Here is a 57671-nt window from a genome sequence, read left to right on the forward strand (position 1 = left end):
CCCGCAGGCGCAAGCGCCGAGGAGGCTCATCGCACGCCCCACGGAAAGCGAGTATCCTGAAACGGAAAGCAAGCCCCTATTTGTAAGGAATAATGTTTGCAAAAAAACACTCAAAAGGACTATTCAATCACCCTTTTCTAATTGCTCTAAACCAAGTTATGGAAATACATGAAAAGGAATTAATAACTGCGAAGTTTGAGTTATTAATTTAACTTTTTTCATATAAAAGATACCGAAGTAATCATAAAATAGATTAATCCATAAACCATTAATACAAGATATGTGCAAAAAAACAATAGAAAATTGACTCTCCAAAAACCACGGAAAACTTTTTTATAGTTTATCTCTTGTTTTATTTTCCAATGTAAGATAACAAGGATGATGCCAATTAGTAAAATAGTGATCATTATGTAAGATAAATAAGACTTCCCCCAGAGGGCTTCCATTAAAAAATGAACGGAAATTATAAAAAAGAACGTACTAACGTCTAATGCAAGATGAACAGAAAACCGATGCTTTTTTGTCCATTGTTTGCACACAATGAATACAAAAAAATAACATACAATTGGAAACATGATAAAAAAGCTTAAAATAGATGTTGCAAAGGAAATCATGCTCCTCTCCCCTCCTGTTCCTTCTCCTTTCCTTTTATCATAAAATAATACGTTTTTGTTAATAATGCATTTATATGATGGTTTTTCGCTTCCTCCAATAAATATCCTAAAATACTATCAACCTCTGTTGGCCTTTTTTCCTCTAAATCTTTTAACATAGATGATTTATTGTTTGATGTTTGTTTGATGACTTCCAACACATAAGAAAAATACAACTCATTCTCCCGGCTGTTTAACTGCAGGATTTCTGCTATTTCTTCCATAAAATCCTTCATTAAACGAAAATAAAACGGATTTTCTGCTAGTTCCCCATTTTTAATTTGCAGGATGCTAGTTAGGGTATTAACAATACTATTAACGACTAGCTTTTTTTTCATCATGAACAAATAGTCTCGCTCTTTTTTTATCATAAAAGCAGCATCGGACTTTTGCACTAATTCTGTTACAATAGGTTCTAATTGGGAATGCAACGGAGATAGCTTAATGGCACCTACACCTAAATGCTGCACAGTATTTTCATTTATTTTTACCGCTCCATGCTCTATTATCCCTACCATAAAATGATTAGTAGATAGCGTTTGCAATACGTTTAAGTGACTCATCCCATTTTGCAAGAATAACATCCCATTTAACTGCTTAAGATTTTGTTTCACTTTTTCATAAATGGATTCTAGTTGGTATTGTTTAACTGTCACAATCGTTAAATCTTCAGTCCCTGTCCAATTTGAAAACAGTTCAGCATGCACACGAATATTTTCAGTAACCTTGTCTCGTTTATACGAAATTCCTTTTTGTTTTAATAGTTGCAGTTGATTCTCTGATCGTACATATACGGTTACATCATGGGCTTTTGTCAAAAAATAAGCACATAATAACCCTATTGCCCCACCACCAATAATTCCAATCTTCATAAGTGCTCCTCTTATTATAAATTTTTTCCTTATATATGATAGTAATATCTTATCATTAATTGTCGAAATTGTTTATCATTAATATTCAAAAGGGCTACTTCCTACATAAAGGAAATAGTACACTAGCCTTTTATCAACAATTCATAAAAACAGACCCTATTTATCCTTAATGGGAAAAACTTCATTTTTGTCTATAAAAATGAAGCCAAACTAACTTATTGGTGGGATTTTTCATGCGAATAAGTAAATATCGAGGAGATAAACGCGGAGATCACAATATAGCACCTTTTCTTTACAAGTATATTGCTTTCAAAGCATGCAGAGAAGGAATCCGAAGAACAACCAACCTTTAGAGCGATTTCGTGATTCCTTCGTTTAATACAAAAAAAACAATTTCTAAACCTTTTGCTCTTTATCCTCATCCTTTAACACAACCATTTTTCTCGCTTTTTCCATTAGTTCCACTAATGCTTTATACGCTTCCTCTATCCCTTTTAATTCGTTTTGCAGCTTTGTATTTTCTGCTGTTAATTTGATTACTTTTTCTTCTAATGCTATCGTTTTTTCTTTTGTTTCACTTTGATCGCCATTATGTTCTTCCCATTTCATTGCTTTCGTATATACTTCCTTTAAATATAAAAGGACTTCTTCAAAATTATTTGTTCCTTCTCTTTGTTGTACAGATATAGACGCCGTTAATTCTGTTTCAACTGCTTCTGCTAGAACACTTGTTTTTTTCAGTTGTTTTCGTTGTTTTTTTGCCAATTCAATTCCTGATTTATACTGTTTTCTAACAAAAGAATTCCAGCGAAATCCACATGCAGCACTCGTTCTAGATAGTAATTTCCCCACCTCTTCAAAAGCTTGAAGCTGGGTTCCGCCTTCTCTAATTAAGCGTAATACTACTTCTGCTAGCAGGATATCTTCATCTTTTGACCAGGCATCTTGTCTAGTTGTTGTCATCAGCAATTACCTCCTAGTGTTTTTTATTCATACATATGCATCTACTAGAAAAGATAGACTGATATCATGCCGGATTCTTGAAAAAAAAACATATTAACTATATGTAAAAAAAACTAGCTTTTATTTATATACACTTATTTTATCAGATAGGAAAGTTCTTCCTCTGAAATGACTTGTATACCGTTTTGTCGTAGTAAAGCAGTCGTAACACCCATTCCTTTTATTTTTCTTCCTTTAAAATCACCATTGTAAATAAAAGCACTTCCACATGATGGGCTATTTTCTTTTAAAACGACGATGGAAGCCCCGAGTTCTTTGACTATTTTCAGCGTTTTATACGCTCCATCTATATAAGTTTCTGTTACATCTGCCCCACTTAACTCAAGTACTTTCGCTTTTCCCGCTAACACGTCCGCTCCATCTCCCCCTACTATTTCAGCAGGTTCTCTTGGAGTATTAAACCCTCCAAGCAATTCAGGACAAACTGCTATCGCCTTTTTTTCATTAATTAGCTGCTGTACTTTATGATGCAAGCTATGTGTGCCATTATACCGAACCATTAAACCTGCTAAACAAGAACTGACGACAATCACGTAATCTCCCCCTTTTTTAAACGAAAAAAAGCACAGGAGCAAAAGTCCATGTGCTTTTCATCGAAAAGATAATTAGTTGCTAACAACTTCTTTACCTTTGTATGTTCCGCAAGCGCTGCAAACGCGGTGAGCAAGTTTCATTTCACCACAGTTAGGGCATTCTACCATACCAGGCACTTGTAATTTAAAATGTGTACGACGTTTTCTTTTCGCAGTTTTAGATGTTCTTCTAAAAGGTACAGCCATTCTTCCCACCTCCTTAAAGAGTATTAAGAAAGTAATGAGAGCAGAAAATTCTATTCTCAAATGTTTCTTTTGTCTGCCGACGATTAATCGGGCATTCGTTTACTTGTTTTCAAAAAACTTAGCAAGCCCAGCAAGACGAGGATCAACTTTGTCCCGTTTCTCTTGCTCTTGGATAACTTCCCAATCTTTACCCGATTGAGGAGCACCCTCTTCTTTGCTATCTTCACAGAAAACTTGCATAGGCACTTCAAGTAAAAGAATTTCTTGAATGACTGGCATTAAGTCAATCACATCTCCATTTACTTGATGAACTTCCTCTTCATCTGTTTCGTAATCGGAAACCTTCAAGAGAAAAGTTTCTGTTGTTTCAACATTAATTGGATAATCCACGTCTACTAAAGTACGAGAGCAAGGCAATACGAGAGACCCTTCAATTTTCAAATGAAAAGTCACCTTTGTTGAATCAATATCTGTTCGACCAATAATATGCATCGGTGATACATGTCTGATAGTCGGATCAACTGTTTTGATCTCATCTACATTTATTGTTTCATCAATCGGCAATTCCTTACTTCGATATTTTTGTAACTGGCTTAACGTCCATTTCATATATATCACCCCAAGGCAACAAAGGTAATTATAGCTTTCATATAATTATTTGTCAATATTTTTTCTTTACAGTGTTTAGGAAGTATCTAAAAAGGATTTCTTATCTATTTTACTCTAATACATAAGAATTGCAACCACTGTGCTTTGTACTTGCATTTAGCAGGGAAAAGCCCAATGGTCAAAGTCACTCTATCTTCTTCTAGCTTCTTATTCGTACTTATTGTATTCTTTTTTAAGTAGGATTTAGTTCTATTATTTATTTTAATTCCGTTCCTAATACGAACATTTTTTTAGGACAACAGAAAAGGAGAATTTACATGAAGGCTGTTGGCGTTATCGTTGAATACAACCCTTTTCATAATGGTCATTACTATCATATCCAAAAAGCAAAAGAACAAACAGAAGCAGACATTGTCATTGCCATTATGAGTGGTCCATTTTTGCAAAGAGGAGAACCTGCGATTGTATCAAAATGGCATCGAGCAGATATGGCATTAATAAATGGCGTCGACATCGTGCTTGAACTTCCTTATGTTTTTGCTACACAACATGCAGAATTATTTGCAAAAGGAGCTGTATCCTTATTGCATAGTATAAAATGTGATTATTTATGCTTTGGCAGTGAAGCAGGGAATATACAAGCATTTATTAATACATATTCATTAATCCATGAAAAAAAAGCAGAGTATAACGAACTTCTTTTAACATATCTAAAAAAAGGAAACAGCTACCCAAAAGCTGCTTCTCTTTCTTTTCAATCGCTAGTAAAAAAAGACAAGAACGAATACTTAGATTTAACACAACCGAATAATATATTAGGTTATCAATATGTGAAAGCTGTGCTCTCTAAGTCTATTCCTATGCAGTTACATACAATCGCTCGTACTCAAGCTAGTTATCATGATCAGCACTTTCGTTCCGACCATATTGCAAGTGCGACAAGTATTCGCAACGAACTACTCCATAACAATCGTAATTTGGATAATATTCTTCCTTTTGTACCAGCAGAAACTGCCAACTTGTTAACAGACTATCAATTGGAATTTGGCAGCTTTCATCATTGGGAAAATTATTGGAGCCATTTAAAGTATCGTTTATTGTCCATTTCCAAAGAAGATTTATCAGAAATATATGAAGTCGAGGAAGGCTTAGAAAATAGGCTGCTAACTTCTGTCAAAAAAGCGGAATCGTTTAATCAGTTTTTGACAGCTGTAAAAACAAAACGATATACGTGGACAAGACTTCAACGAGTTTGTTTGCATATTTTAACGAATACAAAAAAAAGCGACATGCCAAAAGATCCTGAACCTACTTATCTTCGCTTATTAGGAAGTTCAAAGGCTGGCAGATCTTATTTAAACGAAAAGAAAAAAGAATTGCTTTTACCCCTTGTCAGCAAGCTGTCTGCTTTTCACAACAAGCAGATTGCATTGGATACAAAAGCATCCTCTATTTATTCCCTTGGCGTGCCATTGTCGTATCAGCAAAAGTTAGATCAACTAGAATATAGTCAACCACCTATCATAAAGTGAATCGAATCTTTCATTAGATAGGCTCTTTCCCCATTGATGGTTCCACCTAAAAACTTTGTTTAGGTGGATTTTTTTTATTGTTTTTTTCCCATGTACTAATTAATTTCTTAATATCCTGCAGTTGTTTAATTGTTTCTTTTTCCCCTAATGCAATTATCTTTTCTAAATTGGTAAATGCCTTGCTATTATACATTTCTACATGCGGCCTAATCATAAAGTCACTGGCAACTTCCCTGTTGTTTACCAACTCCATTTGCATAATATCAAGGCTTCTCATAATAACGTCATAGATTGAAGTGATTTCTGTTGTTATTTTTACATTGGCAACATCTACTGCAATAATCAGATCTGCACCCATTTCCTTTACAACCGAAACCGGTATTCGATCAATAACCCCTCCATCTACAAGTAAACGTCCATCGATTTTTTCTGGAACAAATATCCCAGGAATGGAAATACTGGCACGAACAGCTTCAGCTATTGGACCATTTGTAAAAACCACTTTTTCTCCTGATAATAAATCCGCAGCCACTATAGCCACTGGTATGTCTAATTCTTCGATATTTTTTCCAAACGTAAATAAGCGAATTAGTTCTTTTACTTTATTCCCAGCAATAAACCCCATTCTAGGAACAGTAAAATCTAAAAAATATTTTCGTTTAAAAAACTTCGATAAATCATATAGCCGTTCTACATCTAATCCAGCGCCGTAAAGACTAGCAACTATTGCCCCTATACTGCTTCCAGCGATAAAATCAATCGGAATATTTTCTTCTCTTAACACCTTTATTACACCAATATGGGCAAATCCTCTTGCTCCACCTGAACCTAATGCCAATCCAATCCTTGGAGGCTGCATTACGTTAACCCTCCATTCCCTTTATTTATGGCTCTGTTAAAATTGCCTGTTTATTTCCGGTTCGGGAGCCTCCTCGGCGCTGTGCGGAGGTCACTGAAAAAGTGGATGCTATGAAATATAGATAGGGAAAATCAAGTATTTAGAGGTTTTCGTTCGGTTTTCCGAGGCTTACCACACGCTTTCCGCGGGGCGAGCGCCGAGCCTCCTCGTCGCTTTGCTCCTGTGGGGTCTCGTCTTTCTCGCTAATCCCGCAGGAGTCGTGCGGACGCCTCTCCTAACCAACATGATGGTCGTTTTCAAACTCCCTATACCATTTTTATCCTACTAAATATAAGGGTTTTACCTATAATTTATATAATAAAACACTTCTTCAGTGGCTTCGCTGTGCGCCTGTGGGGTCTCCCTTTGACTCGCTTTTCCCGCAGGAGTCTCACGCCTACCGCTCCAATCAACAAAGTATCAAAATTAACAATTAGCTTTAACACAGCCTTATTTATAGAAGTTGTTTGAACACTCACTCATATAATCTTATGGTCTTTTTTTTCATGTTATGAGTATATTGAATGATAAGGGGCTAATGTAGGACGAGATAGTCGATCCCATAATGTCTGATTTGTAGGAGTTTATTTTATATTTACTTTTCTTTTAACTAATCATACTTTTTCCATCTAAAAGGAGGGGTCATTTTTTGAATGGTTCGAAGGTAAAAACCGTTATATTAGCATTATCCGCATCTCTCCTAGCTTTAGCATTAATCTCCTTTCCTGCTGTTGCTGTAGATGCATCCAAAAACGGTCTCAATACTTGGTGGACGATTGTCTTTCCATCCTTGCTTCCTTTTTTAATCTTATCCGAAGTATTAATTGGCTTTGGAGTTGTACGTTTTATAGGGGTTTTATTAGAACCTGTTATGCGTCCGCTTTTTAGAGTTCCTGGTGTAGGCGGCTTTGTGTGGGCAATGGGAATGGTATCTGGTTTTCCAACAGGAGCAAAATTAACCGCTCGTCTTCGCGAAGAAAAGCAATTAACTAAAATTGAAGCGGAAAGACTTGTATCTTTTTCTAATGCTTCTAACCCTATGTTTATTATTGGAGCTGTTTCCGCTTCTTTTTTTCACAATCCAAAATTAGGACTTTTATTAGCATTTTCTCATTATTTAGGAAATTTTACGGTTGGAGTATGCATGCGATTCTACGGGAGAAACGAGCAGCAAAACAAACACGACCGAAAGATAAGGAGACCTTCTATCAGAAAAGCTTTTCAAGAGCTCCATGAAACGAGAATAAAAGATAAACGCCCTCTTGGGAAACTTCTTGGTGATGCTGTTGCCTCTTCCATTCAGTCTTTGTTAATGGTCGGAGGATTTATCATTCTTTTTTCAGTTATTAATCGGCTTCTGTTTCATTTACACATTACATCTTTTTTAGGAAAATTTATCACGATGATTTTGCATGTATTTCGTTTTTCCACTGATTTAAGCATTCCTTTAATAGCGGGTATTTTCGAAATCACACTTGGCAGCAAGTTAACAAGTGATGTAGAAACAGCAGCATTTATGCATCAAGCCATCTTAACCAGCTTTATTTTAGGGTTTAGCGGTTTTAGTGTACAAGCACAAGTCGCAAGCATATTAGCTCAAACAGATATTCGTTTTCAACCTTTTTTCTTTGCAAGAATTTTACAAGCAAGTTTTGCAAGTTTTTATACATTTATAAGTTGGAATTTTTTCACCACTCATTTCTTATCAAAGGAAAATCCCACGATTGCAATTCCTGGTTATATAAAAGGAACTTGGGTAGAAGAAACTTTTGCTAAAATTACAGATGCTGGTCCCATTATCACCATTTTCTGTTTAAGCATTTATGTGTTAATTCTTCTTAGTAGATTACCAAGAAGAGCTTAAGTTCTTTGACTCCACGATCTAACTAAGAAAAGGCAGATTCTAACCTAATAAAGGGGGGGAAGCGGCAATGTCATCAACTTAAGATTCCATAAAATCTTATTAGATTAAACCGTCATAAGATTGTTGTATTAAAACCAACAAATCACTTGACTTTTTAAAAACACCACAATAATCGATTGGGATACCTTTTTTGGTATATCAACGATGTGTGGTGATTTTTTATGGAAATAAGCTTCATATTTAAAAATTCACTGGCGATACAGTTTTATCTATTGAACAGGATTTTTATGCGACAATGTTTCTCGCAAACATGGCCGCACTTGTAAAACAAGAAGCCGATGAAATAATTGCCAAAAAACAGAGGGGAAAGGAGTTGAAATATGAATATACCGCCAATCAACGACTTTTAATAGGAAAGCTGAAAGATAATTTCATTCAATTAATGCTAGAAAAAAGTGTTAGAAGACGTAATAAGCTGTATAAAAAAATACTGAATGAAATTCAAAGGAATCGAGTTCCTATAAAACCAGGTAGGAGTTTTAAGCGTGTGAAAGGATTACGAGCTAATAGAAATGGATTGATTCAAAAGTCCGCTTTTTAAAGGTTTGATTCATGAAAATAGAATGCCAAGGGAGGGTGAAAAAAATTACATTTCATCCGCCCGGGCATCCTATTGCCTTTTTTATGATCCTATTTATGGGATACCCTTTATTTAAAAGAAATACCTCATTTGTTTGGAGAGGTGTCCGCTCGACTCCTACGGGATTAGCGAGACAGACGAGACCCCACAAGAGCAAAGCGACGAGGAGGCTCGGCGCTCGCCCCGTGGAAAGCGAGCGGTAAGCCTCGGAGAACAGAACGGAAACCCTTACCTCCTATTTTGTTGCTTATTTTCCTGTTTTTTGAAGCTTGGATTGATGACATTGGGGTAAGCGGGGCACCATCACTCAATTTTCCCATTAAAATTGGTGAAGCTCCGATCCCTTTTCCATAGAAAAAGAGGGTGACTAAACGAATCCAACTTTTTTAATTAATCGTCCGACTCGTTTAGTCACCTTCTCTTTATGTATTTAGTTGTCTTTGTTCAACAACGAATACTTCCTTTTTAATGCTTGCTCTACTACATTTGGCACCAATTCTGAAATATCTCCATTGTACTTGCTTACTTCTTTTACAATACTTGAACTTAAAAAAGAATATTGATTATTTGTCATAATAAAAAATGTTTCGATTTCATCACTTAACACACGGTTTACCGACGTGATCTGCATTTCATATTCAAAATCAGAAACTGCTCTTAACCCTCGAATAATTGCATTTGCATTAATACTTTTTGCATAATCTATTAATAATCCTTCATAAGAAGTAATCTTTACATTTGGAATATCTTTCGTTACTTCTTTAATTAATTCCAACCTTTCTTTTACCGAGAAAAAGGGCTTTTTACTTGAGTTATTCAAAACACAAATAAATACTTGATCAAAAACCTTTGCCCCTCTTTTTATAATATCGATATGACCATTTGTTATCGGGTCAAAACTCCCGGGACATACTGCAATACTTGCCATAAACTTATTCCTCCAAACCCATTGACAATGTGTAGATTGAAATTGCAATTATTCCATATTTTTCATCCTTTTTTTTACAAAGCCGACCAATTGACTCAGGTAAAATAACCTCAGAACCATGCTCACATACAATCGTACCATCTTTTTCTAATAAATTTTCTTTGTCGATCGTCGTAAGTAAACGTTCTAATTGCTGTTGTTTATACGGGGGGTCTAAAAATATATAGTCAAAGCAGCGTTCTCTTTTTATTAATGCTTTAATCGCACGGTCCGCATCATTACGATACACTTCTGCTTTTTCTTCTAATTTACATGTTGCAAGATTGCTTTTTATAGTGGAAATTGCCTTACCCTCTCTATCAACAAATACAACATTTGATAATCCCCGGCTTAACCCTTCAATTCCAAGTCCTCCGCTCCCTGCAAATAAGTCTAAACCAGATCCGCCATCAAAGTATGGACCAATCATATTAAAAATGGCTTCTTTTACTTTATCCGTTGTTGGTCTTGTAGAATTTCCAGGCACTGCTTTTAAAGAAATCCCTTTATTTATACCAGAAACTACTCTCATCTTTTTATCACCACTAAATTCTTAATTAACTAGCCTTTTTCCTTTCCTATCCTACCATAAACAAAAAAAGGAGCCAACTTTCTTTCCCCTTTGTTAAAGAGATGTTCAAAAATTCCGGGAAAAATAGCTGTCGAATTTCTTCGTCATTTTGTTTATCCGCTCCTCTATCATTTCTTTGCAAAGGAAATAAAAATATCTATTTTAATGTATAAGCGAAATAAAAGCTGGAGATACTTTTATTAACAACATCTATTCGAGGATGTTGTTGCCAACCGCGGAGAAGACTTACGTTTCCCCATAAGTTCTTCCTCCGGTTTCTCCTCTCCCTTTACCTTCTTTCCTATAGAGGATATAGAAGGACCCTGTAAGCAAATGCTTGCAGGTTTTTTTTGTTATAAAAAAAAGCCGGATTAGCTCCAGCATTATATTCCCATCTTATAATCATATTCCTTTGCTTTATCCGGCTTTGAATTTTCAAACTCCAATTTCAGGAAAGGCTTATAGGACGGTTCTACTTTTTTGACGTAAGAATATGTACTTAGTTTTTCCATAACCTGATCTACATCCTCTTGATTTGTATACAACACGACGTATTTTAATCTTTTCGATATATAATGTACATTGCCAAATCTTCTTAACATTTTCGTTTGCTTTAAGGAATACATCCAAACGATAATACCTTGCCGTTGCCCTAACATGCTCTAACCCCTTTTTTAATCCATTATTTTTGATTCTAGCATAAAAAAACTTTTCTTATCGAACATAAAATATATCAGGCAGTCTTCTACATGCTTCGTGTTCCTTTTGTTTTTTACTTAGGCTCTTTTCGTATAGATTGTTGTTATTTAACCCGCATCCTGAATACACTTCGCTTTCCGCGGACGAGTGCCGAGCCTCCTCGTCGCTATGCTGAGGCCACTGAAAAAGTGAATGCTATAAAATATAGGTAGCGACAATCCAAGCAACGCAGAGGTGTTCGGTTTTCCGAGGCTTACCACACGCTTTCCGCGGGGCGAGCGCCGAGCCGCTTCGTCGCTACGCTCCTGCAGGGTCTCGCCTGTCTCGCTAATCCCGCAGGAGTCGTGCGGACGCCTCTCCTAACCAAAATGATGGTCGTTTTCAAACTCTCTATACCATTTTCACCCTAATAAATTTAAGTATTCCACCTATAATTTATCTAATAAAACACTTTTTCAGTGCCGTCGCTATGCTCCTGTGGGGTCTCGTCTTTCTCGCTTTTCTAAGCAGGAGTCTACGTGTATTCAGGCTGCTCAGTGCTTCAACTATGTTTATTATTTTATTCAAAAAACAACAAACTTTTAGAAAACAGCCTTTACTTATCACTATGGCAGCTTATTCTTAAAAATGCGGTTTTTGATTAGGATATAAACATTTTCACATAATAAAATTCAGTAGTGCCAACAAAATAAATGTTAGGATTACAGAACCAAAAATAAAATAACCTATATATTTAATCCCTCTAGGCAAAGATTTTACATTTATACTTTTTGGTTTAACTCCACCTTCCAAATAATTAAATTGTTCGATATCTGAAGGAATGAATACTTTATTTTCATTGGTGTTATTAAATTCCTCACTATATTGTGTTTCATGCACTTTTTTCAAAATACACACCAACTTTCATTTGTTTAAAACAATATCATCCTATTTCATAGCTTTTTTATATTCTTGATTCCATTCTTTTCGATTATTTTCCCAACCTATAAGGAAAATGTCAAATTGTTTATTAAATTTTTCTTGCAAAGAGAAAGTAATTAATTCTAAAATAACCATTATGTATAATTGGAAAAGTTGAATCTTCCATCAAAAGAAGCTACTCCCTTTAAGAGTGAGATAAAAAAAGGCGACGACAGCCAATTAATATGCTTTCGCCACCATCTTTTATTTTAGGCAGAACAACTGCAGCCGCCGCCGCTTCCACATCCACCAGAACTACATCCGGAAAGCTCGTCAAAAAATGGATTTCCTGTTGGAACTTTAATAAATTCCGAAACAGAGCGCCCAATAATGACACTTACTTCATCCAGCAGCTTTTGCAAATTATTTTCTGCTATTTTAAATGCAGCAACATGTGTATCTAAGTCCATGTCTCGTTTTAGTTGTCTAATTTCTATCATCACTTTTTTATATTCAGGATGGTATTTCCCAAAACGCTGGACTTCCTCATATTGCCCTTTCATTTTATTAAAAGCAAATATTTTTTGCTGTGTCTCTTTGTTTGTATTTAAATTGGACAAACAAATACGATATTGTTCTGCAACATCTGATTCTAATATCATGTCAGCAATCGCTTCTGCCTCTTCTACCATCAGCATTATTTCAGTTGTAGCAAGCACGTATTCGTCACCTCCACCTTCATTTTACTTGAAAAGGCTTGGAAAGAAAAGGCTTGTATTTCGAATCTTTATGAAATAACCACTGTAAATTCTTGTCCTAAATGATATGATTCATTTGCTTCATTAACAAGCTCAAGTGAAATTTTATGTTTTCCTGCTTTTAAATTACGCACCACAAATGCTGCTGTATTGTATTCAGCTACTAATAAATCATCCACTTTCAAAACAATTTTCGCCTGGTTTTTTCCACTGTTTTCACGAAAGGATACAGAACTAACTTTACAATCGATATAAACTGCGTTTCCTTTTACAAAATGTTGAACAGAAATTCCTTTATATGAGGAAGCTGGGGATGCTTGTACATGCTGCAATCGCATCAACTGCTGAATCATCCCCTCTTTTTTTGGTTTTACTTCCGGATCTGGAACATCATCCCGACATGCAGATAAAAGAAGCATAACAGGAATACAATAAAACAGTAATTTTTTCAATAAAAACACTCCTGAACATTTTTTCTTAGTATTCGCTGTTGTGCTTCTTTTTACGCAATAATGAACGATTTATTTAGAGGATGTTCAAAAAAGCACCAAATGATAAGCATCGAATCTCTTCGTTGGCTTGCTTCTAATTTATTACCTTTTTGAACACTAATTTTTATCGATTTTGCTTTTGAAACATTTTTAAGAGGACGAATTCATTGCTTGAAACATGCTTATCATCATGGATGCCATCTGTACTCCATTTGAAAACTTCTCTACATGGTGAGGAATTGTTTTTTTATAATATTGTAAGGAAGCAACTTCAAATGATTGCCATTCATTTGGATTCCTATTTAATTCACGATACCATTGGGGCTGTTCTCGAATAAATTGTTGCAATTCTTGATTTTGGGAAATATATTCTTTTATAGAGCGCCTCATAGTAAAACTCCTTCCTTAATCTTTACGAAATGAAAAAGGTCCTGTTGGTTGTTTCTGCCCGCTGTTTTTGGTTGCATTTGTACTTGCAGCACTACCAGGAGCTAATTGAGAAATCACTCCTTGAATAGTTCCTAGTGCTTGACTTAAATTAGCTATATATCCTTGTAGCTGGTTTTGATCCATGTTTTTTAGTGAATTCATAACAGATGACATCGACATCGTTTTATTCGAGTTATCTGCATCCGTAGGTTGATCTGTTGAAGTTTTGCTATCACGAAAATTATCCCACCGAGCATCTTCTTCTCCTAATAAGTACCAGTCTTCATATAATTCCTGCCAAGTGGCTTTTCCGCTTCTTACTTCTTGAATAATTTTCGGATTGCCTTTCACAAAAGTTTTAAACGCTTCTACAGATGGATGAATTTTTTTCTTTTCCATTTATGTTCACCTCTATTTGTTACAGCTGCCTATACTACTATATGACACTATAGTTAAAAATGTGTATTGTGTATTCTATTCATATCCTCTGCCATTTTATACACAGCAGCTCATATGGAAACTCGTCCATCTCAATCATTATAAAAGGCTCTTTTCGTATAGATTGTTGTTATTTTACCCCGCAGCCTGAAAACACTTCGCTTTCCGCGGACGAGCGCCGAGCCGCATCAATGCTATGCTCCTGTGGGGTCTCGTCTTTCTCGCTTTTTCCGCAGGAGTCTACGTGTATTCAGGCTGTTCAGTGCTTTAGCCATATTTATTATTTTATTCAAAAACAACAAACTTTTAGAAAACAGCCTTATAAAAAGAAATAAGAACAGATTCTAACCTAAATAAAGGCGACACTCCGACCTCTTTTCCATAAAAAAACTGCCCTAAATATTTAACCCTTATTCCTTGTTTTCAAGAACTATTGCATTCTCTCAAACAATCGATTAGGTGTAAACTTAAGACAGCTTTTCTACCATTTCTCTATAAAATTTTGCGTGTAATATTTTTTATATACTCCTACTCCCAAATGTGTAAAATCTTTATTCAACAAACAGTCCCGATGACCTTTGCTGTTCAACCAACCTTCTATTACCGCACCTGCATCTGTATAGCCTGCTGCAATGTTTTCACCAGCAACCTGATAAAACACATCGCCTTTTTTTAACCTTGCTTCTAAGTCACCATATTTTTCAGAGGTATGAGAAAAAGTTTTTGTTTCAAACATATCTATACTATGCCCGAGCGCCACTTTTGCTGTTGACTTGTCCCATTGAACTTCGTTTAATTTAAATCGTTTACGCAGAACATTTGTCATATCTAAAATTTGCTGTTCGTTTCCTTTTTCAACCGCTTCAACATCTTCTACTGCTGAAGCTGTTTCAACTAATTCCCCTCTGTACACTAGTTCATATGGCCGAAGCTGTAATAATGTTTTCGCATCCATATACCTTACACTTGATAATGTTCCTGTAAATTTATCAAAATAAAATTGTGCATAAAAATCACCTATACGAATAAGCGGACGATTGTTTATTTCGTCTTCAGATAGTTCAAAGCGATAAGAAGAGCCTTCATAATTTAAGCTAATATTTGTTTCAATCGGCGTTTTTGTATAAATATCGCCTACTTCTTGTCCAATTTTATATGGGGAAATATTAACATTTTCACCGATAGCATAGATCGTAACAACTTTTTGATCATGTACGCCAACTTGAAAATATTCGCTATCCTTTTTATTATAAATCCACCAGTCATAATCATAAGAAGAGGGATCTATCCTCGTGGGCTTTCCGTATTCTTTTTCTAGTTTTTTTACATTCTTACCGAGCAAGCTTCCTAAACCTTCTGCCGGTACCGGTAGGCTTTTATTCACACTGGCAGATTTTTCAGCAAGCGTAGTACTTTCTTTTGCGAGATTTTTTCCATCTCTTATGAGTACATCTGCATTTTCATTTTTATCTGTTATATTCAAATAAAAACCAACAGCAATTAATATAGAAATAATAACTAATATTCTAATAAAAGTTTTCAGAGGCTATCCTCCTCTCTCGTATTATCTCTACTATTATATGTTCATTATAGACTATTTAGTATAACGTTCTAGAAAATTATTTTTAGTAGTGGATAAGAGCATAATGACTTAAAAACCTAAAATAGCTTTTATGACAGATGTTGTTTCTCCCCCACGATAAATTACATATAATAATAAATAGACAGCAACACCTGTTATAGCAGTAAAAAACCAGATAATACTCGTAATTGGTCCAAGTTTGCGATGCTTTGCATACTGTTTTTTATACCCGGTTATTAACATAATAATCCCTAGCACCGCTCCAATAGTTGCCAGGTTAATATGAAATATAAGAAAAATCGTATAATATATTTTTATATCATCTGGACCGCCAAATGACGTGTTGCCGATAAATATAGTTCTGGATGCATAAATGATAAAAAAGATGACTGCAAATATCGCTGCAAACATCATGACTTTTTGATGTGCTTGTATTTTCTTTTTTAAGATTAAATTCCAACCAATTGCGACAAAAACTGCGCTTAACACGATAAAAAACGTACTGATGGTTGGTAAAATTGGCAGTGAAAATTCCATAAACATAACCTCTCAACATTTAATAATTTAATAAGTGAACTTCCTTATATAGAATAAACTTTCATCCACTTGGAATAATAATAGTGAGCTTACCATTCTCTCCCTTTATAAAGTGTTTTTTAAAAAATAGCAAGAAGAACAATGCATTTAGGCATCATTCTTCTTTTATTCTATCGTTTCTAAAAGAGCGTAACAAGGACCATTGCTGCAAACAAAATAGTCATATGTTGAATGGAGTAGACAAACATTGCTGTTGCCCACTTTATTTCATCGTTCTTTTTACTAGCAAAAATTCCTGTTATAATCCAGCCGATATTTAATAAAGTCGCGAGAATTAAAAAAGGAACTCCAAGTGATGTTAATAAAAACGGCAGCGGTATAAGCGCAACAATCCATGCATACGTATGTTTTTTTGTGACATGAAATCCTTTTACTACTGGAAGCATCGGGATTCCTGCTGCTCTATATTCTTCTACTCTTCTGATCGCTAATGCATAAAAATGCGGCGGCTGCCAAACAAACATAATCAAAAATAAACTCCATGCCATTATATCTAAGCTTGGATCAATTGCTGCCCAGCCAATTAACGGCGGAACCGCTCCTGAAAAGCTGCCAATTACAGTATTGGACACAAGTTTTCTTTTCGACCACATCGTGTATACGACAACGTAACTAAAGGCACCAACCAGCGCAATAACTGTTGCTGTAATCGTAGTTAATAATAACAGGGCTGTTCCCAACGCAATAAAACCGAAGCCTAAAATCGCCACTTTCTTTGCATTTATCTTTCCAGTTACAGTCGGTCTTGCTTTTGTCCTTTCCATTAAAGGATCAATATCACGGTCAATATAATTATTTAATGCACAAGATCCAGCAATAATTAAGGCTGACCCAATAAGCGTATAGAAAATAGTATCTATATTTAATAAGAACTTTTCTCCAGAGAAGTGAAGCGCTAGCCACAAACCGGTAAACACTGTAATTAAATTAGAATTAACAATGCCGATTTTAATTAATGCTAAAAAATCCTTCCATGCAGATGTTTCTTGCAAATTTCCCCCATTTATTTGAGCTTCTGAATAAGCCCTTGAATTCGCCATAGTTTTTTCCCTCCCTTTTCTATAAAAACATGGCATTACAAAACAAACAACGAATATTCTCCGGTAAGTCTATTCACTTGTGCCGATTTTCACAATTAACATTATAGGGATGTTAAAAAACATCCCTTCTGTAATTAAACCATATTTTTTATTATTTTTCTCCATCTTTTTTTCAAAAAGTTATCTTCATGAATCAATCATATGGAAATTTTTTGAAACACTTGGATAAATCAACACATGCATAATACTTTCTTACAAAATTTTCAAAAAGACACTCTTATTTAAGAGTTACGTTTTAATATATTTTTACGAATCATCTCTACGATCATCAACAAAAACGGAAGAACTACCGCAAATATAGGAAATATATATTTTAACACAAATTCACCTTGCATAAAGTGATGTTCAATATCTTCCGCCATGAATATAGAGGTTACACAAATGATGACGCCGAGCGGAATGACAAGTTTGTTTTTTGATACGTTGAATAAATCTGCACAACCAATTAAAGCAGCATAGAAAAAAACGGCAACTTTAAAGAAATCATTTATGATTAAACTAACTTCTACAAAAGCATCTAACCGTTGGATAAACCCTCCAACTTGAATCTGCTGCATCATCGATAAAAAAGGAAATATTAACTGTTTTAGTTTGATTAACCCAAGAACAGATATTTCAAGAAAGACGACAGCAGATAAAATAACACCACTACAAATAATAGCCGTTATTCCAATTTTAAAACCTGCTTTTCGATTATTTAAATACGGAAGAATCATCGTAAAACCAATTATTTCTCCAAAAGGAAACATCACTGTTTGCTTATAAACAGAAGAAAATATCGGTTTCCACCCATTTTCTAATATAGGTAATACATGATCAACATCCACTACATTAGAGAGCATCAAAAATAAGGGTGCTAAAGTTCCTGTAAACAAAAAGAATAGGAAATACAATTCTCCAGTTCGAGCCAACACTTCAATTCCCCTGTATAAAGCATAACTAATCACCATCATTAGGATAATGCTAAGAACAGAAATAGGGGTTTCATCATATGAAAGTGCTAATAACTCTACACCATCTCGCAAGTCTCTCGCAGCTCCATATAAAAAAAAGAGAATGTATAATATTGCTATTAGTAATCCGATGTACTTTCCAAAAATAATTCTAACATATCCAGTTAAGAGCAATTGCGGAAAATGACTATAAAGATAAGCATACATACAGAATATCAAGATTCCCCCAACCATGCCAGTTAGTATTGCAATCCAAGCATCTTGTTTTGCATCTAATCCTAAAGGAACCATGATCGCCGTACCTAATTCAAACAAAATGATGAGACAAAATAATTGAAAAGAAGTTATTTTTGCGGATTCCATCATCTCACCTCATTTTCCAAATTTAAATAAGTGATTTTAGGCAGAACAGCTAGCAATAAATTTTATTCTTCCAACTTATCCCTTTATTTTCCGAACAGCCGCTACTCCCAACAATAACAGCGGAACAAAAAATCCGAGCGTTATCGCATGAGGTGTCCATATTTTGAAAACAACGGTAAGGTCATACACAATATCTGGACTGATTACAAGAGAAAGGACAATAAGAATCATCCCTAAAGGGAAGACAAGTATCCGATAATCGTTCAGTTTTAAAGTTTGAGCCAAACTTAAAGTAGACGCATAAAAGCAAACAGTCAGTTTAAAAAATATCGCAATAAACCACATACCAGCCATAATTGCTTCTATCCTTTGCAAAAAATCACCTACATTTATTTTTTTTGCCAAAACATAGCTTGGATATAAATTTCTCGTCGTTAGATCTGCTCCTATCACAAGAATAGCCAGAGCAGTTAATACGATTAGAACCGCTCCCCCAAGCCAAGTTCCTCTTCGAAAAGCCTGCCCAGCTTCTTTTGAGCGATTGACATAGGGGAAAATCATTAAAAAAACAACCAACTCAAGAAAAGGAAAACCAGTAAGAAAAAGGATAGCTCTTAAAATCGGCTTCATTCCATCTTCAAGAACTGGTTGAATATTTTGCAGCTTTATCTGAGGAGAAGTAAAGCAGACAAGAAAAATAAAAAGGACTATAAACCATGGGAATAAAAGTTCTGCTGCACGTGCAAAAGGCTCAATTCCCATGCGCGTTCCCATCATCACAACAATAAGAAAGATTATATGAATAGATTGAATCGGCGTTTCCGGCATGATTTGTGTCGTCATAAAATCTCCTATATTGCGTAGAACTAACGCAGCAAGAAGAAACGGAAAAGTAAAGAACAGTAGAGCAATGACTTTTCCTATCCATTTTCCAAGTATTTTTTCGCTATACTCAACTAACGTCATATCAGAATATCTATTTCCTAGTGTTTGATACAACCACGTTAATAACACCCCTACTACCACTCCAAAAATAGCTGCAAGCCAAGCATCTTGTTTTGATTCAGAAGCAACCATAGATGGGGCCAATAAAAGGGAGCTTCCAGTTGTAAACATAAATACTAATACTGTAAATTGTTTACTTTCAATCTTCCCTTTTTCTAGCATTCTTTTCTCCTTCTTTCTACTTCAATAAACCGAATAGAAAATCACTAAAGGGCTTATACACAGCACCAATCCAGTTTAAAGGGTTCGGAATATTCATCTGCAAACCCTCCGCAATGCTTAAACCAGTTCCAAAAAGGAGAAGTATTGAAAATACCCAAATTTCCTTTGTTAACCCTTTTCTCAAAAGCGGCGGAACTTCGATAAGTGCAATTACGATAGATACTAGAAGAATTCCTATCGTTACTAGCATATGAATTAACTCCTTTCCTTCCTCTAAGAAGGATTGTCTTACTGTCCATACATGCCTATTTCAAAGGTAAACGGATTTTTCGAACTGCAGCTACACCCAACAAAAGCAGTGGAAGAACAAGACCATACGTTAAAGCATAAGATGTCCATATCCGAGAACTAAAAAAATAAAAATATACAATATTTTGGAATGATAAAAGTGTGAAAACAATTAAAATAATTCCAAAAGGAAAAACTAGCACTCGATAATCCTTCAGTTCTAATATTTGTGCAATCCCTAAAATAAATGCATAAAAACAGATTAGTAACTTAAAGAAAATTGAAATAAACCAAATGCCAGCCAATATGATTTCAATACGTGTTACAAAGTTGGCAAGATTAATTTTTTTAGCTAAAGAAAAAGTAGAGTAAATATTTCTAGAAGTTTGCTCCGCACCCAGTACCGAAATCGATAAAAATGTAATGAGGATCGTCACAATTCCGCCAATGAGTGTTCCTAAAAAAAGTGCTTTTCCCGCTCCTTTTTTTTGATTGATAAAAGGAAATAGCATTAAAAATATGATTAGTTCTAAATAAAGAATGCCGATAAACTGATAATTTGCCTTTAATATTGTCTTGCTATTCGCCTCCAATACCGGTTGTATATTAGCTATTTCGATTTTAGGTGAAATAGCTAGACATAAAATAAAAATACCAATCATGATCCAAGGAAAAAAAAGTTCAGCAGAGCGTGTAAATGTTTCGAGTCCAAGTCTTGTTCCCATGATAATAGTAGCCATAAAGATGATGTAGATAGCTTGTATCGGAGTTTCCGGCATAATAGCAGTTGTAAGAAAGTTTCCAATTAAATTCAGCAAAAATGGACAAATCAGAAAAAAGTAGCTCATAAAAAGTAATGATACTATTTTACCTACCCATTTCCCCAACACTTTTTCGCTTATCTGAACTAAAGTAAATTCGGGAAATAGTTTACCTAATCCATTATATAAAAGGACAAATAATAGCCCTATTGCAACTCCAAATATGCTAGCGACCCAACCATCTTGTTGTGCAGTAAAGGCAAAAGAACCTGGCGCAAGTAAAATAGTCGTTCCAATATTGAATAAGATGACAAGAACCATTAGTTGACGTGATGAAATTTTACCGTTCTCTAGCATCTTTTTTCACCTATCTTCTTATTTTCATAAATCGAATAGAATATCATGAACAGCTTATACATAACAGCGATTCCATCTAAAGAGTTCAGAATATCTTTATCTAAGCAGTCCCCTTATTCTTTTTCAAAAGAGGAGTAAGATCGAAAGTGCCAAGCGTCCCTATAATTATCTCTATACGATTTTATTCCGGTATTTCTTTCTGAAAGGATTCTCCCACTGTACCTACACGTCGTATTTTTACATCTGTCTTTACATGCACTGGAAGATCCACAAATTTCTCGTCCCAATTTTTCTCAATTTTTTTCCATAGTTTAGGATTTGTACGATGAATCTCTTCACCAAAACCAAAAATATCGACTCCGTATTCTTTTTGTGCTTTGTAAATAGCCTGTTCGATGACAAGTTTTAATCTTTCCTCTGATTTTTTTTCCAAATCAGCTATCGTTTTTGTTTTCATAAGATCAATCTTACATTCGACAGATCCTACATTGGCTTCCAAGCTCGTACTCACATTAATTTGAGGACTCCCTTTTTTAACGCTTCCTTTTACATCTGTCTTTGAACGTATCACCTCGAACGTGATGTTTCCTCCCTTTGGACAGGCAATACGACCAACCGTACTTTTGACATTATCGTTAATATAATTATATCCTTTACTCTCATTTTCATTTAACCAGCCAATCAGTTTATCATTTTTCAACACTCCGATGCCTGAATATTGCAATTGAGAAGGAGTATCGATTTCTACTACATTCTCTGGATTATCACCTTGTTCCTTCTCTCCTGTCACTTTAAGTCCTGTTAACACAGGCTGTTTTCCCTTGCTTACAATGTTGGATATCAGGTCATCTAATGTGACGCTGACAGTCGGCGCCCAATTTTTTTGCGACGTTTCAAGAGATTGAAACAATTTAGTAGCTGGTATTTTTTCTAATGGTGTTAATACCTTTAATACATTTGCAGCCGTTGTTCCCCTTGCCACCACAATGAAAAAATCCGTACGATGTTCATGATCACGCGATAAGTAATCCAAAATACCACTTATTCCTTCTTTCGCTAACTCCTCTCCAATCACAACCATCCGAATATGAGAAGCATAGATTTTTCGCGAACTAACTGTTGTCATTTTTCGTCTTGCTTCAAATGGAGTCTCTGCTACAGTTTCATAAGTAGTTACTGGTGACCGATTACCGCCGCCTCCCTTTGCGGCTACTTGTCCTGGATCTACGATTTGCGAAGTCACTCGATATTGATCTCCCGCTTTATCTATTCCCATTGCTACTTCGATTGCTATCTCATTCAATTCTCGACGGTTCCAACAGCCTGTAGCTACAGTGAGAAGAACAAGCACCATTACTAGCAAACTGAATTTTCGTTTCATAAGTGAAACTCCCCCTGTTCTATTATCATTTTGGAGGCTCCGGTTTTGAAGCGGAAGGATCTTGCTCACGTTTCACGTTTTTTTGACTAATTAAACGTGGACGGGAAAATAATCGCCATATTGGCAATCGAAACATCGCATCCTTTTGGTCAACAGGAATAAACGGAGCAAACGGACTCATATAAGGAACACCAAAGGAACGAATACTGCAAAGGTGAAGAACAATCGCAATTAACCCAACAGTAATTCCAAATAAACCAAAGGAAGCCGCCAGTCCCATTAAAATAAAGCGTAATATCCTTACTGAAATAGCCATATTAAAAGAAGGAAAAACAAAACTTGATATGGCGGTTATGGCTACGACAATGACCATCGCAGCAGATACGATTCCAGCTTCTACTGCTGCTTGACCAATAACCAAAGCACCGACAATCGATACCGCTTGACCGACTGCTTTTGGCATGCGAACTCCGGCTTCACGCAAAATCTCAAAGGTTACTTCCATCATGATTGCTTCAATAAAAGCAGGAAAGGGCACCCCTTCTCGCTGTGCTGCCAAACTAATCAAAAGCTGAGTGGGGATCATTTCTTGATGAAAAGTCGTAATTGCAACGTAGAGAGACGGACCCAATAAAGCTATGAATAAAGATAAATATCGAAGGAATCGAATAATCGTTCCGAAATCAGCACGCTGATAGTAGTCTTCTGCTGACTGATAGAATTGAGCAAAAATAACAGGTACTAAAAGGACAAACGGAGTGCCATCTACGAGAATCGCTACTCTTCCCTCCAAAAGTCCAGCAGCTACAACATCCGGGCGTTCCGTATTGTATATAGTAGGAAAGGGAGTGTATGTTTCGTCTTGAATCAACTCCTCTATGTAGCCGCTTTCCAAAATGCCATCGATTTCAATTCGATCGAGCCGAGCATTCACTTCTTTTACAATTTTGTCATTAACAATCCCATTAATATACATGATTGCTACATCTGTTTTCGTGACTTTCCCTATTTTTTTGCTTTCTAGCCAAAGATTAGGATCTTTAATTTTCCGACGGATTAACGCAGTGTTCATACGAATCGATTCTGTGAAGCCTTCCCTTGGTCCGCGAATCACTGTTTGATCAGCAGGTTCTGTTACCCCGCGGTTTTGCCACTCTCTCATTCCAATTGAAAAACCTTGTCCATATCCATCTAGCAGCAAAATAACATTTCCGGATAAAAGGGAATCAAAAAGCGTTTCAAAATCGGTTACATCTTGAATTTCTCCAACCGTCAAAACAAAATCCTTCATAACATGTAAAATATCTTGTTCAGAAGAGACTTTTTGATCCAATTCCGTTTCTCGAATATCCACCATTAAAGATTCCATGATAAAATTTTGAATAGACTTTGTATCTGTTAATCCTTCCGTATAAAAAATCCCAGCTTTGATTTTCCCTTCTTTACCAATGCGAATCTCGCGGATGATAATATCCTTGCTGTTTCCAAGCATTTCTTTAATATGATTTATATTTTCTACTAAGCTCGTTTTAAGGGCTTCCTTTTTCTTTGCCTCTTTTATTTGAGGAGTTTTTATTGATGGGGAATTTTTGTTTCTTTTTTTGAAAAAATCCATTAGTTCGACCCCCTTATTATCATTGCGTAATATAACGTCTCTGTCTCGTTAGTTTAACTCCCCATCCTTATAATTATGCGTTTATCCTTTCTATTCTAAAGCAATAGAAATACCCCACCTTCATTTCTTGAAGGTGGGGTATTTCTCGAACTTCGATTGTATAAAAATGTTAATTGCTATCTGTTATGCAAAAACCTGTTTCTCGACTGTTTTGGCAATTCTGAAACGACTTTTTCTTCTTTGTTTTTATATTTTTTTTCATATTTAACAAACATAGACACATTTACTAGAATCCCCATGCTTAGTGCCAATTGCACAAGAGAGGAACCCCCATAGCTGACAAATGGCAACGGGACACCTGTTAAAGGAATAATGCGAGAAACTCCTCCAATATTAATAAACGACTGAATGCCAATCATGCTCGATATCCCAATTGCAAGCAAACTGCCAAATGAATCTTTGCAGCGCAGCCCTATGTAAATGCCTCTAAGAACGATGTAGCTTAAACATGCTATTACAAAAACAACCCCATAAATTCCTAGTTCTTCAGCGATTACCGCTATAATAAAATCAGTATGTCCATCTGTTAAGTAACCTAGTTTTTGTACCCCTTGTCCAAGACCTAACCCCTTTAAACCGCCTCCACCAATCGCAATTAACGAGTTGGCCATTTGATAGTTTGCATCTGCTTCATTTTTAAAAGGAGAATCTAAAAACACAAAAATCCGCTCCCGTTTTTCATCTGAGAATAGGTCTTTGCTGAAAATTAAAACAAAAGGAATCAATACAACGGCAGCAATCGTTGCTAATCTTAATAAATTTCGAAAATTCATACCTGAACAGACAATGACCGTTGCTCCGATAAGAAAAATGATCGCTGCTGTCCCAAAATCAGGCTGAATGGTAACAAGACCACAAACAAGTAATAAATACACAATGGGAGGTGCAACACCTTTATTAAATTCATTAATATAAGACTGCTTTTTTGCATACACTGCTGATAAATAAATAATCACCGCAAGTTTGACAAATTCCGCCGGCTGCAACTTAGAATTCCCAATCTCATACCAGCTTTGTGCATTACCGGCAACATGCCCTAAAACAAATAATCCTAATAAACCAATTAATGATAAAAAAACCATCGGAACTAACAGGCGATTACTAAGAAATGCTTTATATGGAAAAAGAGCGGCTACTATAAACACAAATCCCGCAACAACTAAATGCGATAACTGCTTTTTATAAAAATAATCACTGCTAGGTAAATCGTAACGTTGCACAGCACTAACCATGCTTGCACTGTAAACCATAATTAATCCAAAGATTGATAGCAAAACCATCACGATAATTAAGGAATAATCATATGATTTTAATATTTTTTTTAACATTAAACCGCTTCCCTTACTATTTCTACGTTGTTTTATACATTCGCTAAATTTATCCCTTTTCCTGCCAAGCAAAAAGAAAATCAAAGACCATTTTATCAAATGAAAGCATTCTAAGCTAATTATAGGCTATCTTCTTTTGTCTGTCTCTTCTAAAGCAACGGTTCTATTTTCTTGTTCGCTTTTACAAATATGTACGGTTATCCAATAAAAAAACTCAAACAATTGTTTGAGTTTTTTTATTTTCTTATAGACGCTTCATGTAATGCAGAGAGCTCTTTTTCCAACTCATCTAATATTTTTTTGCCCACGCTTACTTCTACTAACCCAAGTCGAATGGCAAAATCTATTTCTTTGGATAAGCCGAACATTTGCGTATCCAGAACTTCTTCATATAAAGGACATTGTGGCATTGTTAAATTTTCCATCTGTACTTTAATAAGCTTTAATATTTTGTCTGCATCTGCTTTTAATAATGCATTTGCTTTTTCTTTATGATTAATAATCATGTCAGAAGTCAACCTTATCCCCCCGTTTCCGAGCGATTATCCTATCTATAAAGTTTAAACTCAACCTAGAAAAAATGCAAGACTAATAAATAGAATCTAGTGAAACTTCCTTCAGTGGGGTTTTTTGACGACAGCTCAGGCCTGATTTTTCGTCATCCCCAACTGAATTATGATGCTTTCTATGGAAAGGGGCCGGAGCCAATGTCATCAAGCTAAATTTCAAAAAACAGGAAAATAAGCAACTAATTAGGAAGTAATGGTTTCCGTTCTGTTCTCCGAGGCTTACCGCTCGCTTTCCACGGGGCGAGCGCCGAGCCTCCTCGTCGCTTTGCTCCTGTGGGGTCTCGTCTTTCTCGCTAATCCCGTAGGAGTCGAGCGGACGCCTCTCCAAACAAATTAGGTATTTCTTTTACATAAAGGGTATCTAAATCCATGATATTCCATAGTTTACATTTTATAAAATCTTAAGTTGATGACATTGGGGCCAGAGCTACGCCAATTTTAATGGAACAATACGAATGATAGTACTCCATATTTTGTTTTTTATCCTTATAATGGATGAATCACATCGCCTTTATTAGGTTAGAATCTGCCTTTTCCTTGTTAGATGTTGGAGACAAGGAACGAGTCTCATGTGAGTTTTTTAAAGAAGATCTGCTGCCAGCTGCGCCAGGCCGGATCGTTCCCCTTTTACAAGCTTTACATGCCCAGCAATTTGCTGGTCTTTAAAACGTTCTACTACATAAGATAAACCATTATTAAATGCATCGAGGTAAGGATGATCAATTTGTTCAGGATCACCCATGAGCACAATTTTGCTCCCTTCTCCTACCCTTGTTAAAATGGTTTTCACTTCATGCTTTGTTAAATTTTGCGCTTCATCTATAATAATAAATTGATCGGGAATGCTTCTGCCTCGAATATATGTTAAAGCTTCTACCTCAATCGATCCCATCCCCGCAAGAATTGCTTCTAATTCACCAGGTTTTTTTGTATTAAACAAATATTCAAGATTATCAAATATCGGCTGCATCCACGGTCTTAACTTCTCTTCCTTTTCCCCCGGAAGAAATCCTAAATCCTTCCCCATTGGTACAATCGGTCTTGCAACTAATAGTTTTTTGTAATCTCCAAAATCTTCTGTTTGCATTAATCCAGATGCTAATGCTAATAATGTTTTTCCTGTGCCTGCTTTTCCAATTAACGTAACTAAAGGCAAATCTTTTTTCAAAAGTAATTCTATCGCCATTGTTTGTTGTACATTCCGAGGTCTAATTCCCCATATATGTTCATGGTCAAAAACAAGCTTTTTCACATACTTTCTTGAAGCATCCACCATTGCTAACGCAGAAGAAGACGAACCTAATACATCTTTTAGGATTAAAAATTGATTTGGAAAAAAGGTCCCATAGCCAATTTCAGAAACAGCTAGTTTTCCTTTTTCGTAAAATTTATTTAATAGTTCTAACGTTACTTGAACATCTGTAAAACCGGAATACAAATGTTCATTTTCGACGACTCTGTCGCTTAAAAAATCTTCTGATAGCAATCCAATTGCATTTGCTTTCACTCGGACTAACGTATCTTTGCTCACTAATACGACAGTTCGTCCATTTTCTTTTTTTTGTTCTTCTATCGATAAATTCTTCGCTACTGCCAATATACGATTATCATTTGTTTTTTCCACAAATATTTCTTGGAGTTGGTGAAAGGAGCGATGATTTAATTCAATTCGCAGAGTCCCACCATTTTCAAGCGGTATTTTTTCATGTAAATTTCCTGCTTCTCTTAGTTTATCAATTAATCTGGATATTTGTCTTGCGTTCCTTCCTATTTCATCCATATAACGTTTTTTACTGTCGACTTCTTCTAAAACAACTGCCGGAATCACTACATCATTGTCTTCAAAAGAAAAAATGGAATAAGGATCTTGTAACAAGACGTTTGTATCTAAAACGTATATTTTACTCAAACCAATGCCTCCTGCTTCAACGTCGTATATTGCTTGCACTATCCGCTTAACGGAAAAAAGCCTTGGTTAAATATATGTTTTACCGCATAAAGATAGAAGATATTTTACACAATAAACAGAGGAAAGTAAGAAAAGCGGAAGCGCCTTGCTCAGCCCTGAAGAAAAATGTTCATTTGACTGAAAAGTGCTTTTTACTTTTAGAGGCAAAGGGTTATTTTTCACAAGGGCTAGGTGCTGGAGCTAGACACCCGTCAGACTTCAGAAAACTTATGCTTTCTTATCTTTAAAAAAAACGAGAAAAGAAATCTTCTTTGGAGGTATCCATATGAAAAAAGCTGTCTTAATTATGATGTTTATGTTGCTTCTTGTTGGATGTGCCAATAATGGAAATGATCATAAGAATCATAAGGAGTCTCAATCTAATCAATCAGAACAGTCTTTAATGAATGTTAAAAATTCTAATATAGAGGAGGTGGACCGAAAAACCGGGCAGGACATTGCAAAACGACTTGTCACTCTTTCAACGAGTATTCCTGGTGTAAATGATGCCTCAGCTGTAGTACTTGGTAAATACGCAATTGTTGGGATTGATATTAAGTCCAATGTTGATCGCTCTGAAGTCGGTTCTATTAAATATTCTGTCGCTGAAAGTTTAAAAAACGATCCGTATGGTGCTTATGCGATGATTATAGCAGATCCTGATGTAACAGCAAGATTGAAAGAAATGTCAGAAGATATTAGAAATGGGGAACCTGTTCAAGGGATTTTTAATGAGCTCGCTGATATGACAGGAAGATTAATGCCTGAGGTCCCTTCTGATATGATTAACCCAAATCCTAAAACGAATATAAAAGATCCAGATGAGAAGTTAAATAACAAAGAAGAAAAAGATATAAAAAGGGATCAGAACGAACAATCCAATCAGCACCTACGGGATTAAACTCGTTTTCTACAAAAGATTGTATTATAATAGCCCTATAATCGAATTTGATATATTGATGATTAGAGGTGCACAATTTGAAAGTAAAATGCGTAATATGCGATGCAATTGAAGACATAGATGAAAACTCATTTCAAGCAAAACGCCTGCGGAACCGACCAATTCATACGTATATGTGTAAAAAATGCGACACTAGAATCACCGAAAATACACAAAAACGAGTAGAGTCAGGAAATTTTGTACTATACCGAAGTAAAATAACAGAAGAAGAATGGTAAACACGAAAAGCGGAAGCGCCTTGAACAGCTCTGAAGAAAAATGTTCTCATGACTCAAAAAGTGTTTTACTTTTGGCTGTTTTCTCAAAGCTTGTTGTTTTCCACATGAAAACTTGGAGAAGTAGTACTCAGCAGACTGAATACACGTAGACTCCTGTGGGAATGCGAGAAAGACGAGACCCCACAGGAGCGTATGCGACGAGGAGGCTCGACGCTCGCCCACGGAAAGCGAAGTGTATTCAGTCTGCGAATTTAAAAGCAACAATCAATAAGAAAACAGCTAAACAGCCTTACTTTTAGAGGTATGAGGTTATTTTTCATAAGAGCTAGGCGCTGGCCGGCTAAATACGCCACGTCCTGTGGCAACGCCGGCACTTGTACTTCCTGTACGTCGGAGCTGGATCAAAGAAAGCGGAAGCGCCTTGAACAGCTCTGAAGCTAAATCAAAAAAGCTAAGCTCTCATATCAAGCTTAGCTTTTTTTCTTCAATTAATTATTCTGCTAATTTTTTCTTTTTCGTTACACGTTCACGTTCTGATTTATTTAGAATTTTTTTACGTAAACGAATTGATTCTGGTGTTACTTCGCAATACTCATCTTCGTTTAAGTATTCTAATGATTCTTCTAAAGTCATAATTTTAGGCTTTTTCATTGTTGCTGTTTGATCTTTGTTCGCTGAACGAATATTGGTAGCTTGTTTTACTTTTGTGATATTAACTGTAATGTCATTTTCACGAGTGTGCTCCCCAACGATCATTCCTTCATATATTTCCGTTCCTGATTCTACAAAGATGATTCCACGGTCTTCAACTTGCATAATACCATAAGTAGATGCTTTGCCTGTTTCCATACTTACAAGAACACCTTGGCGTCTTCCACCTACTTGACCTGAAGCCATTGGCTGATAGCTGTCAAATGTATGGTTGATGATACCATATCCGCGAGTTAATGTTAAAAACTCAGTAGTATAACCAATAAGTCCACGAGCAGGTACATTAAAGATTAAACGTACTTGACCATTTCCATTATTGATCATATCCAACATTTCCCCTTTACGAGCACCAATTGACTCCATAACAGAACCAGTATGCTCTTCTGGCACGTCAATTTGTACGCGTTCAATCGGCTCACAACGAACACCATCAATTGTTCTTACGATAACTTCCGGTTTAGAAACTTGAAGCTCATATCCTTCACGACGCATATTTTCAATTAAGATAGATAAGTGTAATTCTCCACGTCCAGATACTGTCCAAGCATCAGGTGAATCTGTATTTTCAACACGTAAGCTTACATCTGTCTCTAATTGTGCACGTAATCTTTCTTCGATTTTTCTAGATGTTAAATATTTGCCTTCTTTTCCAGCAAAAGGACTGTTGTTTACTAAGAATGTCATTTGTAATGTTGGCTCATCAATTCGTAGTACCGGAAGTGCGTCTTGGTGATCAAATGGACAAACCGTTTCCCCTACGTTGATATCTTCCATTCCAGATACTGCGATTAAATCACCTGCGTATGCTTCTTCAATTTCTTGTCTTTTTAATCCAAAGAAACCAAAGATTTTTGTTACACGGAATTGTTTTACTGATCCGTCCAGTTTCATCAATGCAACTTGTTGGCCTACCTTCATCGTTCCACGGAATACGCGGCCAACTCCAATTCTTCCTACATAATCATTGTAGTCAAGAAGTGCTACTTGGAATTGCAGAGGCTCCTCACGGTTATCAACTGGTGATGGAATATGCTCTACAACTGCATCGTATAATGATTGCATGTTCTCATCTTGTTTATCTGGATTTACACTTGCAGTACCATTGATAGCAGATGCATAAATAACAGGGAACTCTAATTGTTCTTCCGTTGCATCTAATTCAATAAATAAATCAATTACTTCATCCACTACTTCTGCAGGACGAGCAAAATCACGGTCAATTTTATTTACAACCACAATCGGCGTTAATTTTTGCTCTAATGCCTTTTTCAGCACAAAACGCGTTTGTGGCATACAGCCTTCATATGCATCAACTACAAGTAATACTCCATCAACCATTTTCATAATACGTTCTACTTCTCCGCCGAAATCAGCGTGTCCTGGTGTATCCAAAATGTTAATGCGTGTATCTTTATATTGAATCGCTGTATTTTTTGCTAAAATTGTAATACCGCGTTCTCTTTCTAAATCATTGGAATCCATTGCACGCTCTTCCACATGCTCATTTGTACGGAAAGTTCCAGACTGTTTTAACAGCTGATCTACTAACGTTGTTTTCCCATGGTCTACGTGGGCAATAATAGCAATATTACGAATATCTTCTCTAATTTTCAAGAATTTCACTCCTACCTAAATGGTCTATCTATTTTGTTTATTTTATACCTCATAACTGAGTCATTATACCATATATTATTGTAGAAACCTAAAGGGTTTTTATTGTAAAATAAAAAAAGATATATTGGAAACGTTATTTTTACCAACATTCACTAATTTTTTTACGAGAAGGTTGGATCAGGATTGTCCGAATGTGATCCACAGGACTTTTTAATAGTGTCAGAATATATATATGAAGTTAGGTTAATGTCAAGCGCCTTGCTCAACCTCTAAAACTGCTAAAGGACGGTATTTATGGAAAAAGAACATGGGCCATTTTATTTTTATAAGATATTTTCAATAGCTGCCTTTATTTGCAGCGGAATATTTCTAGTAGAACGAAGCACAAAAGGAGCACTTATTTGTTTTCTATTATTTACCATGATTATTTTTTTGGCTTTAAGGAAGAAAAAAAAATTGCGAAAAAAAGAGATAGTGTAAAATCTTGATAACCTTATTGAATCGCTTCTAGTATCTTATAAAAAAGCAATAGTGTAAGGATATAATTTACATCCCCATTCACTATTGCTGTAAGAAAATATTTTTTACCACTTTCCATTTTTTAAATATTTCTCTAATATTTCTTGATGCAATCCTGGTTTGCTTGCAAAAAAAGAATTTTGCGAAAGCATATCCAACTCTTCATTTCTTAAAGAAGTGACCATTCCACCAAGTTCTTCTATCATAATTTTTCCGGCTGCATAATCCCATGGGGATAGTCTTAACGTCATATAAGCATCCATTCTTCCTGATGCGACATAAGCTAATTCTAAACAAGCAGAACCAAATGATCTTGTCCCTCTCGCATCTTTAGCTAATGGAGCCAAAATCGACGGGTCAATCCGTTTATTTTCCATTACCCAAGTCGAATTCAACCCTATAATTCCTTTTTCAACCGTCGTTTCTTCTAATGGTGCTAATGGAATATCATCCATATAAACTCCATTTCCTTTAAAAACATGATAAAGCTCATCTGCCACCACATCATAAATTAAACCAATTTTTCCTACACCATCTTCATATATGCCGATGGATATAGCAAAATCACGCTGCATATGTACAAAGTTCATCGTGCCGTCAATCGGATCAACAATCCACACAACTCCATTTAACTCTTCTACCTTTTCTGCTAATCCTTCTTCTCCTAATATGCGATGGTCTGGATATGTTTGATTAATTTTTTTTATTAGAAAATCTTCTGTTGCTTTATCAATTTCTGTAACTAAATCATTTTTATTCGATTTTGTTTCAATAATTAGTTGTTTTGAAAAGGAATCTTTAATTCTTTCTCCAGCTTCTTTTATCCATGTTTTTGCAAATGTATCTACTTCACGCCAATTTGTCATATTTCCCATCCTTTTTGAACACGAACTTATATGTAAGACGATTCGCTTTTTTGACACTCTCTTTTATTTTAGCTTACTGCAATGATTCTAATGCATCAAGTAATTACTTACTAAAATTATTCTTTCTATAAGAGGATGTTCAAAAAGGCACCAAATGATAAGCGGCGAATCTCTTCGTTGGCTTGCTTCTAATTTGTTACCTTTTTGAACACACACTATAAATAGTAAAAATCATAAATGCTTTCGGAGAATATCCCCGGTCACATTTATGATTATCAAACGCTAATCACATTATAAAGCTTTAAGTCTCAGAAGTTCCTGTCTAATTCTTTCAAGCTTTTGCTTACTTTCTTTTTTTTGCATTTCATTCTTCTCGTTCATAGCATCAAATAAAGTAGCCAACTCATAATCCATTTCTAATCGAAGAACAGCTCTTTTTTCTCTTTCCATATCTTTCGTCTTTGCTAAATTCATTAATTGTTTCACTTGACAGTACACCCCTTCCATCGACTTAAAATTGTATATTTTTTCTTATATCATATGTTGAAATCACTTTCCTTGCAACAAATATGTGTTATCACCTAATAGAGGTTGTTTAATAATCCGCTTTTCTTTAATTAACCATCTAATTATGCTAAAATATTGGACAGTGAGTAAAAAAAGCATACGGTTTATTGTCTAGGCTGTTTTCGTATAGATTGTTACTTTTAAACTCGCAGCCTGCATATACTTCGTCCGTTTAGCGAGCGTCGAGCCTCCTCGTCGCATACGCTCCTGCGGGGTCTCGCCTTTCTCGCATTCCCACAGGAGTCTACGTGTATGCAGGCTGCTAAGAAACACTTTTTCAAATATTTTATGTAAAAAACAACAAACTTTGAGAAAACAGCCATTGTCTAAAACTTAATAAAGGAGTTTCTACTATGCAATTTGAAGGATTTAATGCAAAAGATTTTGATACGTTTAAAATAGAAGGACTCGATGAAAGAATGCAAGCTATTCAAGAGCGGATTCAACCAAAATTCCGTGCAATCGGCCAAGTATTAGCAGATGACCTTTCCACCAAATTAGGAAACGAAATGTTTTTACATATAGCAAAACATGCAAGACGAACAGTTAATCCGCCTAAAGATACATGGCTTGCACTTGCTGCAAATAAACGTGGCTACAAACAGCATCCACACTTTCAAATAGGATTATTTGATGACCATGTGTTTATCTGGCTGGCTTATATTTACGAATTGCCAACTAAAAAAGAAATTGCTGAAACGTTTTTAGAAAATATACAAACAATTAAAACTGCCATTCCAAATAATTATGTCATTTCACTCGACCATATGAAAAAAGATGCCGCTTCCATTGCAGACCTTGATTTACATAAATCACTGGAACGCTTTCGTGATGTAAAAAAAGCGGAATTTTTAGTAGGAAGGCATCTTGATGCTAATGATGCTATTTTAACGAACAGCAAGGCGTTTATAGAGCTTGTAGAAGAAACATTTGATACACTGCTGCCTTTGTATAAATTATCCTTAAATAAAGAAGCGTTACAGCCTTAACAAGGCAGCAGCGCTTCTTTTTTCTAAACTTAAGCTATTTTACTATGTACTTCCTTAAACTAAGCCATTTTGATTAAAACAGCTTCTTCTGTATCTTTTGCTTTTTTTATCGTTCGATAAGAAGAATAACCACTGCTTTCCTCAAATTCATCGCAGATTTTTTTCTCTTGTGATTTACTAGGAACAATTACTTTAAAAAGACGATAGTGATTCATTAGGACCTCTCTGTTGATTCCTTTTTCATACGCTTGTTCAATACATTCAAAAAACTTAATAACCGTTACAATTTCCTCTGTTGTCCAATCTATCTCTATCGGATATTGATATTCCATTTTAACACCCTTTTCTTCATATAATTATATGTACCTAATGCCTTCTATTGTAGAGGATGAGTCACTTATTGTAAAACTTGATGTTTTTCTTATGTATTTATTGTAAAAAACTAAATCCCCGACCATAAAAATGATATATTTTCAGGTGAAAAAGAGGGATAAAATAAATCTTTTATAGATAGTGAAAACTAATTGTATGCAAAGAATTTAAAAAGTGCTATAATTCATTTGTTTTATTGGATTTATTTTGTTAAATCGGTTAATAAAAAAACAAATTTCAACAATAACTAAACTTATAATAAAGAGGTGTGGAAATAATTGTCACAACACGAAACACCGTTATATCACGGTTTATTGGAGCATACAAAAAAAAATCCTGTTCAATTTCATATTCCTGGTCATAAAAAAGGAAATGGAATGGATCCGGAATTTCGAAATTTTATTGGGGAAAACGCCCTTTCAATCGATTTGATTAACATCGGGCCACTTGATGACCTTCATCAGCCAAAAGGAATGATTAAACAAGCACAAATGCTTGCTGCAGAAGCATTTGGTGCAGATCACACTTTTTTTTCTGTGCAAGGTACAAGTGGTGCCATTATGACAATGATTATGAGTGTTTGTGGTCCTGGAGACAAAATTATAGTCCCACGAAATGTGCATAAATCCATAATGTCCGCCATTATTTTTGCAGGGGCTATCCCTGTTTTTATACATCCTGAAATTGATAAAGATCTTGGTATTTCTCACGGAATTACGATTGAGTCTGTTCAGCATGCTTTAGAGCTTCATCCTGATGCAAAGGGATTATTAGTGATAAATCCTACTTATTTCGGCATATCTGCAGACTTAAAAAAGATTGTCGACCTGGCACATTCTTATGATATTCCAGTACTCGTTGACGAGGCGCACGGAGTTCATATCCATTTTCATGATGAATTGCCTTTATCTGCAATGCAAGCTGGTGCAGATATAGCTGCCACAAGCGTTCATAAACTTGGCGGCTCGATGACACAAAGTTCTATCCTTAATGTTAGAGGCAAACGGGTCAATTATAAAAGAGTACAAACCGTTTTAAGCATGTTGACAACGACAAGTACTTCGTATTTATTGCTTGCATCATTAGATGTGGCAAGAAAACGTTTAGCAACGGAAGGAAAACAATTGCTCGATAAAACGATTGCTCTGGCTCAAAGTATTCGTCAACAAATTAATGATATCGAACATTTATATTGTGTAGGAGCAGAAATAGTAGAAGCACATATTGCCTTTGATTTTGACCCAACAAAATTGATCATTTCTGTAAAAGATTTAGGAATAACAGGTCATGAAGCTGAAGAATGGCTGCGGAAACACCATCAAATCGAAGTGGAAATGTCAGACTTATACAATGTGCTTTGTATCATTACACCAGGTGATACAGAAAAAGAAGCAGCTATATTAATAGGTGCGTTAAAAGAGCTTTCAGAAGTATATTACACTCGAGCTGGTAAAGTAGAAGCAAAAGTAATGCTGCCAAATATTCCTGTATTAGCTCTAACACCAAGAGATGCGTTTTATTCAGAAACAGAATTGGTTGATTTTGATGATTCTGTTGGAAGAGTAATTGCTGAATTTATTATGGTATATCCACCAGGCATACCTATTTTTATCCCTGGCGAAATCATAACAGAAGATAACTTACAATATATTAAAAGAAATATGGAAGCTGGTCTGCCTGTACAAGGTCCAGAAGACTATGATTTCAAAAAACTTCGTGTCATTAAAGAACATCGGGCGATTAGGTAGCTTCTTTGTGCATAAATATAAATGGGGCTGTGTTTTTACTAGAAGCACAGCCTTCCTTTCATCATATTGTTTTTTTGCGATACTTCTTCCGTGCATAGTTACGTGATGACAACTATCGTCATAATCATTTGAAAAGAACCATAGATAGCAAGGCTAATAAAGGTAGCAAGCATCGTTTTCCTTGGCGATTTAATAATATAATTTCCAATCGTTATCGCTAAATATAAAAAAACGCCAAACATGAAGATTTTATAAATAAATAAATCATGTTTAGACAACCACTCTATGATCGAATATCCACTCCATAATATCAATTGTATAAGAATTGCTGTATAAACCTTCAAACGAATTTCACCGCCTTATATCTAGCTCCAATATAATTTATTTTGGCTGTTTTCTCAAAGTTTGTTGTTTTTCACGTAAAAAATGGGAGAAGAAGTACTCAGCAGACTGAATACACGTAGACTCCTGTGGGAATGCGAGAAAGACGAGACCCCACAGGAGCGTATGCGACGAGGAGGCTCGACGCTCGCCTACGGAAAGCGAAGTGTATTCAGTCTGCGTGTTTAAAAGCAACAATCTATACGAAAACAGCCTTTATTTTTTATCGTATTTGGATATATTAATAGTATATGATAAACACCCTTTTAATATATTTTATATTAAAAGAAACTCATGATTGTTTCCTCAAGAACGGAAAAAAACCCACTTTAAAAGTGGGTTTTTTGTATAACAATTATTACTTAATAATATGGATTGGGCTTCCAATAGCAACTTCAGCAGCTTCCATTGTAATCTCTCCAAGTGTTGGATGAGCATGGATAGTCATTGCTAAATCTTCAGCAGTCATTCCAGCTTCAATTGCTAAGCCAAGTTCTGCAATCATATCAGATGCGCTTGTTCCAGCAATTTGAGCTCCAATTACTAAGCCATCTTCTTTACGAGTGATAAGCTTCATAAAGCCTTCTGCTTGGTTTAGAGCAAGTGCACGGCCGTTCGCAGCAAATGGGAATTTAGAAGCAGTGATTTCAATTCCAGCATCTTTTGCTGATTTTTCTGTATGGCCAACTGTAGCTAATTCCGGCTCAGAGAATACAACAGCAGGAATTCCAAGATAATCAATTTCAGCAGGATGTCCAGCAATTGCTTCAGCAGCAATTTTGCCTTCATAAGAAGCTTTATGTGCAAGTGGTGGACCTTCAATTACGTCACCAATTGCAAAAATATTGCTTACAGATGTTCTGCATTGTTTATCTGTTTTAATTAATCCACGTTCAGCTAACTCAATGCCTACTTGTTCAAGACCTAATTCGTCTGTGTTTGGTTTTCTTCCAACCATTACAAATACATAATCAGCTTCAATTTTTTCTTCTTTTCCTTTAGCTTCATATGTTACAACAACGCCAGTATCAGATTCTTCGACACCTTTAGCCATTGCTTTCGTAATAATTTCAGCACCTTTTTTCTTTAAGTTACGTGTAACTAATGAAGACATTTGTTTTTCGAATCCGCCTAGGATTTCGTCAGCACCTTCTAAAATAGTAACTTGAGTTCCGAAATTAGCGTAAGCACCACCTAGCTCAGTACCTACATAACCTCCGCCGATAACAACGATTTTTTCTGGAATTTCTTGCAATGCAAGTGCTCCAGTAGAATCAAGAACTCGTTTAGAATATTTAAATGCAGGAATTTCAATTGGAGTAGATCCAGTTGCAATAATAGCATTTTTGAATGTGTATGTTTGGGATGATTTTTCATCCATTACTTTTAAAGTGTTAGCATCAACAAAATATGCTTCCCCTTTAACGATGTCTACTTTATTCCCTTTTAAAAGTCCTTCTACACCGCCAGTAAGCTTTTTAACAACACTAGCTTTCCACGCTTGAACTTTTGAAAAGTCAACTTTTACATTTTCAGCTGTAATTCCGATATCATCAGAATGTTTAGCTGTTTCATAACGATGTCCAGCAGCAATTAACGCTTTAGAAGGAATACATCCTACATTTAAGCAAACTCCGCCTAGTACATTTTTTTCTACGATTGTTACTTTTTGCCCTAATTGTGCAGCACGAATTGCAGCAACATATCCACCAGGACCTGCACCAACGACTATAGTATCTGTTTCAATAGGAAAATCTCCAACTACCATGTTCTTACGCCTCCATTAACAATAGTTCTGGATCGTTTAATAAACGTTTAATATGATTCATAGCATTTTGAGCTGTCGCTCCGTCAATCATTCTGTGGTCAAAGCTTAAAGAAAGTGCTAATACAGGAGCAGCAACAATTTCTCCATCTTTAACGATTGCTTTTTCAGCAATGCGGCCAATTCCTAAAATAGCAACTTCAGGATGGTTAATTACAGGAGTAAACCATTGTCCACCAGCAGATCCAATGTTTGAAATTGTGCAAGAAGCACCTTTCATTTCATTTGGAGCTAATTTGCCTTCTCTTGCTTTTCCAGCAAGTTCGTTAATTTCATTTGAAATATTAAAGATTCCTTTACGATCAGCATTTTTTACAACTGGAACTAATAGACCTTTTTCTGTGTCTGCAGCAATTCCAATATTGTAGTAATGCTTATGAACGATTTCACTAGTAGCATCATCTAAAGATGTGTTTAGTGCTGGGAATTCTTTTAATGCACTTGTTAATGCTTTAACAACATATGGTAAGAAAGTTAATTTAATACCTTTGCCAGCAGCAACATCTTTGAACTTTTTACGATGAGCAACTAGTTTAGATACTTCTACTTCATCCATTAATGTTACGTGTGGAGCAGTATGTTTAGAATTAACCATTGCTTTTGCAATTGCTTTTCTGATTCCGCTCATTTTTTCACGTGTTTCTGGGAAGTCGCCTTCAGGAATAGATACTGTTGCTGCCGGTGCTTCAGAAACAGGAGCTTCTGTAGTTTCAGCTGCAACTGAAGCTGCTTCAGTTGTTGTTTCTACTTTTGCACCACCGTTTAAGAATGCTTCAATATCTTCTTTTGTAATTCTTCCATTTTTGCCAGATCCTGAAACCGTACGGATATCTACACCTTTTTCACGAGCATATTTACGTACAGATGGCATCGCAATAATTCTTCTGCTAGGATCCACTTCAACCGCTTCAGCAGCAGGAGCTTCTTGAGCAGCCTCAGCAGGTGCTTCTGCTTCTGCTTTTGCCTCTTCTTCTCCGTCACCATGGTCACCTTTAAATTGAAGGTTTTCATAACCAGGTGCATCAAATGTAATTAGAACATCTCCAACTACTGCAACAGTACCTTCATCAACTAATACTTCTTCTACAGTACCCTCAACTGGAGATGGGATTTCTACTACTGCTTTGTCATTTTGTACTTCACAAAGCACATCATCTTCTTGAACTTTATCGCCAGGTTTTACAAACCATTTTACGATTTCGCCTTCATGAATTCCTTCACCGATATCAGGCAATCTAAATTGAAAAGCCAATGTAATTCAACCTCCTACAGTTGTTACGATTTTGTTATCGAATTATTTATGTTATTCCAAACGAAAGAGCTAATACTAGAAAGTTAAAACTTTTTTAGCTGTTTCAATAATATCTTTAAAGTTTGGAAGCCATACTGTTTCCGCTTGAGTGAATGCAAATACTGTATCAGGTGCTGCAACACGAAGCACTGGTGCTTCTAAGCTAAGAATTGCACGATCATTGATTTCAGCTACAACATTTGCTGCAATACCAGCTTGTTTTTGCGCTTCTTGTACAACAACTGCTCTTCCTGTTTTTTCAACAGAAGCAATAATTGTATCAATATCAAGTGGGCTAACTGTTCGTAAATCAACTACTTCTACAGAATAACCTTCTTTTTCTAATTCTTCTGCAGCTTTAATGGACTCTTGAACCATTGCTCCATAAGTAATAATAGAAAGGTCTTTACCTTCACGTTTTACATCCGCTTTTCCTAATGGAATAGTGTACTCTTCTTCCGGTACATCTTGACGGAATGAACGATATAATTTCATATGCTCTAAGAAGATAACTGGGTCATTATCACGAATTGCTGAAATTAATAAACCTTTTGCATCATAAGGAGTTGATGGAATAACCACTTTTAAACCTGGTTGTTGTGCCATTAATCCTTCTAAGCTGTCCGCATGAAGTTCTGGAGTATGAACCCCACCGCCAAATGGTGAACGAATTGTAACAGGTGAATTATAACGACCGCCTGAACGGTAGCGCATACGTGCCATTTGACCAGAAATACTATCCATTACTTCATAAACGAATCCAAAGAATTGAATTTCAGGTACTGGACGGAAGCCTTGTAAACCAAGACCAACAGCTAAACCACCAATTCCAGATTCAGCTAGTGGAGTATCAAATACACGGTCTTCTCCGAATTCTTTTTGAAGACCTTCTGTAGCACGGAAAACACCGCCGTTAACACCAACGTCTTCTCCAAATAATAATACATTCGGATCGTTGCGTAATTCTGTGCGTAACGCATCAGTGATTGCCTGAATCATAGTCATTTGCGCCATGGCTTACTTCGACTCCTTTGCTGCATAAATTTCATATTGTTCTTTTAAGTTAGCTGGTAGCTCTTCATACATAATATCCATTAGATCTGTTACTTTTTGCTTTGGAGCTGCATCAGCAAGTTTAATTGCTTCTTTAATTTCTTCTTTAGCACGTTCGATTACTTCATTTTCTTTTTCTTCATTCCAAATACCTTTGTTCTCAAGGAATTTACGGAAACGTACTAATGGATCTTTCTTTTCCCACTCGCTGTCTAAATCTGCTGTACGGTAGCGAGTTGGATCATCACCAGCCATTGTGTGTGGACCATAACGGTATGTTAATGTTTCAATTAATGTAGGACCTTCACCGTTTACTGCTCTTTCACGTGCTTCACGAGTTGCAGCATAAACTGCTAATGGATCCATTCCGTCAACTTGAATTCCTGGGATACCTGCAGCAACTGCTTTTTGTGCAATTGTTCTTGCAGCAGATTGTTTTTCAACAGGTGTAGAAATTGCAAAACGGTTGTTTTGAACGATAAAGATTGCAGGAGCTTTAAATGCGCCAGCAAAGTTAATTCCTTCGTAGAAATCACCTTGTGAAGCACCGCCATCACCTGTGTAAGTAATTGCAACTGCTTGTGCGCCGCGTTTTTTCATACCTAATGCAACACCAGCTGCTTGAATAATTTGAGCACCAATAATAATTTGTGGTGAAATTACGTTTAATCCTTCTGGCATTTTGTTTCCTAAGAAATGACCACGAGAGAATAAAAATGCTTGATGTAATGGTAGTCCGTGCCAAATTAACTGAGGAACATCACGATATCCTGGAAGAATAAAATCTTCTTTTTCTAAAGCGAATTGTGAAGCTAATTGTGAAGCTTCTTGACCTGCTGTTGGTGCATAGAAACCTAGGCGACCTTGTCTGTTTAAAGAAATCGAACGTTGATCAAGAATACGAGTATAAACCATGCGAGTCATAAGCTCTTGTAGTTGCTCGTCACTTAAGTCAGGCATTGCAGATTCATTTACAACTTCGCCCTCTTCATTTAAAATCTGAAGCGTTTGGAATTGATTTTCCACTTGTTCAAGCTGTGCTTTCACATCTAATTGTGCCTTCTGTGTTTTAGAAGCCATTTAAGCCACCCTTTCCTTTCTTATTAAAAGACTTATTACCCCTCTAACGAAAAAACATTGTGTTATACTAACTAAGTAATAGAGAACGCTTTCTTCATTCCCTTTACTACTTAAATCAATATAGATAGCCATACCTATACAGTTTTCCACAAAATCTGCTAGAAAAAACGTCTTATAAATAATTCAATATCCGTATATTCTGTATCAATAAACATATGTTAATTATTAATACAACTTTTCAATACAAATATAAGTTTAATATAGATAATTATTATCCGTCAATCTTTAAGTGCTATGTTTTTTTAGTTAAATTTCTTTTTTTATTTTTCTAAAATTACTATCTGTACTATTAAATTATATGTATCTGTATCATTCACTTGTTACTATTAATAACTGTTTTATAATAATAAAGTTATTTGTATGTTTTTACAAATCATGTCGAATGTTGTTTTGACGCAATTCCCAACCATTTTGTGATTATTTTATTCCCCCTCTAAAACCATCCATTTATCTTTCCCCCCTTTTTTACTGACGTTTTTTTCTTGCAAACCAATGAATCAATGCAAAAAAAAGGATTCTGTAAAACCAACAATTACAAGACAGTATTGAAAGATTTCCTTCTTCCACATACTTCTGTTTTACATGTCAGCATTTTCGAATACCTTTTTATTTCATTATTTTTTATTTTGGCTGTTTTCTCAAAGATTGTTGTTTTTTACGAAAAAAAATGGAGGAAGAAGAACTCAGCAGACTGACTACACGTAGACTCCTGTGGGAATGCGAGAAAGACGAGACCCCAAAGGAGCGTATGCGACGAGGAGGCTCGACGCTCGCCCACGGAAAGCGGAGTGTATTCAGGCTGCGAGTTTAAAAGCAACAATCTTTACGAAAACAGTCTTTATTTTTTATTTTTTTCCTCTACCTTAATCTCAATTCCTGCTTGTTGATAAAACGCTACTTTCATGTCATTGTACTCCTTTGTTAACGTATTAAACTGTTCATTATTTTGAAGAACCTTTGCATATACACCATTTATTTTTTTAATTTGTGCTTCTAAATCGTCTATATTTAAATCTTTTTCTTTAAACATCTTATATAATTGCTCATCATTTTTAAGGCCTTCGGAATAATTTTTATAAAGCTCTTCATGCACTTCATAGCGGTCCATCATTTTTTTATACAATTCATTTGCTTTTGACTTTAATTCTTTATCCTTTAAATCTTCTATTTCTGTTTTGACTGTTTCAAAGGTTTCCTTCGATTTTTTAATACTTTCTTCTTCCTTATTCATGTATTCTTTTCTTTTTGCTATCGAAGCTAGCGCTTGATCAGAAAGCTTTTTTATTTCATTCATTTTATCTAAATCAAGGGCAATGATTTGAGTATATATTTCTTGTTCTTTTTTCTCTAATGTAACTAACGGCTCTTGTTGCGCTTCAAATTGTTTTTCTGCTGTGACAACTTTTTCTAACTTTTCATACATTTTTTCACTCGGGGGTTGAAAATGAAAACAGCCCGATAAAAAAATTGTTACGATTACTATGATAGAAATTGGTATAACTTTTTTTTGTTTCAAACTTTTTCCTCCTCACTCTCTCACTATATCTAGTCTAAAAAATTTTTACAAATCCTTATTTTTTCATGGATATATTTAACACAGTAGAAAACAGGCCATTTCCTTCCTGTTGAAATACTCTCAAATCTTCTATTAAATACTAGTAAAGCTATTTAATCTAATTTATTAACTCGTCCTCATTTATATTACTAATTCTAGTAATTGTTGTATAAATGCTGTAGCACCTGCAGAAAAAACTTTTCTGTTTAACTTTTCAGCATTTGTCTGTTAGACTTAAGAAAAGCGGTAGCGGCTTGCTTCTGTACGTCCACGCTAGACAGTTTTCAAATTTTAACATTTATTTTTATCTTAATTTAATACTAGTTGCAATGTATGTGTAAAGGAAGTGATTAGTTTGTTGACGATGAAGGATATTATTCGTGACGGACACCCGACATTACGGAAAGTGGCAGAAGAGGTAACTCTTCCGGCAAGTGAAGAAGATAAAAAAACACTTGAAAGCATGATGGAATTTCTTATTAATAGTCAGAACCCTGAAACCGCAGAAAAATATGGGCTTAGAGGAGGAGTAGGGCTTGCTGCTCCACAAATAAATATATCCAAACGAATGATTGCTGTTCATGTGAAAGATGAAACAGGAAAAGAATATAGCTACGGCCTTTTTAATCCAAAAATAATAAGTCATTCTGTGGAAAAATCATATTTAACATCTGGTGAAGGCTGTTTATCTGTTGATGAGTCAATTCCAGGTTTTGTTCCCCGCTATGCAAGAATTGCACTAAAAGGAACAGACCTTCAAAACAAAGAAGTCAAAATAAGACTTAAAGGCCTGCCAGCTATCGTTTTTCAACATGAAATTGACCACCTAAATGGTGTAATGTTTTATGATCATATCGACAAACAATTCCCGCTAAATCCTATTAAAGATGCCATAGCTATCGAAAGATAATACGGAATTTTTTTCAGGAGAGGAAGGCATGCTGCTTTTTTATTAAGATTAAGACAGTAGTTTGAACCATACATATTACATGTATGGTTCCTATTTTCTTACAAAGTGGGATAAAGCCTGCTTATCCATTACTAATAACTGCCCCTCCCTCCAACTTCTAAATTTTCCCATGAAAATTTTTTCTATTTCTTCATATAATAATATTAAATTATTCAATCATTGAATATGATACTTAAACTAAAGGCTCTGTTAAACGATACTGTTGATTTTGGAAGGAAATTTGCGAGACTCCTGTGGGATTAGCGAGACAAGTGAAACCTCGTAGGAGCGTCGTTACGAGGAGGCTCGGCGCTCGCCCCTCGGAAAGCGAGCGATAAGCTTTGGAACCCCCCTTTTAACAAAGCTTATTTTCAGGGTAAACACCCATGCTAATAAAATTCGCACCATGGCACATGGAAAGAAGTAGTCTCCACATTTATAGCGCAGAGCAGCGTGAATACACGAAGACTCCTGCGGGAAAGCGAGACAGACGAGACCCTGCAGGAGCGTAGCGACGAAGCGGCTCGGCGCTCGCCCGCGGAAAGCATAGTGTATTCACGCTGCGGAACTTCTTTTCAGGGTAGCGAAACTTAAAAAACTCCACGCGAATAAACTATTTTTGGACAAAATGATGGATTATTTAAGTGAGAACACTTTACATTGGACAATAATGGTTTAAAATAAAAGTAAGGAGATGATCCACTATGTTGAAGAAGCTAAGAAAAAAGCTCTTAAAACAGTGGAAAGATTTATTAAGAAAAAAAACAATTGCTTAAACATTGCAGAAAGATTTTATTAAGGTCAGGCCCCACATGCCACCATAATAATAATAGTGTGTGCCAACATTATTATTATTAATTTTTGTGGCTGGGGGTCAGACCTTTTATTTTCTCAAAAAATCGATTGCTTTCAACCAAATTAACTCTCTTTTACCTTTGCTTTTACACCCAATCTACTATTGTAATATACATTCTTATCATTTGAATAACAGTACATTGTCAAAATAGAAAATCGGGCGTTTACATATTCTACATAACGAAGAAAGTGCTTTCTAACTTTTTTATAATATAGTATAAAAGCAAATAATTTGTCCTTTTTATGCTTATCAGCATTGATATGTTTTTATAACGCTGATTTGCGGACAATCTCTATTTAAAAGAAAAAACATGAAAAACATGTTAACTTTTTATATAATATAATTAGATAATAATATTAAGGAGCGATTCATCATGATTTTTAAAGTATACTATCAAGACTCAAAAGCAGAAGTACCAGTAAGAGAAAAAACTAGAACTATTTATATGGAAGGTGTATCTGAAAGAGACATTAGAACAAAACTTGCAGAAAAACCATATAATATTGAGTTTATTACTGCTGTCGAAGGTGCATTCTTAGAATATGAAAAACAAAATGAAGATTTTACAGTATTGGAGATTGAATAATGAAATTTGTTAAAAATGATCAAACAGCTGTATTTGCTCTAGGAGGTCTAGGGGAAATCGGTAAGAACACATACGGTGTTCAATTTCAAGATGAGATTATTCTTATTGATGCGGGAATTAAATTCCCAGAGGACGAGCTTTTAGGAATTGATTATGTTATTCCGGATTACAGCTTTCTTGTGAAGAATGTAGACAAAATTAAAGGCTTATTTATCACACATGGTCACGAAGACCATATAGGTGGTATCCCTTACCTTTTAAGACAAGTTAACATTCCTATTTATGGAGGAAAATTAGCACTTGCACTAGTAAGAAATAAACTAGAAGAGCACGGTCTATTACGTCAGACAACTTTACATGAAATACAGGAAGAGGATGTTATTAAATTCAGAAAGACTTCTGTATCTTTTTTTAGAACGACACATAGTATCCCTGATTCCTATGGTATCGTTGTCAAAACCCCGCCAGGACAAATCGTTCATACTGGAGATTTTAAGTTCGACTTTACACCTGTTGGTGAACCAGCAAACTTAACAAAAATGGCGGAAATAGGTAAAGAAGGAGTGCTCTGTCTACTTTCTGACAGTACAAATGCTGAAGTTCCAAACTTTACGATGTCAGAAAGACTTGTCGGTGACAGCATTCAAGATATTTTTAGAAAAGCAGATGGCAGACTTATTTTTGCTACCTTTGCCTCTAATATTTATCGCCTTCAACAAGTTACAGATGCTGCTGTGGAATACGGAAGAAAAGTGGCTGTATTCGGAAGAAGTATGGAAGCAGCTATCAATATAGGATTAGAGTTAGGGTTTATTCAAGCGCCAAAGGAAACATTTATTGAACCACAGCAAATAAATCGCCTGCCTGCTAATCAAGTAACAATCCTTTGTACAGGAAGTCAAGGAGAACCGATGGCTGCCATGTCAAGAATTGCAAATGGAACACATCGTCAGATTCAAATAATTCCTGGTGATACAGTCGTATTCTCTTCTTCACCAATTCCAGGGAACACAATTAGTGTAAACAGAACGATTAATATGCTATATCGTGCAGGAGCAGAAGTTATTCATGGACCGTTAAATAATATCCATACATCAGGTCATGGTGGACAGCAGGAACAAAAATTAATGCTGCGTTTAATGAAACCCAAATTCTTTATGCCTATTCACGGAGAATACAGAATGCAAAAAATGCATTCTGAGCTTGCGATTGACTGTGGTGTAAACGAAGAAGACTGCTTTATTATGGATAATGGTGAAGTTCTTGCTCTTTCCAATGATACTGCACATATTGCCGGCAAAATTCCTTCTGGCTCCGTTTATATTGACGGCAGCGGAATTGGCGATATCGGAAATATCGTGTTAAGAGATCGCCGCATTCTTTCAGAAGAAGGTTTAGTTGTTGTTGTTGTTAGCATCAATATGAAAGATTTTAAAATCTCAGCAGGTCCAGATCTTATTTCAAGAGGATTTGTATATATGCGTGAATCTGGTGATTTAATAAATGATGCGCAAAACTTAATAAATAAACATCTAAATAAGGTAATGGAACGTAAAACAACACAATGGTCAGAAATAAAAAATGAGATTATCGAAACATTGTCTCCTTTCTTATATGAAAAAACAAAACGTAGACCAATGATCCTTCCAATCATTATGGAAGTTTAAAAAGAACCGCTACACAAAAAGCACGCAAAATAAATGCGTGCTTTTTACTTATTTTTAAGACATCACTTTTTTCTCAAAACGATTAATATCCGAGTCTGCACCAATTACGATTAAAACATCATTTTCTTTTATTGGCTCTGAAGCCTGTGGAGATACAATAATGTCATTATTCCGTTTGATAGCAACAATTGTTATTCCATAACGGGCACGGATGTCTAAATCAACCATTGTATAACCATCTAATCTATTGCTTGCCTTTATTTCAACAATGCTATGTTCATCTGATAATTCTAAATAATCTAGTACATTATTGGAAACAATATTATGGGCAATCCTTTTTCCCATATCCCGTTCAGGATGTACGATGGAGTCTGCTCCAATTTTATTTAACACCTTTTCGTGATAATCATTTTGCGCTTTAACGGTAATATTACTTACACCCAACTCTTTTAAAATAAGGGTAGTAAGAATGCTTGCCTGAATATCATCTCCAATTGCGACTATAACATGTTCGAAGTTTCGAATCCCTAAACTTTTTAAAACATTTTCATCAACCGAATTCCCTACGACCGCATGGGAAACAATATTTGCATACTCATTTATGCGCTCTTCGTTTTTATCTATTACCATTACTTCCATTCCAAGTTCTACTAATTCGCGACAAATACTGCCTCCAAATCTTCCTAATCCGATAACTGCAAATTCTTTCTTCAAACTAGAATCCTCCATACAACTGTTCAATAGTAATTACTACGATAAAGTAGTTATTTTCTTTGAATACTTTCTAATATTATCATATTTCCAACCTTGTAGAGAAACAATAACCTATTCCTTCTATTCATTTTCTCCTTTTTATAAGACAGAAAACACTGTAAAACGAGCAAAAGTATTTTCCGCTTGTTTTACAGTGTTATTTAGTTTCCTTTGTATTGCAAATATTTTGTTAACATCGATATAGCAGATCCAATGGCCTCTTCGTTTGCATTTAGTTTGTTATGATGCAATCCGTACGGGGAATCCACTCCAAGCCAAAACATAAAGCCTGGGATATCCTTTAACATATAGCCAAAATCCTCGCCTGTCATCGCTTCCCTACACTCTATAACGTTTACTTCCGTTTGATTTTCTACAAATGCCATAAATTCTTTTGTCAGCTGCTCTTCATTATACACTTGATAATAGCCACAGCCAAAATCAATGGTACATTCACAGTTAAAACCAACTTCCACCCCTTTAACAAGAGATTGGACGCGCTGTTTAACCAATTCCATAGATTCACTGGAAAGCGTTCGCATCGTCCCTTCCAACCTTGCTGTTTCTGCAATAACATTTTGAACCGTGCCGCCAGTGATTTTTCCAATTGTAACAACTGCACTGTCAAGTGGATTAATATTTCTTGCAACAATCGATTGAAGCTGAGTGACAAGACTGCATGCTGCAATGACCATATCATTTGTTTGATGAGGATAAGCAGCATGTCCCCCTTTTCCTTTTAAATCAATAAATAGTTCTGATGTATTGGCAAACAGCAGGCCTGGCTTTAATGCAATGGTGCCAACCGGATATTCTGGTGCGATATGTAAAGCAATCACCATGTCTGGCATCCACTCTTGCATGATATCGCTTTTAAGCATCGGCTCTGCCCCCCCAGGGCCTTCCTCTGCTGGCTGAAAGATAAACAGGACATCATCTTTAATAGGGTTGTTAACTATCTCTGTTAATACACCAAGCGCAATGCTCATATGCAAATCATGTCCGCATGCATGCATGTTGCCTTGATGCTCAGACTGAAATGCAAGCCCTGTTTCTTCTTTCATAGGCAAGCCGTCCATATCGGCACGATAGCCAATTAGTTTGGATGAATCAAATCCAGACACTTTAACGAAAATGCCTGTTTCCCATGTTTTTATTTCCATTCTGTCCGTTTGTAATGTACGGATATATTGAAGCAAATATGCTTGTGTTTTAAATTCTTGAAATCCCAATTCAGGAATTTGATGTAGATCTCTGCGAATTTTTATAAAATCTGCACTCTCTCCCATTAGAATACCTCCATCATATATAAAACTTTCATTTACTTTTCCGTCGCAGCGTAATATGGAAATAAGACTTTACAAGTAGCTTTATTTCCCTTTAACACAAAAAAAGCGTGGACGACTTATCCACGCTTTTTATTTCAAAATTATAGCTGACGAAGTTCGTGCATAATTTCAGTTTTTGATTTTGTTTTTTCGTCAATTTCTTTAACAACACGAGCTGGTGCTCCTGCTACTAATGTATTTGCAGGTACATCTTCCAGTACAATCGCTCCAGCAGCTACAACGGATCCTTTACCAATTGTAACACCTTCTACTACCACTGCGTTTGCTCCAATTAGTACATCGTCTTCTACGATTACAGGTTTTGCAGATGGCGGTTCAATTACTCCCGCTAAAACAGCTCCTGCTCCAACATGACAGTTCTTACCTACAGTAGCTCTTCCACCAAGTACCGCTCCCATATCAATCATAGAACCTTCTCCAATTACAGCGCCGATATTAATAACTGCACCCATCATGATAACAGCATTGTTGCCGATTTCTACTTGATCGCGAATGAATGCACCTGGCTCAATACGAGCATTGATATTTTTCAAATCTAAAAGTGGAATTGCCGAATTTCTACGGTCGTTTTCTACAACAAAATCGGTAATTTTCCCTTTGTTTGCTTCGAATGCTGCGTTGATTTCTGTCCATTCGCCAAAAACAACTCCTGCATCTCCGCTAATAAAAGCTTGTACATTCTCGCCAAAATTTACATCAGCTAAATCACCTTTTACATAAACTTTTACAGGTGTTGATTTTTTACTATTTTGAATAAATGAAATAATTTCATTTGCATCCATCATTTTCATTGCTTCTACCTCCATTATGTATAAATCATACTCGAAATTACTTTACCAAACAAAAGAAGTGAAAACAAGCAAAAAATCACTGTCTCTTATTTAATAGGCAAACTTTTTTCCAATAATCATGGAAAATGGGGCAATTCACTTTAATCATTTTCCTTATTTTAGGTTGTAACCGTTATGGAATGGACAATCTATTAAATATTCTTTGACAATTTCTATAAATGCTTGTACTTGTTTCAATTGAAAAGATGCTTCATATCCCATAAGCCATGTTTCCCTTTTTATTGGCTCATTTTTTTCGTTAAACAATGGAATTTTTAATACATTTTGTTCTGCATCTTTTAATGCAATGGAAGGTAGAATACTATAACCTATACCGTTAAAACATAATTGTTTACATGTTTCAATCTGATCTACCACAATTGTTTTCTTTGGTGGTATTTGAAACTGCCTGTGCCACCATAAATCAATTTCTTCATAATAATTTGAATCACTTTTAAACTGTATAAATGGTCTATCCGTTTGCAGTAATTGATCTAAGCTTGAGATTTCCGTATCAACAAGATACAAAGGATCATCAAATAAATGCATTTTAGTACCTTTCCAGTCAGAATATCCACGAACAATGCCAAGATGGATATTATCTTTGTAAATCGATTTTAATATCTCACTGCTCCATCCTGTAACAAGAGATACTTTTGCTTGAGGATATTTAGCGACAAACCGTTTTAAAACAGCAGGAAGCCAATTTTGTCCAACAATGCTTGCTACGGCAATTTTTAACGTTCCATGTACTTCCTCTTCCAAAGCAAAGATTTCTTCACGCACTCTTTCTTCTTTGTTTATCGTTTCTGCTGCAAATTTTGTAACTATTTCTCCTGCAGCTGTTAACGAAAGGCCTTTTTGCGAGCGGATAAACAATTGAGCCCCCCATTCTTTTTCAATTGTTTGAAGACGTTGGGATAATGCAGGCTGTGATACAAAAAGTCTTTCTGCAGCTTTTCTCATATTCATTTCTTGTGCTAATACAGTTAGCAACTGTAGTTCAGACATAGTAGACATCTTTTTCCTCTTTACTGTTTTCTTATTAGTAGAGCTCAATTCTAAAAGTCACTTCTTGTACATTTTATAATATGATCCATGCTAAAAAACGCTCTTTTCAAATAGGTTGTTGTTATTTAATCCGCAGCCTGAATACACTTCGCTTTCCGCGGGCGAGTGCCGAGCCTCCTCGTCGCTTTGCTCCTGTGGGGTCTCGTCTTTCTCGCTTTTCCCGCAGGAGTCTACGTGTATTCAGGCTGCTCAGTGCTTCAGACATGTTTATTATGTTATTAAAAAAAACAAACTTTTAGAAAAAAGCCTTAAGAATCTTTTTATACCTTTGCTATGATTCTCTTTTTACCCTTTACTTGTTTGAATATTTCTGACTGTATAATTACAACTTGGGCATTGGTAAATAATATTTTGATTAGATTGAGCTGTTAATACATGCTCCAACGTTTCTTTTTTTAAACATTGGGGACAGATTACATTAGGAATCATTTCATTCACCTCATTTGTTAGCATAAGTCATTTTTCAAAAATATATGCTACTAAAAGTGTGTATTCTTTACAGAAAAAATAAGGCTTGTTTTCGTATAAAATGTTGCTTTTAAACGTGCAGCTTGAATACACTTCGTCCGTTTAGCGAGCGTCGAGCCTCCTGAGCCGCATATGCTCCTGTGGGGTCTCGTCTTTCTCGCATTCCCACAGGAGTCTACGTGTATTCAGGCTGCTGAGTATCTCTTCTCCCATTTTTCCGCGTAAAAAACAACTAACTTTGAGAAAACAATAAAAAGGAGCTATAGCAGCTCCAAAGTTAAGTTTTATTGAATTAAATCAAAGATTTCAATCGTAATCATATCAACATTATCAAATTGATATCTTTTCGGTTTTTCTTTATCCTGATACACTTCTAACTCAAACGTTTCGGTTTTAGGATGAAATGTAACTTGACATTTCCTTTCACCATTCACTTCAAAAAATCGTTGGGTTGGTTCTCCCCCTGTTGATTGTTCTTGTAAATTTTTTAATCTTGTTAATATGCCTTGAAGTTGTGACATGCTCTCTCTCCTTTCAAACAAACCTATATATTACCAATAGGTTTCACTATTAGCACGTTTCTATACACTTTCCAATTAAATTTGAAGGTATTTCTACTTATGTGTAAATGCCAATAATAACAGAATAAAAGATTGTACGTGGTTTGTCCAAGTAAAAGTGAAAAATTTGCTAATCTTTTTTTAAAAGGCAAGAAAGTAAAAAAATTTTTTCAACTTTGACGAGTGTCGCTTTAGGGCACTGACAGGCAGACGCCTTACGCTTTTCTTATTATATATGTACTGTGAGTGAATATTCAAAACGTTTATTAATTGAAATTAAGCACATGAATGAGTATGATGAAACTATACTCAGCAATTGGAGGATTACTATTTTGAAAAAAATCACTATCTATACTCAACCAGATTGCCCGCCTTGTGAATTTGCAAAATTATTTTTACAAGATAAGGGTTTTCCATATGAATTAAAAGATATTCAAAAAGATGCTAATGCTAAAAAAGAACTAATAAACAAATATCAATCATACACTACGCCTACATTTGTAATAGAAGGTAAAGTTATTACTGGTTTTGACTTGGAACAGCTTCAACAAGCATTAGGTTTTACTAATTAACAAAGGCTGTTTTCTAAAAGTTTGTTGTTTTTTACATAAGACATTTGGAAAAGCGTTTCTTAGCAGCCTGCATACACGTAGACTCCTGTGGGAATGCGAGAAAGACGAGACCCCGCAGGAGCGTATGCGACGAGGAGGCTCGACGCTCGCTAAACGGACGAAGTGTATGCAGGCTGCGCGTTTAAAAGCAACACTCTATACGAAAACAGCCTAACAAAAAAACACCTCCTGTAACCCCCCCCTTAAAAAGGAATAATTTAACAGAAAGTATTTTCCTCTCATTTAATTTAATAATACATCCATTTTATCTAAAAAATTGTATGATAAATCAATGAATAAATAATCATGACTATTCAACGGAAAAGAATATGTTCTAACCGTTTCACCTGTTTCTATATCACTGTATAAGTCCGAAAGAATCCCTCTTTTTTCATTCCTCATTCGAATAATATTTTCTAGGAAATAAGGACGCCAGCTCCAGTTTTTATGTTTATAATCTGATTGTAGTATCCAGTCTGAATCTTCCTTGAATATATTGGAAGATTTTTGAAAACCATCTTCATCACAAACATACATTCTAAAGGCAATATCAGATAAATCATTTGATAAAAATTTAAGTAGTTCTTCGTAAGAGTTATGCTTCCGATATTTCCCTATTAATTCTTGGATTTGCACTTGAAATGTTTCTGAAAATTGAAAAATGCCAGTTAATTTCTTTTTTTCATAAGAAATAAATTCATGAATTTCATCTCTTAATGTTGTTTTTCGAAAATGTCGATCTACAAACTTTTCCTCTGGATAATGTAAATAATACCCTTGATAAAATCTGCCTCCATTTTTCCAGGCAAACTGCAGTTGATACACCATCTCAATGTTTTCAAACAATAATGTTGCGCCAATCTTACGAGCAAGCATGGAGAGTGAATATAAAACATTTTGATAAGTATGGGAAGTAGACGTGGAGCGGAGTGCTAATAAATCGATTTTTAAAATATCTGGAGCTAAATCTCCAATTCGATCCAAGTAACTGCTGTCACTCCCCATTTTATCAATGGCAACTTTAATTCCATATGTTCGATAATAAATGAGTAGATGATCCAAGTGATCAGATTGTCCTTTATAGTTTCTTTCTGAAATTTCTAAAACGATTCTATTTAATGAGATTCCTCTTTCCTCAAAAGATAACAGCATTTGCAGAAACGCTTCCCCATCATCTTGCATAAGCAAATCAGCATCCCTATTTATAAAAAGCAATACATCTTTATCAAGATCTACTGCTTTTTCCAAAGCTTTTGTCAGAACAACATGATCAACTTCTTGTTTATATTCTTCTGGTATTCCTTCATCCATAAAAAAGGGCCCTAAACTTTCTATAGCCCCTTTTGTTTTATACCGTCCTAATATTTCATAACCAATCACCTTGTGTTCATCTGCACTGAATATCGCTTGAAAATAAGGGATGACATTATCTAAATCTGTCAAAATATCCAAAGCATCCATATTTTGAAAGCCTCCCTCTAAATAATGATTTATTATAACATAAAAAAACTCATATTTATGTGATATTGATGTATTATATGCAATATTTATTCCATTTTCTGAATACCTTTTTAGGCTGCCGAAGATCGCTAATTTTCTGTTGTTTACATTTTCACAGATATCATTCCTACCTTGCTAAATTTGCTCCTTACAAGCCTGCTCAAGTTGATATTAAGTGTTTTCTAAACGACTAAACACTCACTTTCTTCGTTCTTCCTCCTTCTCTACCACATATACATGGAAATAATGTCTTATCATAAAAGATTGATATTCGTTAACATTAATAGTGGGAGTCGGCATTTGAAAGAAGGAAATAAATGCATCAGTTTAAGATAATCATTTTCTCCCTTTCATTACTTCCATTACACATACCATCATCACTAATGCAGACTTTTGATTTGCACAGCATTTCTAATAAAATGCATACGATCCAAAAGCAAGCATTAATGACCGGAAATCAAACAATTATATTAGATGTACCACTAGTTAAACAAAATCCTGAATTAAAGTATGGATGTGAAGTGACTAGTTTAACGATGGTTCTAAATTATGCAGGATTAAAAGTAACGAAAATGGATTTATTTAATCAAATCAGATTAGACAAAGATCCCTTAGTAAAAAAACGAGGAAATATTTTGAAATGGGGAGATCCTTCTGTCGGATTTGTTGGGGATATGACTGGAAAAAAAGCTGGCTATGCGGTTTTCGATAAACCAATGGAGGAATTAGTAAATCATTATCTACCTAATCAAGCCCTTAATTTAACAAATCAAGACTTTTCTGTCCTCGAAAATCATGTAAGAAAAGGTTTCCCTATAGTAGTCTGGACAACGGGCGACTATCGACTTCCCGATAGATGGGAGGAATGGGAACATAATGGACATATCATTAAAACACCTTTAGATTTACATGCAGTTGTATTAGTAGGCTTTAATAAAGAGTATGTTTTTTTAAACGACCCTTTATTAGGAAAAAAGAATGTAAAAGTCAACAAAAAACGCTTTATTCAATCCTGGATTGCGTTAAAATCAAGGGCTATCACTTACCAATAGCTTCATGATCGAGTGGGGAAGTCCTTCCCCACTGATGCTATCGAAAACAGCTCCTTTTTTTCTTGATTTGGTATCTCTTCTTCTTAAACAAGTAGATGGAACGTCTTCTATTGAAACTCCATCCCTTCACTTTTTACCGTTCCTTATAAATACAACTAAATGAAGCAAAGAATGGATAACAAAACATATAAGAGTATACTTAATTTATCTTTATGTACTTTTACAAAAATAATACATACCCTATAAAAAAAACTGAATGATTTCTTTATTTGAAAGTGGTTTTGAAAAATAAAAACCTTGAGCTTTATGACAATTTGCACGAATTAAAAAGTCAGCCTGTTCTTTTTTTTCTACTCCTTCGGCAATTACTTCCATGCCTAAATTTTGCCCTAAATGAATAATAGTTGTTGTAATAGCAGCATCTTTAGCATTTATCAGCACATCTTTTACAAACGATTGATCTATTTTTAAAACATCAATTGGAAATTGTTTAATATAACTTAATGATGAATAACCTGTTCCAAAATCATCAACCGAAATAATAACGCCCAATTCTTTTAGTTTTCGCAATACAGGGATTGCTTCCATCGTATTTTGCATGGCACCTTCTGTTATTTCAATTTCTAGTGCAGATGGATCAATACCGTATCTACAAATTGCCTCTTTAATTATTTCGATTAAATTCGGCTGTTGAAATTGCTTTGGTGAAAAATTAATCGCGATACGAAAATCTTTTTTATAAAATAATTTCCACTCTCGAATTTGTTTGCACGCTGTATCGATAACCCAATTACCTATTGGCACAATTAATCCAGTGTCCTCCGCTAACGGAATAAATTCACCTGGTGAAATAAAGCCAAGATTTGGGCTATTCCATCTTAAAAGAGCTTCAAAACTGTTGCATGTATTATCTGTTAAGTTTATTTGTGGTTGATAAAATAACTCTAATTCTTTATTTTGAATTGCTTTTCTTAAATTTGTTTCGAGTGAAACAATATTTGTATTTTTTAATGTACTGTTCATTTCTGCACAATAAAACTCATAATGCGCTTTTCCCCGTTCTTTCACACGAAAAAGTGCTTCGTCTGCTGTTTTAATTAATGTTTCTTCACTGTTTCCATCAATAGGATACATACTGATGCCGATACTTGGCGTAATATAATATTCTTGGGAACTAAGGTAAAAGGAAGTTGCAAACCTCGAGAGAATACTTTGAGCAAATCTGCGTGTATGCTCTCTTGTTGTATTTGCAAGCAGAATATTAAACTCATCGCCACCCTGTCTGTACACATGACAATTACTATTATGAAATTCTAATAACCTTTCTGCCACTTTTATTAATATTTGATCGCCCACAATGTGGCCAAATGTATCATTAATATATTTAAATCTGTCTAAATCAATGGTTAATAAGGCA

At 35.4% G+C, this 57671-nt stretch carries 57 protein-coding genes (1 of these 57 running past the window's edge); 13 read left to right on the forward strand and 44 right to left on the reverse strand.

All coding sequences use genetic code 11. The features are described 5' to 3' along the window. Positions 1-218 precede the first annotated feature (218 nt). From ACTXGU_RS17195 to ACTXGU_RS17220, 6 genes are all read right to left on the reverse strand, one after another. A complete protein-coding gene (locus tag ACTXGU_RS17195; protein WP_443482759.1) occupies positions 219-614 on the reverse strand; it encodes a DUF3397 domain-containing protein in 396 nt (131 codons plus the stop codon). After that, a complete protein-coding gene (locus ACTXGU_RS17200) occupies positions 611-1525 on the reverse strand; it encodes a 2-dehydropantoate 2-reductase (protein WP_443482760.1) in 915 nt (304 codons plus the stop codon). The genes ACTXGU_RS17195 and ACTXGU_RS17200 overlap by 4 nt, the downstream gene beginning before the upstream one ends. 396 nt (positions 1526-1921) lie before the next feature. Continuing rightward, positions 1922-2488: an RsfA family transcriptional regulator gene (locus ACTXGU_RS17205; RefSeq protein WP_443482761.1), complete on the reverse strand. Its 567-nt coding sequence runs from the start codon at positions 2486-2488 to the stop codon at positions 1922-1924. 134 nt (positions 2489-2622) lie between these two features. Further along, entirely contained in the window at positions 2623-3081 is a 459-nt protein-coding gene (locus tag ACTXGU_RS17210) for a DUF523 domain-containing protein (RefSeq protein ID WP_443482762.1), read from the reverse strand. Between the two features lie 72 nt (positions 3082-3153). Continuing rightward, positions 3154-3327: a 50S ribosomal protein L32 gene (rpmF, locus tag ACTXGU_RS17215; RefSeq protein WP_016200993.1), complete on the reverse strand. Its 174-nt coding sequence runs from the start codon at positions 3325-3327 to the stop codon at positions 3154-3156. Between the two features lie 99 nt (positions 3328-3426). After that, positions 3427-3936, reverse strand: a complete 510-nt coding sequence (locus ACTXGU_RS17220) for a YceD family protein (RefSeq protein ID WP_443482763.1) — start codon at positions 3934-3936, stop codon at positions 3427-3429. 317 nt (positions 3937-4253) lie between these two features. Here ACTXGU_RS17220 and ACTXGU_RS17225 point away from each other — a divergent pair, with 317 nt between their 5' ends. Then, on the forward strand, positions 4254-5468 hold the full coding sequence (locus ACTXGU_RS17225) for a nucleotidyltransferase (protein ID WP_443482764.1): 1215 nt from the start codon (positions 4254-4256) through the stop codon (positions 5466-5468). 46 nt (positions 5469-5514) lie between these two features. Here ACTXGU_RS17225 and ACTXGU_RS17230 read toward each other — a convergent pair whose 3' ends face one another. Then, entirely contained in the window at positions 5515-6327 is an 813-nt protein-coding gene (locus ACTXGU_RS17230) for a patatin-like phospholipase family protein (RefSeq protein ID WP_443482765.1), read from the reverse strand. A 688-nt stretch (positions 6328-7015) separates the two neighbouring features. Between ACTXGU_RS17230 and ylbJ the strand changes: the two genes are divergently transcribed. Further along, positions 7016-8230, forward strand: a complete 1215-nt coding sequence (gene ylbJ / locus ACTXGU_RS17235; protein WP_443482766.1) for a sporulation integral membrane protein YlbJ — start codon at positions 7016-7018, stop codon at positions 8228-8230. A gap of 295 nt (positions 8231-8525) precedes the next feature. Then, complete coding sequence (locus tag ACTXGU_RS17240) at positions 8526-8831, forward strand: hypothetical protein (protein ID WP_443482767.1); 306 nt, start codon at positions 8526-8528, stop codon at positions 8829-8831. Positions 8832-9300: 469 nt separating this feature from the next. Here the strand turns inward: ACTXGU_RS17240 and coaD are convergent, their stop codons facing one another. From coaD to ACTXGU_RS17340, 20 genes are all read right to left on the reverse strand, one after another. After that, positions 9301-9798: a pantetheine-phosphate adenylyltransferase gene (gene coaD, locus ACTXGU_RS17245; protein WP_443482768.1), complete on the reverse strand. Its 498-nt coding sequence runs from the start codon at positions 9796-9798 to the stop codon at positions 9301-9303. A gap of 4 nt (positions 9799-9802) precedes the next feature. Continuing rightward, a complete protein-coding gene (rsmD, locus tag ACTXGU_RS17250) occupies positions 9803-10369 on the reverse strand; it encodes a 16S rRNA (guanine(966)-N(2))-methyltransferase RsmD (protein WP_443482769.1) in 567 nt (188 codons plus the stop codon). A 422-nt stretch (positions 10370-10791) separates the two neighbouring features. After that, the gene (locus ACTXGU_RS17255) at positions 10792-11067 is read right to left on the reverse strand and encodes a YlbG family protein (protein WP_443482770.1); all 276 of its coding nucleotides are present in this window, start codon (positions 11065-11067) and stop codon (positions 10792-10794) included. 697 nt (positions 11068-11764) lie between these two features. Continuing rightward, the gene (locus ACTXGU_RS17260; protein ID WP_443482771.1) at positions 11765-11995 is read right to left on the reverse strand and encodes a hypothetical protein; all 231 of its coding nucleotides are present in this window, start codon (positions 11993-11995) and stop codon (positions 11765-11767) included. 281 nt (positions 11996-12276) lie between these two features. Further along, positions 12277-12726 (reverse strand): YlbF family regulator, encoded by a 450-nt coding sequence (locus ACTXGU_RS17265; RefSeq protein WP_443482772.1) that lies wholly within the window; start codon positions 12724-12726, stop codon positions 12277-12279. Positions 12727-12794: 68 nt separating this feature from the next. Further along, positions 12795-13217: a hypothetical protein gene (locus tag ACTXGU_RS17270; RefSeq protein WP_443482773.1), complete on the reverse strand. Its 423-nt coding sequence runs from the start codon at positions 13215-13217 to the stop codon at positions 12795-12797. A gap of 189 nt (positions 13218-13406) precedes the next feature. After that, on the reverse strand, positions 13407-13646 hold the full coding sequence (locus ACTXGU_RS17275; protein WP_443482774.1) for a YlbE-like family protein: 240 nt from the start codon (positions 13644-13646) through the stop codon (positions 13407-13409). Between the two features lie 15 nt (positions 13647-13661). Next, positions 13662-14084 carry a YlbD family protein gene (locus ACTXGU_RS17280; protein WP_443482775.1) on the reverse strand — a complete coding sequence of 141 codons (423 nt, stop codon included), beginning with the start codon at positions 14082-14084 and terminating at the stop codon, positions 13662-13664. Between the two features lie 520 nt (positions 14085-14604). Then, positions 14605-15606: a CAP domain-containing protein gene (locus tag ACTXGU_RS17285; RefSeq protein WP_443482776.1), complete on the reverse strand. Its 1002-nt coding sequence runs from the start codon at positions 15604-15606 to the stop codon at positions 14605-14607. 168 nt (positions 15607-15774) lie between these two features. Then, positions 15775-16242 (reverse strand): DUF420 domain-containing protein, encoded by a 468-nt coding sequence (locus ACTXGU_RS17290; protein WP_443482777.1) that lies wholly within the window; start codon positions 16240-16242, stop codon positions 15775-15777. 179 nt (positions 16243-16421) lie between these two features. Next, positions 16422-17342: a heme o synthase gene (cyoE, locus tag ACTXGU_RS17295; protein ID WP_443482778.1), complete on the reverse strand. Its 921-nt coding sequence runs from the start codon at positions 17340-17342 to the stop codon at positions 16422-16424. 281 nt (positions 17343-17623) lie between these two features. Beyond that, complete coding sequence (locus tag ACTXGU_RS17300) at positions 17624-18718, reverse strand: GerAB/ArcD/ProY family transporter (protein ID WP_443482779.1); 1095 nt, start codon at positions 18716-18718, stop codon at positions 17624-17626. Between the two features lie 75 nt (positions 18719-18793). Further along, positions 18794-19885 (reverse strand): GerAB/ArcD/ProY family transporter, encoded by a 1092-nt coding sequence (locus tag ACTXGU_RS17305; protein ID WP_443482780.1) that lies wholly within the window; start codon positions 19883-19885, stop codon positions 18794-18796. Between the two features lie 16 nt (positions 19886-19901). Then, positions 19902-20135 carry a hypothetical protein gene (locus tag ACTXGU_RS17310; RefSeq protein ID WP_443482781.1) on the reverse strand — a complete coding sequence of 78 codons (234 nt, stop codon included), beginning with the start codon at positions 20133-20135 and terminating at the stop codon, positions 19902-19904. Positions 20136-20190: 55 nt separating this feature from the next. Next, positions 20191-21291 (reverse strand): GerAB/ArcD/ProY family transporter, encoded by a 1101-nt coding sequence (locus ACTXGU_RS17315; RefSeq protein ID WP_443482782.1) that lies wholly within the window; start codon positions 21289-21291, stop codon positions 20191-20193. A 181-nt stretch (positions 21292-21472) separates the two neighbouring features. Further along, positions 21473-22672, reverse strand: a complete 1200-nt coding sequence (locus tag ACTXGU_RS17320; RefSeq protein WP_443482783.1) for a Ger(x)C family spore germination protein — start codon at positions 22670-22672, stop codon at positions 21473-21475. A gap of 25 nt (positions 22673-22697) precedes the next feature. Continuing rightward, positions 22698-24287: a spore germination protein gene (locus ACTXGU_RS17325; RefSeq protein ID WP_443482784.1), complete on the reverse strand. Its 1590-nt coding sequence runs from the start codon at positions 24285-24287 to the stop codon at positions 22698-22700. Positions 24288-24463: 176 nt separating this feature from the next. Further along, positions 24464-25675 (reverse strand): FtsW/RodA/SpoVE family cell cycle protein, encoded by a 1212-nt coding sequence (locus ACTXGU_RS17330; protein ID WP_443482785.1) that lies wholly within the window; start codon positions 25673-25675, stop codon positions 24464-24466. Positions 25676-25911: 236 nt separating this feature from the next. Continuing rightward, on the reverse strand, positions 25912-26193 hold the full coding sequence (locus ACTXGU_RS17335; RefSeq protein WP_443482786.1) for a YlaN family protein: 282 nt from the start codon (positions 26191-26193) through the stop codon (positions 25912-25914). A 631-nt stretch (positions 26194-26824) separates the two neighbouring features. After that, on the reverse strand, positions 26825-28153 hold the full coding sequence (locus ACTXGU_RS17340; protein WP_443482787.1) for a PhoH family protein: 1329 nt from the start codon (positions 28151-28153) through the stop codon (positions 26825-26827). 325 nt (positions 28154-28478) lie between these two features. On the opposite strand from ACTXGU_RS17340, the gene ACTXGU_RS17345 reads away from it, so the two are divergent. After that, positions 28479-29093 (forward strand): YhcN/YlaJ family sporulation lipoprotein, encoded by a 615-nt coding sequence (locus tag ACTXGU_RS17345; protein WP_443482788.1) that lies wholly within the window; start codon positions 28479-28481, stop codon positions 29091-29093. A 77-nt stretch (positions 29094-29170) separates the two neighbouring features. Continuing rightward, the gene (locus ACTXGU_RS17350; protein ID WP_443482789.1) at positions 29171-29371 is read left to right on the forward strand and encodes a YlaI family protein; all 201 of its coding nucleotides are present in this window, start codon (positions 29171-29173) and stop codon (positions 29369-29371) included. Positions 29372-29863: 492 nt separating this feature from the next. On the opposite strand, the gene typA is transcribed toward ACTXGU_RS17350, so the two are convergent. Continuing rightward, complete coding sequence (typA, locus tag ACTXGU_RS17355) at positions 29864-31696, reverse strand: translational GTPase TypA (RefSeq protein WP_443482790.1); 1833 nt, start codon at positions 31694-31696, stop codon at positions 29864-29866. Between the two features lie 294 nt (positions 31697-31990). Between typA and ACTXGU_RS17360 the strand changes: the two genes are divergently transcribed. Then, complete coding sequence (locus ACTXGU_RS17360) at positions 31991-32176, forward strand: DUF5325 family protein (protein ID WP_443482791.1); 186 nt, start codon at positions 31991-31993, stop codon at positions 32174-32176. Between the two features lie 104 nt (positions 32177-32280). On the opposite strand, the gene ACTXGU_RS17365 is transcribed toward ACTXGU_RS17360, so the two are convergent. Together ACTXGU_RS17365 and ACTXGU_RS17370 are read right to left on the reverse strand one after the other, a co-directional pair. Then, the gene (locus ACTXGU_RS17365) at positions 32281-33081 is read right to left on the reverse strand and encodes an inositol monophosphatase family protein (protein ID WP_443482792.1); all 801 of its coding nucleotides are present in this window, start codon (positions 33079-33081) and stop codon (positions 32281-32283) included. Positions 33082-33372: 291 nt separating this feature from the next. Beyond that, positions 33373-33567, reverse strand: a complete 195-nt coding sequence (locus tag ACTXGU_RS17370; protein ID WP_443482793.1) for a hypothetical protein — start codon at positions 33565-33567, stop codon at positions 33373-33375. A gap of 434 nt (positions 33568-34001) precedes the next feature. On the opposite strand from ACTXGU_RS17370, the gene ACTXGU_RS17375 reads away from it, so the two are divergent. Next, a complete protein-coding gene (locus ACTXGU_RS17375; RefSeq protein WP_443482794.1) occupies positions 34002-34637 on the forward strand; it encodes a YktB family protein in 636 nt (211 codons plus the stop codon). Positions 34638-34696: 59 nt separating this feature from the next. On the opposite strand, the gene ACTXGU_RS17380 is transcribed toward ACTXGU_RS17375, so the two are convergent. After that, complete coding sequence (locus ACTXGU_RS17380; protein WP_443482795.1) at positions 34697-34969, reverse strand: UPF0223 family protein; 273 nt, start codon at positions 34967-34969, stop codon at positions 34697-34699. Positions 34970-35287: 318 nt separating this feature from the next. On the opposite strand from ACTXGU_RS17380, the gene ACTXGU_RS17385 reads away from it, so the two are divergent. Further along, positions 35288-36757 (forward strand): aminotransferase class I/II-fold pyridoxal phosphate-dependent enzyme, encoded by a 1470-nt coding sequence (locus tag ACTXGU_RS17385; RefSeq protein WP_443482796.1) that lies wholly within the window; start codon positions 35288-35290, stop codon positions 36755-36757. A gap of 98 nt (positions 36758-36855) precedes the next feature. On the opposite strand, the gene ACTXGU_RS17390 is transcribed toward ACTXGU_RS17385, so the two are convergent. From ACTXGU_RS17390 to ACTXGU_RS17415, 6 genes are all read right to left on the reverse strand, one after another. Next, the gene (locus tag ACTXGU_RS17390; protein WP_443482797.1) at positions 36856-37101 is read right to left on the reverse strand and encodes a hypothetical protein; all 246 of its coding nucleotides are present in this window, start codon (positions 37099-37101) and stop codon (positions 36856-36858) included. Between the two features lie 395 nt (positions 37102-37496). Then, a complete protein-coding gene (gene lpdA / locus ACTXGU_RS17395; protein ID WP_443482798.1) occupies positions 37497-38906 on the reverse strand; it encodes a dihydrolipoyl dehydrogenase in 1410 nt (469 codons plus the stop codon). A 4-nt stretch (positions 38907-38910) separates the two neighbouring features. Next, on the reverse strand, positions 38911-40215 hold the full coding sequence (locus tag ACTXGU_RS17400) for a dihydrolipoamide acetyltransferase family protein (RefSeq protein ID WP_443482799.1): 1305 nt from the start codon (positions 40213-40215) through the stop codon (positions 38911-38913). Between the two features lie 75 nt (positions 40216-40290). Next, complete coding sequence (locus ACTXGU_RS17405) at positions 40291-41268, reverse strand: alpha-ketoacid dehydrogenase subunit beta (RefSeq protein ID WP_443482800.1); 978 nt, start codon at positions 41266-41268, stop codon at positions 40291-40293. Positions 41269-41271: 3 nt separating this feature from the next. Further along, positions 41272-42387 carry a pyruvate dehydrogenase (acetyl-transferring) E1 component subunit alpha gene (pdhA, locus tag ACTXGU_RS17410; RefSeq protein ID WP_443482801.1) on the reverse strand — a complete coding sequence of 372 codons (1116 nt, stop codon included), beginning with the start codon at positions 42385-42387 and terminating at the stop codon, positions 41272-41274. A gap of 898 nt (positions 42388-43285) precedes the next feature. Next, on the reverse strand, positions 43286-43963 hold the full coding sequence (locus tag ACTXGU_RS17415; RefSeq protein ID WP_443482802.1) for a YkyA family protein: 678 nt from the start codon (positions 43961-43963) through the stop codon (positions 43286-43288). 394 nt (positions 43964-44357) lie between these two features. On the opposite strand from ACTXGU_RS17415, the gene def reads away from it, so the two are divergent. The 3 genes from def to rnjA all read left to right on the forward strand — a co-directional run bounded on the left by def (position 44358) and on the right by rnjA (position 48060). Then, entirely contained in the window at positions 44358-44912 is a 555-nt protein-coding gene (gene def, locus ACTXGU_RS17420; protein ID WP_443482803.1) for a peptide deformylase, read from the forward strand. A gap of 1268 nt (positions 44913-46180) precedes the next feature. Beyond that, positions 46181-46393 (forward strand): DNA-dependent RNA polymerase subunit epsilon, encoded by a 213-nt coding sequence (locus tag ACTXGU_RS17425; protein WP_443482804.1) that lies wholly within the window; start codon positions 46181-46183, stop codon positions 46391-46393. Continuing rightward, positions 46393-48060, forward strand: coding sequence for a ribonuclease J1 (gene rnjA / locus ACTXGU_RS17430; RefSeq protein ID WP_443482805.1), 1668 nt, complete (start codon positions 46393-46395; stop codon positions 48058-48060). Before ACTXGU_RS17425 ends, rnjA begins: the two co-directional genes overlap by 1 nt. A 54-nt stretch (positions 48061-48114) precedes the next feature. Here rnjA and ACTXGU_RS17435 read toward each other — a convergent pair whose 3' ends face one another. From ACTXGU_RS17435 to ACTXGU_RS17455, 5 genes are all read right to left on the reverse strand, one after another. Next, a complete protein-coding gene (locus ACTXGU_RS17435) occupies positions 48115-48774 on the reverse strand; it encodes a potassium channel family protein (protein ID WP_443482806.1) in 660 nt (219 codons plus the stop codon). Positions 48775-48974: 200 nt separating this feature from the next. Next, on the reverse strand, positions 48975-50102 hold the full coding sequence (locus ACTXGU_RS17440) for an N-acetyldiaminopimelate deacetylase (protein WP_443482807.1): 1128 nt from the start codon (positions 50100-50102) through the stop codon (positions 48975-48977). 140 nt (positions 50103-50242) lie between these two features. Next, positions 50243-50953 carry a 2,3,4,5-tetrahydropyridine-2,6-dicarboxylate N-acetyltransferase gene (gene dapD / locus ACTXGU_RS17445; protein ID WP_443482808.1) on the reverse strand — a complete coding sequence of 237 codons (711 nt, stop codon included), beginning with the start codon at positions 50951-50953 and terminating at the stop codon, positions 50243-50245. 153 nt (positions 50954-51106) lie between these two features. Beyond that, a complete protein-coding gene (locus ACTXGU_RS17450; protein ID WP_443482809.1) occupies positions 51107-52012 on the reverse strand; it encodes a LysR family transcriptional regulator in 906 nt (301 codons plus the stop codon). A gap of 803 nt (positions 52013-52815) precedes the next feature. Beyond that, entirely contained in the window at positions 52816-53052 is a 237-nt protein-coding gene (locus tag ACTXGU_RS17455; RefSeq protein ID WP_443482810.1) for a YkuJ family protein, read from the reverse strand. A gap of 371 nt (positions 53053-53423) precedes the next feature. Between ACTXGU_RS17455 and ACTXGU_RS17460 the strand changes: the two genes are divergently transcribed. Next, positions 53424-53663, forward strand: a complete 240-nt coding sequence (locus ACTXGU_RS17460) for a glutaredoxin family protein (protein ID WP_443482811.1) — start codon at positions 53424-53426, stop codon at positions 53661-53663. A 282-nt stretch (positions 53664-53945) separates the two neighbouring features. Here ACTXGU_RS17460 and ACTXGU_RS17465 read toward each other — a convergent pair whose 3' ends face one another. Continuing rightward, positions 53946-55163, reverse strand: a complete 1218-nt coding sequence (locus ACTXGU_RS17465; RefSeq protein ID WP_443482812.1) for an EAL-associated domain-containing protein — start codon at positions 55161-55163, stop codon at positions 53946-53948. 356 nt (positions 55164-55519) lie between these two features. Between ACTXGU_RS17465 and ACTXGU_RS17470 the strand changes: the two genes are divergently transcribed. After that, the gene (locus tag ACTXGU_RS17470; protein WP_443482813.1) at positions 55520-56254 is read left to right on the forward strand and encodes a C39 family peptidase; all 735 of its coding nucleotides are present in this window, start codon (positions 55520-55522) and stop codon (positions 56252-56254) included. Between the two features lie 240 nt (positions 56255-56494). Here ACTXGU_RS17470 and ACTXGU_RS17475 read toward each other — a convergent pair whose 3' ends face one another. Beyond that, positions 56495-57671, reverse strand: partial view of a sensor domain-containing protein gene (locus tag ACTXGU_RS17475; RefSeq protein ID WP_443482814.1) — the 3' portion only. Its footprint extends 926 nt past the window's final position; the window shows 1177 of its 2103 coding nt (coding positions 927-2103); its start codon lies off the right edge, out of view; the stop codon is at positions 56495-56497.

Source organism: Niallia sp. 01092, assembly GCF_052318935.1.
Taxonomy (GTDB): domain Bacteria; phylum Bacillota; class Bacilli; order Bacillales; family Cytobacillaceae; genus Niallia.

What these genes read in the sequence shown, in the direction of transcription:
- ACTXGU_RS17330 (WP_443482785.1), bottom strand. Translation starts at nt 25,675, where the DNA reads ATGTTAAAAAAAATATTAAAATCATATGATTATTCCTTAATTATCGTG.
- lpdA (WP_443482798.1), bottom strand. Translation starts at nt 38,906, where the DNA reads ATGGTAGTTGGAGATTTTCCTATTGAAACAGATACTATAGTCGTTGGT.
- ACTXGU_RS17290 (WP_443482777.1), bottom strand. Translation starts at nt 16,242, where the DNA reads ATGGAATTTTCACTGCCAATTTTACCAACCATCAGTACGTTTTTTATC.
- ACTXGU_RS17425 (WP_443482804.1), top strand. Translation starts at nt 46,181, where the DNA reads ATGATTTTTAAAGTATACTATCAAGACTCAAAAGCAGAAGTACCAGTA.
- rnjA (WP_443482805.1), top strand. Translation starts at nt 46,393, where the DNA reads ATGAAATTTGTTAAAAATGATCAAACAGCTGTATTTGCTCTAGGAGGT.
- ACTXGU_RS17315 (WP_443482782.1), bottom strand. Translation starts at nt 21,291, where the DNA reads ATGCTAGAGAACGGTAAAATTTCATCACGTCAACTAATGGTTCTTGTC.
- ACTXGU_RS17225 (WP_443482764.1), top strand. Translation starts at nt 4,254, where the DNA reads ATGAAGGCTGTTGGCGTTATCGTTGAATACAACCCTTTTCATAATGGT.
- rsmD (WP_443482769.1), bottom strand. Translation starts at nt 10,369, where the DNA reads ATGAGAGTAGTTTCTGGTATAAATAAAGGGATTTCTTTAAAAGCAGTG.
- ACTXGU_RS17255 (WP_443482770.1), bottom strand. Translation starts at nt 11,067, where the DNA reads ATGTTAGGGCAACGGCAAGGTATTATCGTTTGGATGTATTCCTTAAAG.
- ACTXGU_RS17240 (WP_443482767.1), top strand. Translation starts at nt 8,526, where the DNA reads ATGTTTCTCGCAAACATGGCCGCACTTGTAAAACAAGAAGCCGATGAA.
- ACTXGU_RS17465 (WP_443482812.1), bottom strand. Translation starts at nt 55,163, where the DNA reads ATGGATGCTTTGGATATTTTGACAGATTTAGATAATGTCATCCCTTAT.
- cyoE (WP_443482778.1), bottom strand. Translation starts at nt 17,342, where the DNA reads ATGGCGAATTCAAGGGCTTATTCAGAAGCTCAAATAAATGGGGGAAAT.
- pdhA (WP_443482801.1), bottom strand. Translation starts at nt 42,387, where the DNA reads ATGGCTTCTAAAACACAGAAGGCACAATTAGATGTGAAAGCACAGCTT.
- coaD (WP_443482768.1), bottom strand. Translation starts at nt 9,798, where the DNA reads ATGGCAAGTATTGCAGTATGTCCCGGGAGTTTTGACCCGATAACAAAT.
- ACTXGU_RS17200 (WP_443482760.1), bottom strand. Translation starts at nt 1,525, where the DNA reads ATGAAGATTGGAATTATTGGTGGTGGGGCAATAGGGTTATTATGTGCT.
- ACTXGU_RS17230 (WP_443482765.1), bottom strand. Translation starts at nt 6,327, where the DNA reads ATGCAGCCTCCAAGGATTGGATTGGCATTAGGTTCAGGTGGAGCAAGA.
- ACTXGU_RS17275 (WP_443482774.1), bottom strand. Translation starts at nt 13,646, where the DNA reads ATGAGGCGCTCTATAAAAGAATATATTTCCCAAAATCAAGAATTGCAA.
- ACTXGU_RS17195 (WP_443482759.1), bottom strand. Translation starts at nt 614, where the DNA reads ATGATTTCCTTTGCAACATCTATTTTAAGCTTTTTTATCATGTTTCCA.
- ACTXGU_RS17440 (WP_443482807.1), bottom strand. Translation starts at nt 50,102, where the DNA reads ATGGGAGAGAGTGCAGATTTTATAAAAATTCGCAGAGATCTACATCAA.
- dapD (WP_443482808.1), bottom strand. Translation starts at nt 50,953, where the DNA reads ATGAAAATGATGGATGCAAATGAAATTATTTCATTTATTCAAAATAGT.
- ACTXGU_RS17375 (WP_443482794.1), top strand. Translation starts at nt 34,002, where the DNA reads ATGCAATTTGAAGGATTTAATGCAAAAGATTTTGATACGTTTAAAATA.
- ACTXGU_RS17205 (WP_443482761.1), bottom strand. Translation starts at nt 2,488, where the DNA reads ATGACAACAACTAGACAAGATGCCTGGTCAAAAGATGAAGATATCCTG.
- ACTXGU_RS17405 (WP_443482800.1), bottom strand. Translation starts at nt 41,268, where the DNA reads ATGGCGCAAATGACTATGATTCAGGCAATCACTGATGCGTTACGCACA.
- ACTXGU_RS17450 (WP_443482809.1), bottom strand. Translation starts at nt 52,012, where the DNA reads ATGTCTACTATGTCTGAACTACAGTTGCTAACTGTATTAGCACAAGAA.
- ACTXGU_RS17325 (WP_443482784.1), bottom strand. Translation starts at nt 24,287, where the DNA reads ATGGATTTTTTCAAAAAAAGAAACAAAAATTCCCCATCAATAAAAACT.
- ACTXGU_RS17360 (WP_443482791.1), top strand. Translation starts at nt 31,991, where the DNA reads ATGGAAAAAGAACATGGGCCATTTTATTTTTATAAGATATTTTCAATA.
- ACTXGU_RS17470 (WP_443482813.1), top strand. Translation starts at nt 55,520, where the DNA reads ATGCATCAGTTTAAGATAATCATTTTCTCCCTTTCATTACTTCCATTA.
- ACTXGU_RS17310 (WP_443482781.1), bottom strand. Translation starts at nt 20,135, where the DNA reads ATGCTAGTAACGATAGGAATTCTTCTAGTATCTATCGTAATTGCACTT.
- ACTXGU_RS17280 (WP_443482775.1), bottom strand. Translation starts at nt 14,084, where the DNA reads ATGGAAAAGAAAAAAATTCATCCATCTGTAGAAGCGTTTAAAACTTTT.
- ACTXGU_RS17455 (WP_443482810.1), bottom strand. Translation starts at nt 53,052, where the DNA reads ATGTCACAACTTCAAGGCATATTAACAAGATTAAAAAATTTACAAGAA.
- ACTXGU_RS17300 (WP_443482779.1), bottom strand. Translation starts at nt 18,718, where the DNA reads ATGGAATCCGCAAAAATAACTTCTTTTCAATTATTTTGTCTCATCATT.
- rpmF (WP_016200993.1), bottom strand. Translation starts at nt 3,327, where the DNA reads ATGGCTGTACCTTTTAGAAGAACATCTAAAACTGCGAAAAGAAAACGT.
- ACTXGU_RS17380 (WP_443482795.1), bottom strand. Translation starts at nt 34,969, where the DNA reads ATGGAATATCAATATCCGATAGAGATAGATTGGACAACAGAGGAAATT.
- ACTXGU_RS17320 (WP_443482783.1), bottom strand. Translation starts at nt 22,672, where the DNA reads ATGAAACGAAAATTCAGTTTGCTAGTAATGGTGCTTGTTCTTCTCACT.
- ACTXGU_RS17305 (WP_443482780.1), bottom strand. Translation starts at nt 19,885, where the DNA reads ATGCTAGAAAAAGGGAAGATTGAAAGTAAACAATTTACAGTATTAGTA.
- ACTXGU_RS17365 (WP_443482792.1), bottom strand. Translation starts at nt 33,081, where the DNA reads ATGACAAATTGGCGTGAAGTAGATACATTTGCAAAAACATGGATAAAA.
- ACTXGU_RS17220 (WP_443482763.1), bottom strand. Translation starts at nt 3,936, where the DNA reads ATGAAATGGACGTTAAGCCAGTTACAAAAATATCGAAGTAAGGAATTG.
- ACTXGU_RS17345 (WP_443482788.1), top strand. Translation starts at nt 28,479, where the DNA reads ATGAAAAAAGCTGTCTTAATTATGATGTTTATGTTGCTTCTTGTTGGA.